Here is a 57,671-nt window from a genome sequence, read left to right as displayed (position 1 = left end):
CGGGATTGATATTCTTGTAGTTATAGATCTCGTCTGCCCTGTGCCAAATAGAATCGGTAAAGAATTCAGTGGCGGGAAAGCTGTTATCGGTAATGATAAAATCCGCTTCGGGCGTCCCTGCTGGATGGCTCTCGAACTGCGCCCCGACCAGTTTGTTGTACCAGCCCCAATCGTATTCGGTATCGGCCGCCGCATGGATGCCGACAAAACCGCCCCCTGACTGAATATAGCGCTCAAAAGCGGCCTCTTGTTCCGCATTGAGTACATTCATGGTGGTACTCAAAAAAATGACGGCAGAATATTGGCCGAGGGTATCCTCGTTGAACAATTCCGCATTTTTCGTGGTATCGACCTCGAATCCGTTTTCACTGCCCAGCTTCTGAATAGCGGCGATTCCGGCAGGGATCGAAGCGTGTTTAAAGCCCATGGTTTTCGAGAAGACCAGCACTTCGGGCTTTCCGTCGCGCTGATTTCCGCAACTGCCCAGGATCAGGCCTAGGATTAAAGTGGTAAGAACTGCAATTTGTTTCATTTGATGGTATCGTTTGTCGGTTTACAGCCTATAAAAGTAGTGATAAGGATTGAAAACATCACTATGTGTCCACATCGGTATCTTTCTTTAGGTTCTACCACGAATGTTGTGGGGATTAAATCATGGATTATTCTGACTTGGGACTTTTAGACGTAGGACATAAGAAAGAAAACAATGTCAGGATTCACATTTCTTATCCACAGAAATAATGATATAACCTTCTTTTGAATCGGTCAATTTCAAACTGTTTGCAAAAACAACTACTTTTGTTGGAAGCCGATTCTCTGAAAATCATATATTTAGCACCATGAAAAAACTGATCTTATTGTTTATCACGATTTCCCTGACGGCTTGTCATCACGCTCAGGAGCAGGAAAGCGCCACCGCCACCTTGATTACCGATGTCAATATCGTAGATGTCAGTACAGGGGAAATTTTGGAGAACAGGCAGGTGATCATCGATTCGGGTAAAATCAGGTCCATCTCCAAAACCGTCGAAAATCGAAAAGCCTATCCGAATAAAATCGATGCGAAGGGGAAATATCTGATGCCCGGTCTGGCCGAAATGCACGCCCATATCCCCCAGTCCCCTATCTCACAAGAACGGATAGAAGATGTCCTTTACCTCTATCTTTCCAACGGCATCACGGTCATCCGGGGGATGCTCGGTCATCCCGCGCATTTGGAACTCCGCGCAAAAGCAAGGCAGGGCGAAATCTTAAGTCCCAGGATCTTCACCTCGAGTCCCTCTTTGAACGGCGGCACCATTCCCACAGCGGAAGAGGCCGAGAAAAAAGTCACGGCATACAGCGAGGATGGTTATGACTTCCTAAAAATACATCCGGGAGTGCCTCTCGAAGCTTTCGACGAATTGGTTCGCACCGCTAACGAAGTCGATATCGAGTTCGCCGGCCATGTTCCCGTCGAAGTAGGTATCCGGCACGCCCTCGAAAGCAAATATGCCTCCATTGACCATGTTGATGGGTTTTTAGAGGGGCTGGTACCCGAGTCCGCCAATGTTAAACCTGACGAAAACGGTTTTTTCGGCTTCAATTTTACCGCCTTGGCGGATACCACAAAAATCGAGGAACTGGTTGCCATGGCCAAAGAAAACGAGGTCTGGATCGTACCTACCCAAAGCCTGTTCACCAAGTGGTTCGCGCCTACGGATGCAGATACGATGCTGGCACTTCCTGAAATGAAGTACATGCCCGAAGAGACCTTGGCGGATTGGCGCCGACGCAAAGAAGCGTCCACTGGGGCGGGATCCGACTTCGATGCGGCGCAATGGGAACAGTTCGATGCCATTCGCAAACAGCTCATTAAGGGACTTGCGGATGATGGACACGGCATGCTGCTCGGCTCCGATGCCCCGCAACTTTTCAACGTACCCGGCTTTTCCATCCATAAAGAGATGCAGGACATGAAGGAGGCGGGAATGACAAACCTACAGATCATCCGATCCGGCACCATCAATCCGGCCCTTTACTTCGGGATGGAGGATATTTTCGGACAGGTCAAGGAAGGCCTTGACGCCGACCTACTACTGCTCGAGGCCAATCCGTTACAGGACCTGACAGCGCTAAAAGATCTTTCTGGGGTCATCCGCCAGGGGAAATGGATTCCCAAGTCGGAAATCGATGAAAAATTATCGCAAATAGCCCGAAACGCATCTAAAAACTAAACGGACTGGTTCTACCTTGAATTATGTGGGTAATTCAGGCCTCGAACCTTGAAATGCCCAGACGATGGAAAGAGGACGGAAAGGGTAGGGAAGAAAGAAGAACACACTTTCCGGAATATCCTACGCCGAAAACAATTCCCGTTCCTTTAGCTGTCCCTATTCCTTCCTCCTTCCGGCTTTCGGTCAAATTTTCGATATTGTTAAAATCAAATTGGTTTGAGCAAGTTTAGGTGCATATAATCCTTACCTTTAACCACTAATTTAAATTCTGGAAAAATGAAAACTATACAATTAACACTTTTAGGGCTTTTATTAATAGGCTCTTATAGTTGTAAGGAAACAAAGAAAGATGCCGATGCGGCAGGTGACACCATGGAAGAGAACATGGACGCCATGGCCGATGAGTCCGACGACATGATGGGAGAAAAGACACTCACCGTAGAGATGTCGCCCAAAAGCGGGAGCGACGTACAGGGTACGGTCGCATTTACCCAAAACAATGGTGAGGTTACTATGAGCGCCTCCTTTACAGGACTCGCTGAGGGGGAACATGCCATCCATATCCATGAGAATGCGGACTGCTCCGCTGACGATGGAACCTCTGCCGGAGGACATTGGAACCCAACCGATGAGCAACACGGGAAATGGGGCGATGCAGAAGGTTATCACACCGGTGACATAGGCAATATGACCGCCGATGCCGATGGCAATGCCACCATAGAGTTCACCACCGACGAATGGTGTATCGGCTGTGACGATGATAAAAAGAATATTATCGGGCATAGTGTAATTGTGCACGATGGCGCGGACGATTTTACCTCACAACCCAGTGGCGCTGCAGGATCGCGTGTAAGTTGTGGTGAGATCACCGAGTAATAGTTATTGAAAAATTAACTGAAAACCGCCACTAGGGCGGTTTTTTTTATATATTTAACTGCTACCCCGTAGCATCCTAACCGAGGTTTACTAACGCATACCATAAATGGATGAAGAAGAACTAGTACTACGTTTCCAAAAAAAAGATATCATTGCTTTTGAAAAGCTGTATGAGATGTATTGGGACAATATTTGCGGGGTCATCAACACCGTTGTAAGGGACAAGTTCTTGGCCGAGGAAATCACTCAGGACGTCTTTACAAAAATCTGGAACAAATCTGACAGCTATAGTCCCAAGAAAGGACGTTTCTTCACCTGGATCTTGAATATTGCCAGAAACGCCGCTATCGATAAAGTGCGTTCAAAAGACTACAAAGAACAGCAAAAGAATCTGTCCGCCGATTACTTCGTAGGTATTTTGAACAGGGCGGATATCGGCCAGCAAACGAACGAACCAGAAATCGACACCTCATCCTTGCAAAAATTGGTGCTCAATTTAAAGAAGAAATGTCTTCAGATCATTGAGTTGCTCTATTTCAGGGGATTTACCCAAAAGGAGGCATCGAAAGAACTGGATATTCCCCTAGGCACCGTCAAGACCAGAAACAGGAGCTGCATTTCTAAACTAAGGAAAAACATGACGTTGGAATGGAAATAAAGGAATACATAGCATCAGGGGTGTTGGAACTTTACGTAGCAGGATTGTTATCGGAAGAGGAAAATGTAGAGGTATACCAGCTTGCCTTGGAACACCCTGAAATCAAGCGGGAAATTCTTGCCATTGAAGCGGCAATTCTCGAACTGACCAAAACCGTGGCCCCCAACTACAGCGAGCGCAAAGGTTTCGAAGACGTACAGGCACGCATCGGGGATACAGGAAAAACAGAGACCCAGGTCGTACAGTTGCCAAAGGAACGCAAATCGAACCTGTCGGCCTATATTGGGTGGGCTGCCGCACTACTTTTCGGCGCTGGACTGGTCTGGTTCTACGTTCAGAACGACCAGCTCAAATCGGAAATCCAAACCGTCAAGGGACAGTATGAAGTGTTGGAACAGCAAATTTTCGAGGCCCGGAATTCCCTTGCCAATACCGAAACGCTGTTGGAGGAACTGAGGGATAAAAACGTCAGCGTCATCCCGCTAGGAGGCCAAGAGGTTTCGCCGGATGCCTACGCGAAGGCGTATTGGAACAAAGAGCAGAACAAAGTGCTCATCGACGCCCAAGGCCTGCCCGAACCGCCCGAAGATATGGTCTATCAGGTATGGTCCCTAAAAATGGACCCCCTCACCCCCACAAGCGTCGGGCTTCTTGAGGATTTTGCTGCGGACGAAAACAAGGTGTTCACCCTGAACAATCCCAACGAGTCCGAGGCGTTCGGAATCACGCTTGAACCTGCCGGCGGCAGTGAAGCCCCCACCATGGAGCAGCTCTACACCCTTGGTGCCGTTTCCTCTTCGTGAAAGTTACAAGGTTCCAACGAGCATGTCGAAAGCCCGAACCAAAACATCTCGATTAAGCCTGTCTCGAGCGGAATCGAGAGGCTCTACGTGAAAGCGTTCATTCAAATCGGTCAGGTGTTCTTGTGAACAAATATTAGAAGTTGAACCCAAGACTGGCCTGAAAACGATTGCCCTCGTTTCCGTGGTAGAAACCGAGGTTACCGGTCAAGGCGCTAAAGCCCGTGACCCAGATCGATCCGCCGAAATCGTTGTGCCATTTTTCCGATTGGTCATTATCGGACCATACCCTACCGTAGTCGAAACCGGCACTCACCCCGATCTGTATGGGAATAAAATTGGTCCTGAACCTAGAGATGCCCACCCGCAAATCCGTACTTTGATAAAAGGCGGTCTGGCCATTGAACCTCTCGTTCCGATAAGCGCGTAAGCTATGGTTGCCCCCTAAAAGGGCCGCGTGGTAGAACTCATAGGTATTCCCTATGATCGCATGTCCCGCAATTTTGGTAGCCAATACGGCAATTTTACTGGGATGTAGGGGATACATCAGCGTCAAGGACGGCTTCACATATCCGAAGCGGTTGGTGTTCCCCTCAAGATTGGCGGTGTAACCTAGCTCCATATCGAATTTCATGCCCCGGGCGGGGAAAGCGGGATTATCGATATTCTCGTAAGCGTACCCCGCCGCGGCCGTTAGGTAGCGCTGTTGATCATAGACATCGTTGACGGAAGAAAAGACCTGCCCAATATAGCGCTCGTTATCATCGGAAACTTTTTTCGCCTCCAACTTGGTTCTCAAAGTGAAGCTGCTTCCGTTTCGGGTATGTACCAGATAGGGTGATGCCGACCACTGCCGGATACGTACCCGATTGTAATCCCGGTCGCGGTTCTCACTATCATAACTACTACCGTTACCCCTGCCAAAGTAATTCATGGTAAAATTGGGGCTCGCATAACCCAAGTCGAACCCGAGGTTCCAGTTTTTGAAGACATGGGCGAATTCGGGGGTGTACGCTAGGGCGAAGCCCGTCGTAGCAAAATAATATTCCGCCCCTACGGTATGTTGGGTGCTGAAGGGGTTGTTCGCAAGTCCATAGGTTCTGAACCGGTCTTGAAGTCCGATTCGAAACCCGGTATCTCCGTCGTATCCCACCCTGGGAAGCAGCACATTTTCGGTGTACTTTCTTTTCCGGTAATCGTAGGTATTGACGTCGTAAGAATCAGTGAGCCATTTTTTCGATTTCGGGTTGGTAATCGTTATGTCCTTACTTTTATAGTCATATAGTTTTACTTTTCGGGGATTTTCAAAATCATAGGTATCGCTTTTCGCGCCCCCCATCACATTGAGCTTTATCTTTTTTTTACCCTTGCCTACGATTTTAAACGTATCGTTGCCATCAAGCCCGTACACCCATATTTCATCGGTTTTTTCAGCGTCGTATGTGTTCTTGAAGACGGTGTCGCCCTCCTTCATGATCGAAATCGCCGTTCTACCGTTCGGCTTTCGTTCTATCAAAAAGGCATCATCGTCTTCGGTGCCCTTGACTACCTGAAAATCGGTCAGGTAATCGTAGTACCTACGGGCGATGTTTTCTAAATTATCCCGTCTGGCCCGTAGATTTTCCTTGATCCGTACGATGCTGCTGTCCTGTGCTTTTTCGGGCAAGGCAGCGAAGGCGGAATCGATGGCCCTATCGGTAAGGTTTTCTTGGATGTAGTCTATCTGGGACTTCCAGACGGGCCATTCGGCCGTAGTAATGAACATCTTATCCAAGGGATAGCCCGAAAGGTTGAACCATTTGACGTTCTTGATGTCCGCATCAAAGCTTTGCATCTTCCGGAGGACGGGAAAGGAAAATTTAAGAAGGGAAATAATCGGTCCGTCATACTTCGGGAAGGTCTGGTCCCAATCTCGGGGAATCACCTCGTATCTTTTCTTGCCCTCTTCCGTTTCGAACTCCGCCCATCGCCATTGATCTTGATGGCGGTCCCAATTACCGGTCAATTGGTCCAAAAGACGGGCGCGAATGTAGGCCGCTTGATCGACAAAAGCATCCTTGGTCTCCCTCAGGGCCAATCGCAGGTCCGCCGTGCTCAGGATATCATCGGGTCGACCAAAGGTTTCGAACGCCTTGTTTTCGTCCCCCGCATGCTCCTCCAGCATAAAGAGCGCATCCCCGTACGCATCACTATAGATGCCGAGCCCCTCTTGTCTTGGCACATAATACACGCTGGGGTTGGCGTGCAAGATATTCAGGGATTTTGATAGTTTCGGCATGGCAAACTGCGCGTACGGATGCGAGGTGGTATAAAAATCAAGCAGAATGCGCTCGGCCAACGTATTTTCAAGGTAATCCTCGACATAATGGTCTCGTATGGCAGTGGCCTGAATAAAGCGCACCGCACTCTTGCGCAGGGCGCGTAGCGTGTATTCGTGTTCGTTATCGTCGATAAGCCTGAGCGATCTCGACTGGGTGCCGCCGCCTTCCGAGATGGGTCTTACCCCGTTCGGCAGTTCGTCGAGATGCAAAATGGGCGCCTCGACCTTTTTACTATATAAACTTCGGTAGTGGTCGCCCCACATCCATTTAAACAGTCCGCTTTTATCGGTTTCCTCCGGGGTATAAATAGAGGCCATTTGAGTGGTGGCATCCGTTTTTTCGGGAAAGGACATATCGGCCAAAACTGGACGTTCCCGTTTTATTTGCTTCGTGAACAGCCTTTTGGAAGCGCCATTTTCAATGGAAACGAATTCCACCTCCGAGCTTCCGTCCTTAAAAATCGTAAGTTGGGCGTAGCCGTTTTTCTCAGACGCGAAATGCCCGTCGTCCACGGCTCCCGTTTTTTCCGTGTTTCCCAAGGCACCGCTGATGATCTGCGGAATGCCGTCATCTTCAAGATACTGTAGGTTGCGGTCTTTTCCAGAAACGAATATGACATCTTGAAATTGGCTGGCAATGGTTTCCAATCGGCCTCGAAGCCATGAATTTTGGCTGTTTTCGAAGGTATTGGGACTAAAGCCCCCCAGTTTATCGATTAGGGAAGATTTAGTATTGGTCATTACCGGTTGATATACGGCGACGACCACGGTCTTGCCCTGGCTATCCTTAATATCATCCTTAAATTCCGCCAAGAATTCTTCCCGGGTCTTATGCTCGCATTTGCGGTTCATATAGGCGTGGTCGTCCCAATCTTCCAGAAACCATTGGGAATCCACCATTTCGAGTACGACCTCGTCGTTAATGGTTTCGCGTTCGAGCGAACAGCCGTCATTGGGCCAGAATTTTGCCTTGCTATTGTCCTGAAGAAAAGATTCCAGCTCGTCGATGCTCTTGGGCGCGTCCCTGACCCATTCGTTTTTGCCCGGGGTCAAGATGACCCCGCCGTTGAACCCGTCCCAAGCGGCCATCAATTTTTCAAGCCGGACCTTGGCCTTTTCCTGTTCGGAATTTTTGGAAGGGAATCCCTCCTCAGTAAGAACATTGCCGATAACCAACAAGGTAGCTTCCGTATCTTGACCTGACCGTTGGTTGATTTCCCCGATCATCGCCTCCGCTTCGGATATCGGAACGTTGCCAATATTGGAAATCAGGTAAAAACGATGTGAAATCTCACGGAATCTTTCCGAATTTGGGACCTTGGTACGCTCGAGACTTGAAATTTCGGTTTGTTGGGCGGTAAGGCCGTGGACGAACCATATTAAACACAGAAAACCAATAACTCCATTAGGTTTAGGTCGCATAAATCATTTTTTGTTGGTAGGTTGGTCGTTCGAGGCCGATGTGCTCAACTTCCACCGACGATGGCTCCACAGCCAAAGTTCGGGTTGTCTAATAATTGCTTTTTCCAAAAGTTCCGCGTAGCCGTTGATAAAACTAAAATTACCGTGTTCCCCGTATTTTTTTTCAACAACTTCGAGCTGTAGCTCGTAACGGCCCCGCTTTACTTGGATAAAGCTAGGAAAAATCACCGTAGAATCCGTTTTTTCAGCAATCCGTTCCGCCCCTACAAAAAAAGCGGTCTCCCTGTGCATGAAATGCGTCCACTGCTTGGCGTCGCTTGATTTGGGACTCTGATCACCGATCACGCAGTTCATTACCGGACTATTTTTTCTATCCTGTTTCAGGATTGTCCGATACCCCTTATTCGATTCCACACAGATGACCCCGAAACGTTCGCGCATGAGCAGGAACAGTTCGTTGAAGTAGGTGTTCTGCAATGGCCGATAGAACGTATAGGAAGTATAATCAAAATACAGGGGCAAATATACCAACCATTCCCAATTCCCCTGATGGGCCGTGTACATTAAAATACTTTGACCTTTCTCCAGTAGGTCCCGTAGCAATTCGGGATTGCGGATCACCAAACGTTTCTTCACCTGTTTTTCACTGATGGTCAGGGTTTTTATCGCCTCGACCGCCACTTCACAGAAGTGCCGATAGAATTTTTTTTCGATATCCAAGAGGTCTTGCCTAGAGGTATCCGGAAAGGCATTTTTAAGGTTTTCGCGCACTACGTTCCGTCGATAGCCGATACCTCGATATACCACAAGGTAAATGAGGTCCGACAACCAGTACAGAATCCGCATCGGCAGCAGGGACAACAGGTAGAAAGGGAAGAATTTGAACTTCATTCCATCGATTTAACCGATAAGTTATTTATTTTCCTTTCAGCAAACTAAGCTCGTTACTTTTTATGACATAACCGATCCGTACCATGCTCGTAAAAGGTTTGTAGTCCATAAGGCTCTCGGCCTGCCCCACGTACCACTCCATCATGAGATATTGATTGGCAATATTTCTTCTAAATGGATTAAAGTAGATCCGGGGCCTGAAGGCACCTTTTGTATCCCAGGTCAACCCTTTTCTCAAAAGCACCTCGATATAGAGCTTGTCCGGTTTGACCTCGTACGATAGCTGAAGCTCTCCCAGACCCCTGTAGTCCAAGATATCCGAATTGCCTTCCTTGTAGGAAAACGGCAACCAAACTTTTCCACGGGCGCGCAATCTGTCGCCGAACTCGGTAGTATATTCAAGGCTCAATCGGTTCCAGCTTCTTGAGAATATACTGTCCCTTCCATTGGATTCGTGTTCAAAATAGACCGACCCGACCCCTTTTAGCCTGTCATTTTTGTCAAAAATGGCCTTTCCTACCCCTATGGTAGGATTGAAGTTGATCTCCCGAAAAGGATAGGATTCCTTGTACACATCCCAAAATGCCTTTTGGCTGTATGTTACAAAGAGATAGGTATCGAAAGGCAGCGCACTTCTGGTAATCATCTGCTTAAAGCTGATCTGGTACTTGGCATTGGCGGTGTTGCTATTGATGGAAGTATTGGTAGGCGTCCCGCTGATAAAATAATTATCTTTATGGATGGAAAAGTAGGGCAGGTTTTGAACGGAGTCTTTGAATGCTTGCCGGGTGATGCCCTGCGCATGAACAATTGGCACGAAAAGTAGGACAATCAGGGGAATGGAAATTGATCTTAGCACACGCCGTAGCAACATAGCCAATTTTTGCGGCAAATATACGACCGTAGCCAAGTATCGTTACTCGTATTGAGGTAAATTTTGGTCGGTTTACGATTTTATCCCGCGTAGGCGGGGCCACTATTAACGGTCCGGCACCCTCAAGCACGGGCCCCCATAAACATACAACTGGCACATGGACGTATCGCAATTTAGACACCTCGTTATTTTTTTATCGGTTTTATTGGGATGTAGCCCGGTACGCGCCCAGAATCCGAATACGGAGATTTCTGATTTTAATGCGCTTTCGGAACAGTTTCTTACAAACATCAAAAAAGGACGCAGCACATTGGACATCCGGACGCAACTGTACCAGACCACCTTGGAAGATTTGGAAGAGGGACTGGGAACGGATCGTGAAAAGCTGGCTTTCTGGATCAATATCTACAATGCCTACATCCAGGTACTACTCTCCGAAAATCCCGACCTGTATCGAGATAGGGATGCATTTTTTGAAAATGAACGGATTCCTCTTGCGGGCCGGATGGTATCCTTCGATAAGATCGAACACGGCATTATCAGAAAATCGCAGTGGAAATTGGGCGGGGGCATCGTACGGAAGTGGTTTCCCGACGAGTTCGAACGCAGACTTCGGGTAGAAGAACCCGACTACCGGATCCATTTTGCCCTGAACTGCGGGGCTATAGACTGTCCGCCTGTCGCTATTTACAGACCCGAAATTTTAGAGCGGCAATTCGAGAACGGGGCGAAGTCCTTTCTACAACGAATATCCGAATATAGTTCCACGAAGGGCGAAGTACGGACCACTCCCTTGTTCAGCTGGTTCCGGGGCGATTTCGGATTTGAAAGCGGGGTGAAAGATATTCTCTTGCACTACGGGATTATCCCCAGAACGGAACAAATAGACGTTACCTACAAGGAATACGACTGGACCTTAGATCTCGATAACTTTACTTTCGAGTTTTAAGCAACTTTCGCAGGGCTCTACGGGCCACAAATACCCGATAAAATAGATAACACATCAAGATAAGCCAAGAACAAAACAGCAAATAAATCATTTAACCAGTAGTTTAGGGGGATTATTCTACTCCCAGATGAATGTTTATCGAACTTAGACTCCCTAATTAGGGATTTTCTAAACACTAATTCACATATGTATGCGTAAAATTAGCTAATGAGATTGTAATTTCCTACAAAATAGTTAAGCATTTCATAAAAAATGAATAATTTTTCAACAATACAGTGGTATTGTATGGCAAATTTTGTCAGAATGCCGGTATCAAGCCCGTGCCGGGGAGAGAGTTGGTTTACTTCTAAAAACTGAACCCGTTTGGTGATTTTGTAGTAATTTGCCACCTTTAATACATCTCTTATGAACCCCTCCGGATCCGGCTGGATCAATAAATTTGGCTTCCTTGTATCAGGGGATGCGGTTTCCTTTCAAGATTTTACGGCGCTCTACGATACGTTGAAAAAAACAGGGTTCGTATATGGAATCAATATCGCGATTCCCGACTTTATAACGCCTGAGCACTCTTTATCCGAAGATGAAATGGCGAAAGTCAACTTATTGAATGCCTTGTACGGTACGTTTAGGCTACAGACCCGGGAGTCCGATTTCGAGCGCTTTCTATCCCTTGTATTTCAATTCTACAAAGACCTGAAGGTCAGTCATAGTTCGTTGCTCAATAAAATACTTACTGGCAGTAAGACCTCCGCACAGCTCGAAAAACTAATAGATTCCAGGGTCTATTTGGCGGACAATCTAATCAGCAAGACCTTTAACCGTATCATCACGAATTCTCTTTTATGTCTTGACATATTCCTTTTCAAACGTTACCTCGGGGGATCGAGGGAAATAAGAAAGGAAGCGGAATCGCTGGAATATCTCACCATCAATATCAGCTATCATGCATTGAGCTCGAAAGAAAAGAGCAAAAGCGATGAGCGCTTGGCCGAACTGTTCGCAGCCTCACTTAGCTTTATCGCCAGCGATGCCAAGCGCTTTGATGGAACGTACCGCGAAAAATTACAGATCGATGGCGATAGGTACGAGCATCGTTATTTACTCGACATTGCCTGTATGACCGTCTGGGAAGACAAGTCGTTGGGATACAGCGAGTCGGAGTTTATCTTCGATCTCGGCAAGAATCTTGGTTTCAGTGATGGACAGGTAGCCCGATCGATGGACGAGACGAAATCCTTTTTCGCGAAGAATGCCGACAGCATCCCTTTTTTGAAGGATACCAACGCCGCCGTACAACTTTATGACAGTATGGTCAAGGTGGTCAACAAGCTCATCCTCAGAAATAGCAAACGCTTGCAAAAAGAGCTTTCCGAAAGCAAGGAACTGGTCTTTTTATTATCTAAATCCACCGTCAAGGACCTTTCCCCGGAAGAGAAAAAACGTGTCCAGAACCAATTGATCGACATATTTAAAAGCATCCCCTCGTTGGCCATATTTATACTCCCCGGGGGAGCGGTGCTTCTGCCCATATTTATCAAGATGATACCTAAGCTATTGCCCTCGTCCTTCGATGAAAATCGCGTCGAAAAGTAATCGGTGCCAGACACCATAATTCATGGAATAGGACGTTATACCTATGACCAATTGATCGGAACAACACAATGCTACAGTTCTTCAGTAAAAAGAAATTTTTGATCGACTACCTCGATGGTTTTGTCGATATCCATAACCATATTTTGCCCGGAATCGATGACGGCGCCAAAACAGTGGACGATTCCATGGCGCTGATCAAAGGATTTGAGGAATTCGGGGTAACCCATTTTATCGCCACCCCGCACATCATGCATAATTACTATCCCAACGACAGCTCCACGATTTCGAGGGCCCTCGCCCAGGTACGCCATACCCTGCTGGAACATAAGCTTACCGATATATCGATCGAAGCGGCGGCCGAACACATGATCGATGACAATTTTGAGCACCTGCTTGAAACGGGAACCGCAATGCCGATAAGAAAAGAATATCTTTTGGTCGAAATGTCGTACCTGCAGCCCCCGATCAACTTTGAGGAAGCCATCGTCAAAACGGCTTCCAGCGGTTATTTTCCTATACTCGCCCATCCCGAACGCTACGGCTTTCTGCACCACCGTATGCGGAAGTATAGGGAATACAAGGCGCAGGGCATCCTATTTCAAATGAACCTTTTGTCGTTGGGGGACTATTACGGAAAAGACGTACCAAAAACGGCCCACCAACTGCTTCAGGAAGGCTTAGTGGATTTCTTGGCTTCCGACGTACACAACCTTGAACAGCTCGATTCCCTCAAAAAGCTGACCTTGTCAAAAAAAATGATGGAACAGCTGTTACCGTTGATCAACAAGACCATCTCGACCTTTTATTGAGCCTCAATTTTGAATCAGCACTTTTAAGGTAATCGAATCGCCTTGATTGCTCTCTATCTCAAAAAAGTAGAGTCCAGCTTTCAATCCGTAAACAGGCACACTATACGTCTCGTTGCCCACTAGGATCTCCTCGGGGGGATAGCTGTTCAATAAGCGTCCCTGTATATCATGGACGTTGACACCCATCATCTCAAAACCTTCGGGCCGGTTCATCAACCGTATGGAGGCAATGCCGTCTCTCACAGGATTCTCTTCCAACATGTAGCCGACCACACCGCCGTCGTCCGTACTTCCGACTGCAATGGTGACTGCCGCCGTATGGGTCATGCCCCCGGCGTTGCCAACCGTCAGTTCTACCTCATAAGTACCATCGGCCAAAAATTCATGGGTCACGTCGGCCGTCGTCGCGGTGTTTCCTTCCTTGAAATCCCACAAGTAGGTATCGATGTCACCTACGGAATTGCTGCCCGTGAAAGTAACCTCTAGGGGAGCGCTGCCCGAAGTCGGGGTCGCATTGACCACTGCCAATAATCCTCCTTCGGCAACGACGGAGACCCCCACCTCGTCAAAGACGGTTTCATCTTCATCGTCGGTAACGGTCAAACGGAAAACATATTCACCCACGACCAAATCGCCTACCGATAATTCGGCCGTATCGGCCCCGTTCAGGGTCGCATCAGCGGGCCCGCTCTGCTGTGTCCACGCATAGGTTACCTGTCCGCCGTCCGGATCGGTTCCAGAGCCGGGAAGCACAGCGGTATTCTCGGGCAGTGTTACCACCTGGTCCGCACCGGCATCTGCAATGGGAGGGGCATCGCCAACTTTGGGAGCCAGGATTTCGATACCCGAAATTTTCGGATTTTCGGTGATTTTGCTCAAGGTAACCGTCAAAAACCCATCGGTCACGTTGATACCTGTAAAGGATTCGACCACTGCGGTGGCACCAGCGTTATCGGCGGCCACAAAAATATCGTAATTTTCCAATTGCGCCTGCCCTTCCACATCGACGTTGAAGACTCGAGATCCCGCACCTCCGCTTGATCCACCACCCGGCAAGCCATAGTAAATTTCCGCAAAGTGCAAATTTACATCGTGGTCACCCTGGGCTATGGGAATTTCGTACACCAAGGTATTGCCCGTCGTGTATCGTTCCGTCTGGTACAGTTGATCGTTCGTCGTATTGGCAATTTCGATCGAACTGTTAAAATCCGTACCCCCGCTGAAGTACTGATCTTCGAACCAACTATCTCCTTCGAATTCAAAGGTAGGTCCGCCTGCATTGATCCTAACGGCGCCGGATTGGCTCGATACGGTTATCGTTATCTCATCGAAGCGGATATCGCCCTCGTCGTCGGTAACCGTCAGCCGGAACACATAGTCCCCTTCGACCAAATCGCTCGCGGTCAGATTCGCTGTGGCATCGCCGCTCAATACAGCTGTATTCGGACCGCTCTGTTGGGTCCATTCGTAGGTCAGGGCGCCCCCATCGGGGTCGTTTGCCGTACCGTTCAATGTGACGCTGGGTGGAAACACGGTGCGATCCTCGCCCGCATTGACTACCGGGGCCTCATTACCGGCCTGAATGGTGGTGTTCTCATAAATACGCGGAACCATATTAATTCGAAAGCCGTTGGAAACCACATCGAGATCCCCGTCATTATCGATATCGACCACCATAGCGCCGTCGTGATGTTCCAAATCCAATGCCCCGTCATCGATAACGCGCAGTTGAAATTCGCCGCTGTTGCACAGGTCGTTTTCAAATACGATCAGGCGGTTGCTGCCCAGCCACTCCCCTACTACGATATCCATATCGCCATCGAAATCGATATCCACTGTGTTTACGCTCAGGCTACCGGCGACATCAGCGGCCAAATCATGCCGAATCCAAGGTTGTGTGGGATCTTGGGGTGCCTCGAACCAGGCGAATTCAAAGCGGGCATCGTTGGTTCCGAGTCCCAATTGCCCCACTACGGCATCCAGATCGCCATCACGATCGAAATCGGCCAGGGCCACCCGGTCGGGAGTGGTCACATAAGCTTCCCCGATTCCCGTAGCGAAAGTTTCAAAATTTCCGTTTCCATTGTTCCGCAGCCAATTAATACCTTGAAAAAGATCAAGATCGCCATCACGGTCGATATCGCCCGCTTTAATATCCTCGCCTGAGGAAACCGTGCCCGTGATATCTTCCAAGGTCCAAGTTCCTTGGGTCGGATCATCGGACGGCGTTAGTATTTGTACCGCCACACCCGTGGACTCGGCCCCGTTCCAGTTGATGGCCATTTGATAGGGCCCGCCAAGGTCGAATACCCCCCCGGCAATCCCGGCCAGAAAAGGTTCCGAAAATCCCGTATTTCCGTTGGGCACATTATCATAGACCGTAAAATTACCCGAACCGTTGTTTTTGGCCCACACCAGCACCTCGTTCTGATAGGTTCCGGTAGTTCCCAAGAGATCCATATGGCCGTCCCCGTCAAAATCATATACGTGGGCCACGTTGCCGAAGTTACCGCCGATTTCGCTTTTGACCCAGTCGCCCGAGGCAGACCCCGGGTTTTTGTACCACCAGCCCCCGGTAACGATATCTTTAAGACCATCGCCGTCAAGGTCGTAATCAGGGATGGTGTAGATAACTTCATAAGGATTCGCTTCCAACTCGTGCACTTGCCATGAATCGGGAAACGGGGTCTCGTTGCAAGTAATTAGCCCGGTAACGTTGACCGTAACCTCGTCGTAAATGCCCGTGCCGGTGTGGTCGGCATTGAAAAGTTCGACCTTGATGGTATGCTCGCCTTGACCGAGCTCATCGATGGGAATGGGGTCATAGTTGTAGTAGCGATCCTGCATTACATCGTCAATATAATAATGGAGATGGGTACCGGGATCACTGATCGTCCAATTCTCGACCCGGAAGGCCACTTCAAAGGGTTGGTTGACATCCCAGCCATTAGATGGCGAGGTAATGGTGATATTAGGATTGTTGCTCCCCCCAAAGGTATCGGGAGGTAGGATCTCGATGCCCGAAATTTTTGGATTCTGGGTCACCGAAGTAAATGAAATACTGGCGAAACCATCGGTAATCGTGATGTTGTCGAACTCTTTCTGTAAGGCCGTGGCGGCATCGACCTCGTTCATAATATCAAAGTTGGTCAAGACAGGAGTTTCTTCAATGCTGACGTTAAAAACGCGCGAGCCAGGGCCACCGGGCTGGCTACCGACCCCGAAATAGGTCTCGGCAAAATGCAAACGGATATCGTACTCGCCCGATGCAGGTACGGGAACGTCATAGGAGAATTCCCCGAAACGTTCGGACTGGTAGAGCGCATCGTCGTTGGTACCGGAAATGGGGACGGAAACCTCGTCAGTCGAGCCCCCGTTCGAATAATCGTCGCCAGAGAATGTTTGCCCCCCTGCAATGGTCTGGAGCCCACCGGTATTGATCCTAACCGAATTCAATGTCGAAATCTCACGAGTTTCGCTTACGATAGCGAGTCCCGAGGTATTCTCAACATTGTTTATCGTCAGGTTGTACGTCGTTCCAGGCGTTAAGGGAGTAATGGTCAAGATTACGCTTCGATTATCGGCTTGTAATACCGCTTCCGAGATGGTAATGCCTTTATCGATACTATAGTTGGCTACCTGTTCGGCCGTGGTTTGGTTCACATACTCCGAAAACTCAACCGTAACTTGGCCCGGTTCGGTCACCTCTGTGGCATCGACCAAGGGCGGGGTTTTATCGATGGAGACTCCCCCGCCGATGAACTCGACGTAATTGACGAGAAAACTGTTCTGCGGGGTACCCGCATTCTTAAATACAAAATAGAGGTCGTTTTTGCCTCCCGGATCGATGAAAGTCGATTCCACATTCTCCCAGGCATCGATCGCTCCGGTATTCGGCACTGTGGTGGTCACCAACAGCGGGCCGGTAGGACTTCCGGTCCGGAATTCAATACTTCCCCCGGCAACCGCAGAGGCCACCCGGTATTTGACCGCATTAATATTCTGCAGATTTCTTCCTTCGAAGACGATATTGCTATTATTGTTGACTTGAACGGATGCACTGCCCCCTTCCAGCGGGTCGGAATTGGGTATGACGGTCACATCGGTCTGGGCGTCAAAGAACTCCGCTTCCTTTCTCTTGGGATGCAATTGAATCTGTCCGAAGGAAGTCAATCCCCCTTCATCCTGATAACTAGTTCCTAACCTAAAAAAAAGGTCCATTTCGCCATGAATGTCGTGCCCATCGTATTCCAAAGTCAGGTTTTTCGGGCAACCGTCAACGGTAGCACCATCATGAAAATGCCCCAAATGACCCAGGGCGGGTCTAATATCGACATCGCCACAATCTATGCTCCCGTCGGTAGTACTTCCATCTTCGGCATCCGTAACCAGTAGGTCAATCGCAATTTCATCGCCCCAACCTACCAGTCCCCCATCCGGCGGGGAATTAAAGTCAAATTCCGCCTTCGAGTTTCCGGCATAAATGATGATATTCTTTTTGGCATCGGCCCCATTACCATCTTCAACCGTTAACTGGGCGGTAAAAGTGCCTTCGGTTTCATAGATGTGCTGAGGATTCTCTTCTGTGGAATCAATGATTCCGTCAATTTCAAAATCCCAAGCATAGGAAAGCGGGGTGTCGCCATCGGGATCCATGGTGCCTTCACTTGAAAAATTCACGGTTAATGGAAGCGGTCCGTCGGTAACGTCCGCGTTAAGGGTAATCACCGGGGGCGAATTGGAAACGATACCGGTATAATCGACCCGTACCAGTTTGCCGCTGCCATCTCCATTGTTACAGCAGCCCACCCCGTACTGAAGGATATACAAATGCCCATCGGGCCCTATTTCCATATCGATATAGCCATCCGAATTGGAATCGGGAAAGACCGAAGGGGCCAATGGCTCGGTACTGACAACGTCACCCTGCGCATCAAGCTCTGCGGCCCATATCCGACTGGTATTAAAGTCGTAGTAAAAAAATACGCCGTCAAATTCGGCGGGCAATCGCTGGGGGAAATCCGTCAACGTTCCATCGTAGTAATAGCGCGGCCCGGCGAAATAACTCTTGTGGAAAAACTCCAACAATGCCGGCTCTGCCGGAGGGAGGTCCGTAAGCCCAGTATTCCAGGTCGAAATGTTCTCAGGGGCCGCCGGATCGTTATAGTATTTGGGCGAGGCATAGGTAATCTGATAGGGATCGTTATCCGCCCCGGAAAAATAGGGCCACCCGTAATTGCCCGCCTGTTTGGTCAGGTTGATTTCATCGAGCCCTTCGGGGCCAAGAACATTATTGGGCCCATCGGGATTTTGCGGGTCGTTATAGTTGGCATCGGGACCGACGTCTGCCCAGAACACCCAATCATTGTTTTGGGTATCGATAAACATCCGGTAGGGATTACGCGCGCCCATCACATAAATTTCAGGTTTGGTGTCCGGCGTACCCGGGGGAAACAGGTTTCCCGGAGGAATGGAGTACGTCCCGTTGGGCTGGGGGGTAATCCTTAAAATTTTTCCCCGAAAGTCATTCGTATTGGAGGAGGTATTTTCCGAACTGTTATCCGGATTGTTCTCATCCAAAGTAGCATAGTTGCTATGGTTGGTATTATCCCCTAAGGCAATATAGAGGTTGCCATTTGAATCAAAACCCATGTCGCCTCCGGCATGATAACTATTGTTCCGCTGCACTTCCCATTCCATTAAATTGACTTCGGATGAAAGATCAATGGTGTCTCCGTTCATCGTAAATCGCGAAATCCGGTTTACGGAAGGCGAAGGGGCGGAATAATACACATAGATAAAGCTATTTTCCGTAAAGTTGGGATCAAAGGCCATGGCCAGTAATCCGTCTTCGAACTGATGGAATACGGGAATCACGCCCGCCGAAACGGTTGCCCCCAAATCCTCTTTATAAATTAGCATTTCTCCGAAGCGGTCCAAGATAAAGATTCGACCATCGGGGGCAAAGCTCATGGAGGTGGCGTTGGTAAAGCCAGATTCCAACTCGTTCATCTGAAAAGAAGTGGGAAGCTGAGCCCGAAGCTGGGTTAGGGAACCCATCCCAATAAAAACAAACATGAGAACAAGCACTACTGGGTGACCCGGGTAAAGTTTTTTCATCGTCATAAGTGTTTTCTCTGTTAGCGCTCTAGACTAACAGTCACAAATATAGGTTAATAACAGTTCAGGCTTATTATACCCTACCGAAATTCGTTGAAAACCGACCGAACCTCGATAAAGTACAGGGGTCGTATAAACCAATAAAAAAAGCCGCCTCAACATAGGTTGGGACGGCTTTTATAGGAATTATGCGAAGAGGCTAAAACTTCCACCATTTTTTCTGGGTCTTACCATACCCATAGCCGTATTTCCCGCCGTAGCCCAAGTTAGAGATCTCCACGTCGTTGACAACAAACGACAGGCCTTTTATCTTATTCTCCTCCTGCAATTTTATGGGATAGTTCACCGCCTTGTTTTCGGTGACTCCGGCCCTTGTCACGTAGATCAACGAATCGGCGTAATCGCTGATTAGCAGGGTATCGGTAACCACCATTAACGGCGCGGTATCGACGATTACGTAATCATAGATTTCCGAGACCTGCTCGAACAGCTCTTTGATACGTCCGCTCATCAACAGTTCGGCGGGGTTGGGCGGGATTCTACCAGAGTAGATGACATCGACCGTATTGTGATGGATCAACATAGGGTTTATGACATCCCTCACTTCTAAGGTACTGTCGTAAAGAAATTCAGTAAGGCCGGCATCTTTGTTCCGACTCGGTTTGGCCATTTTATCGACATTGCTTCCCGTGAAGAAAGTATAGAGCTTCGGATTCCGGATGTCGGCTCCGACCAACAGCACCTTTTTGTTGGTACTCGCCAAGATCATCGATAGATTGGTGGACAAAAAGGTCTTCCCTTCGCCGGGGACGCTCGAAGTAACGTACACAATATTGCTTTTGCCCGGTTTATCTTGTTTTGCCTTGATCAGGTAATCCAGGTTGGTTCGGATGATACGCAGGGATTCCGCCAATACCGAACGATCTTCCTTGATAATGAACTTGTTGTCTTTCTTCCCTAATTTAGGAAGCTCCCCGAGTACCGGTACGTTCTGCACCAGTTTTTCGAGGGAGTGCATGTTGTGAATCTTATTGTCGAGCAGGTCGTAGGCATACATAATCGAGAAGGGAACTAACAGTCCTAAGATAAAAGATGCCAGATAAACCAAGTTTGTTTTCGGGGATACGGGATTTTTGCTCACCATAAAGGCCGGATCGATGACCTTGGATTTTGCGGAACTGGAAGCGGCCGTAATTTGGGCTTCCTCCCGTTTTTGCAGCAAATAAAGATATAACGATTCAGTGGTCTGTTGCTGTCGGGTGATATCCCTTAGTGCGCGCTCTTTGGCCGGGGAGGAATAGATTTTTGATTGGAACCGGGCCTGTTGGTTGCTCAAGGAATTCACCGTCATTCCCAAGGTATTGACACTATTGCTCAAACTCTGTTGCATGCTCCGCTTTAGGCTTGCGATCTGTTCATCGAGGTTTACGATAACCGGGTTCTTTTCATTTGAGCTCTTCAAGAGCTTCTGTCGCTCCTGTACCAATTGGTTATACCTGTCCGTCGTACTGGCGATGGTGGGGTCGGATAAGCCAATGTTCGTCGGCAAAACCTCGTAACTATCTTGGTTTTCGACAAGGTCTTGCATCGATGAGGCCATGTTGAGCTGATTTCTGGCGTTGGCCAGTTCTTGCTGATTGGCCACGCCTACGTTCAAATTGACGTTCGCCTCTGCTTGAATATCGGTAACCCCTTCTTCCATTTTAAAGTCCTGGGCGGATTGGTCAACGCTCGAAAGATCCGTTGAAATATCGGCAATCCGTTCATTGATAAAGTTGGAGGTACGGTCAGCGATCTCCTGTTTATCTTCAACGGCATTTTTGTTGTAAGTACTTATCAGGGTGTTAAGAATATTTCTTGCTTTCTCAGGTATCGCATCTTCGAGGGTGAGGTTGACGATGTTCGAAAACTCCCCGGGGTTGGAAACCTTTACCCTAGTACGATAGGCCTGTGCCACATCTTCGATAGGGTTGACCGAGACCCTTAATTTCTTACCCTTATAACTCTCGAAAACTCCAACATTGGGGGTAATAACAATATCGCCGACAGGGGTGGGAATGGTATTCCCAAATGCGTAGGCCTTTACCGGTTTATCTTCCTCTTCGGTATAACCAAAGGTCGTAGAGGAGGAAATGGTTATGAAAAACTCGAATTTTGCCTTGTTCACGATCGAATCCGCCGAAATAAAATTCAGGTTTATCGGTGGATTTGTATAGAGTTCCGTTTCAATGATATTCCCTTGCACCATTACCTTCGTGTTCAAGTTCAGCTTCTTGACCACTTCGATAAAATTGGAACGGGAGTTGACTATTTGCAATTCATCTTCGACCTTGTTCTTTCCCCCTCCCAAAAATTTAAGATCTTGGAACACATCGAGTTCGGAACCCGAAGATTTATCTTCTAAAATTTGGATCTGGGTCTGCACCGCATATTTTGGGATGGAGTATCGAATATAAATATAGGCCAGACCTATGGCAAAAATCACACAGAGTACAAACCACTTCCAGTGCGTTGTATATCTGGTGATAATTTCCTTAAGATTATCTGAATTGCTTACGGTATTCGTTTGAGAGGTAGTACTCATTCTTTGGTGTTGATTTGCTATCTGAAATTAATTTTACTTCGTTCTGGTAATCAACAGCACGGACGAAGTGATTAGCAAAGAGGCAACAGAAATTGCGATGGTCGCCCGATTATCCAGCGCCGATGCCGTTATGGCGGATTTGTTCGGCTCCACATAGACAATATCGTTTTGGGTCAGGTAATAGACCGGGGAACTCATAGCTTCCTTACGCTTTAGGTTGATACGGTGATAGACCTTGGTACCATCAAAATCACGTATGACCATCACATTTTCCCGCTTACCTTTAATGGTCAGGTCGCTGGCCATACCCAAGGCTTCCATGATCGTGATACGTTCGCCGTCCACAGGGTAAGTTCCCGGACGGTTTACTTCACCCAATACGGTGACCGTAAAGTTTCGGAGACGGATATTGATAATGGGATCTTTAAGGTATTCCGAGAGTCGGTCCCGAAGCAAGACCCTTAGTTCTTCCGAAGAAAGTCCGGCTACCTTTATTTTGCCGATTACGGGAAAATCGATTTCCCCGTCTTTATCGATCAGATAATCGACCTGTTCGGGCCGAAAGCCGCCCTCAGATGTACCTCTAAGCAGATTAAAAGGCGCACTGGCCACGTTATCCAAGGTAGAGACATAGATGCTCAGCACATCATCGACCTTAAATTTAGGGGTAATGCTATTTTTATCGACCAGGGTCTCAAAGTCACCGGTATTCTGAAAATAGACCACATCTTCTTTTGTGGCGCAAGAGGTCATCAATAGCGCGCAAAGTGTCAATACGGGAACCGCACTTCTTTTCAGACCAACCGATACACGTGCTTTGAGAATGTTTTTCATTTTTTAAAAATTTAGTGCAATATTACTAAAAAATAGATTACCGAAAGATTATTCCATGAATTGGCCTCTTCCCTTGGTTGAAGGCGTTCGCCATGCTCAGGTACTAAGACCTTATAGCATTATAATACTTTCTTAAGGGAACGTTCGCTCTTGACCTTCGGTTTCTTTTTATCAAACGAACAAAGCTCGGAATTATTGGAGATGTATTCGGGAACAATTTCCTTCATTAGACTAATTGTACTGCCGTTGAAGAACATGTTGGAAACGCAGAGTTCATCAATTTTCGACCGGATCAGGGTATAGTCAAACGTCCGGCTCTTACTGATCATAATTTTCTTGTGATACGTGGGCAAGGTATTTTCCCCATTGGCCAGCAGCTCTTCGTACAATTTTTCCCCGGGACGTAATCCGGTTATTTTAATATTGATGTCTTCGGGATAGCGAAGTCCCGACAACTTGATCATATTTTTGGCCAGGTCGAATATCTTCACCGATTCGCCCATATCAAAAATAAAGATTTCGCCCCCATCGCCCATGGCCCCGGCTTCCAATACCAGTTGCGAAGCTTCGGGAATGGTCATAAAATAGCGGGTCACCTCTTCGTGGGTCACTGTCAACGGCCCCCCTTTATCGATCTGTTTTTTGAACAAGGGAATCACAGAGCCGTTGGAGCCCAGGACATTGCCGAAACGGGTGGTGATAAATTTCGTCTTCCCCTGCTGCTGCATACAGGCGATGTACATCTCGGCGATGCGCTTTGTGGCTCCCATCACGTTGGTGGGGTTGACCGCCTTATCGGTAGAGATAAATATAAACTTGTCGGTATTATGGCTAAGGGCCAGATCGGCCACCACCTTGGTACCTGCAATATTGATTTTTATGGCCTCGTATGAGTTATATTCCATCAAGGGCACATGCTTATAGGCGGCGGCGTGGAACACGATGTCGGGCCGATGTTCTTGAAAAATGTTATTGAGCCGATTTTTGTCCCTAACATCCCCTACGATAGGTAAATAATTATGGTATCCATTCTGCTTCAGTTCTTGTTGCAAGTTATACAACTCGGATTCGGACTGATCGATGATGATCAGGGCCTTATAGTCGTAGGTACAGACCTGCCTTACTATTTCACTGCCTATAGATCCTGCGCCCCCGGTCACCAGAACCACCTTATCCTTGACCTCTTTCGATATTTTGGAGTTCCGTATGCTGATCGGCGCCCTGTTCAACAGGTCCTCGATCTGAATCTGTTTTATTTGAGACACCTGTAATTTACCATTGATCCATTGTTCGACCGGGGGCACGATCTTCACCTGCACGGGAAAATCGACCAAGCTCTCCACAAGATCTTTCAATCGCTTTGGGTCGATGTTCTGCATGGAAAAAATAACCTCGGATATTCGATTTTTAACCAAAAAGTTACGGTTCAGCACTGCCCTTGAAAATACCTTTAACCCGTTGATGGACTTCCCGACTTTTTTTTCATCCTCATCCACATATCCCACTACCCTGACCTTGCTCTTGGTGTGGTTGGCCAAGGCGTTTTGGGTCAAAATTCCCGATTCGCCCGCCCCGTAAATCAGAACGTTCCGGTTGGATTTAAAGCCTTGCGCCATCAGATTGTCGTACAGTGATTTAAAAACGTACCGGGATGCCGTCAGCGCGATAAAGGACAGGAGACTATGGATGATGATGATGCCCAGGGGTACGGTAAAATCGTTGAGGATACCCATCTCGCGATTCAACAGCACTATGGTAATCAATAGGATGCTCGATAGGCAGATGGCATTAAAAATGTTGTACACGTCCCGAACCCCTGTATGGCGTACGACGCCTTTGTGGGAACCCGTAAATACAAAGGCCACCGCAGAGATCAGGGCTATAATGGGCAACTGAATGAACAGCTTGTCAATATCGAAATCCAGGGTCAGATTGAAGCGGATGAGATATGATAGCACAAAAGAAACGGAAATCATACACACGTCGATCACCAGTACGAGCCACTTAGACGCGTACCTATGGGCATTGCTAACCAAATACTCTTTGATCATTTTATTGGTTTTTTAGGATAATTTCGACGATTCTTTCCAAATCGTTTTGCGACAGGTTCGAACCGCTCGGAAGACAAAGTCCCCGATCGAATAATTTTTCAGAGGTTCCGTCACTGTACGAGGGATACTTTTTGAAGATTGGCTGTAAATGCATCGGCTTCCAAAGCGGTCGCGATTCTATATTTTGATCCAAAAGAGCCAGGCGTAATTTTTCCCGGTATTCAAATGAGGGCGTAAGCACGCAGGTCAACCAACGATTGGAGTAAAATCCGTCGGGCTCTTTCAAAAATTCGATTTCGGGTAACTGGCCCAAATGTGATTGGTAAAAGTTATGGTTTTTTCTACGGGCGGTCACCCGGTCGTCAAGCACCTCCATTTGACCGCGACCGATACCGGCCAGCACGTTGCTCATCCTATAGTTATAACCGATGGAAGAGTGTTGATAGTGTGGGGCATCGTCCCTGGCCTGGGTCGCCAAAAAGACCGCTTTCTTTTTTACATTTTCACTTTTTGATAAAAGCGCACCGCCACCCGAGGTCGTTATAATTTTGTTCCCATTGAAGGAGAAGATCCCGATATCGCCAAAACTACCGCACTTTTGTCCGCTTACGGCGCTCCCTAAAGCCTCGGCGCTATCTTCGACTATGGGAATTCCGTAATTCTCGGCGATTCTAGAGATTTCATCAGTTTTATAAGGCATTCCATATAAATGTACCGCGACAATCGCCTTCGGCTTTTTCCCATTGGCCATCCGGTCCAAAATCGCTTTTTCCAAGATTTCGGGGGAAAGGTTCCAAGTGTCCTGTTCACTATCCACGAAAACAGGGGTAGCCCCGAGATATAAAATGGGGTTGGCCGATGCGGAGAAGGTAAAACTTTGGCAAAGCACTTCGTCGCCCCGAGACACGCCCAGCAACTGAAGCGCCAGATGAATGGCGGCCGTACCCGAACTGAGGGCGGCCACATGCACACCTTCGTTGACGTAATCGGCGATAGCCTGCTCAAACTGGTTTACATTCGGGCCCAAGGGAGCGACCCAGTTGGTATCGAAAGCCTCTTGGACGTAGGCCTCTTCAGACCCGCCCATATGCGGCGATGATAGCCATATCTTATCGTGTACGATCGTTTTCAATAGCTTAAGGTTTTGAACTAGCGTTCATTTTGTTCATAGCGGACCTCAATTGGCGGCCCTTTGTTTGGGGCGGTAAAAGTACCCCGTAAAAGATATAGAGACGATTTAAATAGTCGAACTCCTGAAAAAAATCGGTCAACAGGGTTTAGACCTTTGCATTATTACGCTAGATACGATTAATACTAAATAAAAGATGTTCTATTCCGGACGAACCATGACGGAAAGGTATGAAATTCATCTTAAAGAACTCATAAAAAATCAGGGTTTGTTACTCATCGTCAACGTGTTGCATCGTGCCTCCTATTTTCTATTGTACTTTTTAAAATCTTTGTGTTCCTTTTTATACAATTCTTCTTGCGGAAGGGATTTAAAGTACTCGTAGGTCTTTTTCATTCCCTCCTCGCGGGATACCTTGGGCTCCCATCCCAAAAGCTCCTTGGCCTTTGAGATATCGGGCTGTCGCTGCATGGGGTCATCTTTCGGCAACGGCTTGTAGACCACTTTTTGATCGGTGCCCGTTAGTCTAACAATTTCCTCGGCAAAATCCCTAATGGTAATCTCATGCGGATTTCCGATATTTACGGGATGGGCGTGATCACTTAAGAGCAAGCGGTAAATACCTTCGATTTCATCATCCACGTAACAAAAAGAGCGGGTTTGGCTGCCATCCCCGAAAACGGTGAGGTCTTCGCCCCTCAAGGCCTGTCCAATAAATGCCGGGATGACCCGCCCGTCGTTCAGGCGCATTCGGGGTCCGTACGTATTAAATATCCGTACAATCCGGGTTTCCACCCCGTGAAAACGATGGTAGGCCATGGTAATGGATTCCATAAAGCGTTTGGCCTCGTCGTAAACCCCGCGCGGCCCGATGGTGTTCACATTTCCGTAATAGTCTTCCGTCTGCGGATGCACCAGGGGATCCCCATAAATTTCGGAGGTAGAAGCGATGAGGATGCGGGCCTTTTTATCTTTGGCCAACCCCAAAAGATTATGGGTCCCCAAGGCCCCGACTTTCAAGGTCTGGATGGGAATCTTTAGATAGTCGATGGGACTCGCGGGAGAGGCAAAATGCAAGATATAATCCAACTCCCCCGCCACATGTACAAACGTGGTCACATCGTGATGATAGAACTCGAAGTTCGATAGCTTAAAAAGATGTTCCAAGTTGCGCAGGTCACCGGTAATCAGATTATCCATAGCGATGACATGATAGTCTTCTTTAATAAACCGGTCGCAGAGGTGGGAGCCCAAAAATCCGGCCGCTCCTGTAATCAGTATTCGTTTCAAGGTCAAGGGGTTTATAGGGTTGCTGTGACGAAGATAAAGACAAACATCGGAACTCTACCTCCCCTACCCCCAAAATACTATATGTGGTGTAAGAACTCCGATGAAAGGTCTGTAAGGGAATATTTCGTACTTGTCGAACGCGTATCAACCATAAATCTCCCTTTTTACCGACAAATACCTAACTATATTAAGTTATTTAGTAATCTTTGCATCTCTTATATTGGGTAACCTAAATCTATATTGTGAAAAAAGTCAGTAAAATTTGTTGTATCGGCGCCGGCTATGTCGGTGGACCTACCATGTCAGTGATTGCCAACCAATGTCCCGAAATACAGGTCACCGTGGTGGACATCAACCAAGAGCGCATCGACGATTGGAACGATGAGGATCTGGACAAGCTGCCTATTTACGAGCCGGGACTCAAGGAAATCGTAGGGGCCAACCGTGGCAAAAACCTGTTTTTTTCTACGGAGGTCGATAAAGCCATCGATGAGGCGGAAATCGTTTTTATATCGGTCAACACGCCGACCAAAACCTACGGAAAAGGCAAAGGCCAGGCGGCCGATCTAAAATTTGTGGAGCTTTGCGCACGGAATATCGCCAAGGTCGCCAAGACGGATAAAATCGTAGTCGAGAAATCTACGCTGCCGGTACGAACCGCAAGCGCCATCAAGAGCATCCTTGAAAATACGGGCAACGGTGTGAATTTTGAAATACTGTCCAATCCAGAATTTTTAGCCGAGGGTACCGCTGTGGACGATCTATTGAACGCCGACCGGGTACTTATTGGTGGGGATGATACCCCATCGGGACAGGAAGCCAAGAATATTCTAAGCTCCATTTACGAACATTGGCTTCCGAAAGAACGTATATTACAGACAAACGTATGGTCTTCGGAACTTTCCAAACTGGTTGCCAATGCCTTTTTGGCCCAACGGGTTTCCTCCATCAACGCGATTTCCGCGCTCTGTGAACGAACCGATGCCAATGTTGCGGAAGTTTCCCGCGCCATAGGTACCGATAGCCGGATAGGACCGAAATTCCTGAACGCTTCCGTTGGGTTCGGCGGATCATGCTTTCAGAAAGACATCCTTAACCTGGTCTATATCGCCCGGAGTTTCGGCCTGCAGGAAGTGGCGGACTATTGGGAGCAGGTCATCATTATGAACGACTACCAGAAAAAACGCTTTGCCGACCATATCATCTCTACCCTTTATAATACGGTGTCCGGCAAAAAAATCGCTTTCTTTGGATGGGCCTTTAAAAAAGACACCAACGATACCCGGGAATCGGCAGCTATATATGTAGCGGATGCCCTATTGGAGGAACGCGCCGAAATCACGGTCTATGATCCAAAAGTTTCGGAAGACCGTATCTATGCCGACCTTGATGAGTTGGGCACCCGATCACCAGAGGAGAATCGACGCCTTTTGAAGGTTGTAAAGGACCCCATGGAAGCTGCCGAGGAAGCCCATGCCATCGCCCTGCTGACGGAATGGGACGAGTTTAAGGAATACGATTGGAATACCATTTACGAAAAAATGTTAAAACCCGCCTTTGTTTTCGATGGCCGGCGTATGTTGTCGAAAGCAGAAATGGAAGAAAAAGGCTTCCAATACTATAAGATCGGACAATCATGAACATACTAGTAACAGGCGCTGCAGGCTTTATCGGATACCATTTATGCGAAGCGCTTTTAAAGCGGGATTTTACGGTAATCGGTTTGGACAACATAAACGATTATTACAGCGTTGACCTAAAATACGATCGGCTAAAACAGTTGGGCATTTCCCGAAAGGATGCGGAGGTCTTCAACGAAATCTGTTCGGGAACTTTGCATGGGGATAAATTCACTTTTGTCCGGATGAACTTGGAAGATCGGGAGGCCCTCCCCCGATTGTTCGAACAGGAAAACATCGATGTGGTCTGCAACCTCGCAGCACAGGCCGGGGTACGATATAGCTTGGAAAATCCGGAGACGTATATTGACAGTAATATCGTCGGGTTTTTAAATCTGTTGGAATGCTGTCGAAACTATAAAATAAAACATCTGGTCTATGCCAGTAGCTCGAGCGTTTACGGCTTGAACAAAAAGATTCCCTTTTCCACCGAAGACAATGTGGACCACCCCATCAGCCTATATGCCGCCAGCAAGAAAAGCAACGAGCTTATGGCCCATACCTACAGCCATCTTTTCGATATTCCCACAACGGGACTCCGATTTTTCACGGTGTACGGTCCCTGGGGCCGTCCCGATATGGCCATCTTTCTATTTACCGATGCCATTATGAACGACCGCCCCATCAAGGTATTCAACCACGGCAAGATGCAGCGGGACTTCACCTATATCGATGATATCGTCGAGGGCGTCGCCCGTATTATCGAAAAGCCCGTCCCCGACCGGAAGTTGTACGAAATTTATAACATAGGCAACAACAACACCGTACAGCTGTCCGACTTTATCGAAGCCATCGAAAAACACGTGGGCAAAAAAGCGGAAAAGGAGATGTTACCCATGCAGCCCGGCGATGTCGAGCGGACCTGGGCGGATGTCGATGACCTTATTGATGATTATGATTATCGGCCCGATACACCGGTATATGAGGGGGTCGGCAAGTTTGTGAAATGGTATAAGGCCTATTTTAAAAACATTCGGTCCGCTTAGCGTATATCAAAGCATTTGCACGAAATACGATGTTACGGACAGATTTTTTTTACATCTTTGCAGGATTTAAATAACCACCATCCGGTTTGGTCACGATTGAGTGTGAACCACCGAAAAAATAATTCAAATGTCTCTCCACTCTGTAAATTTTTCCTCTGACTTAAACATACTTGTAACCGGCGGAGCCGGTTTCATCGGTTCGAACCTCTGTGAATGGCTGTTGCAAAATGGCAATAAGGTCAGATGTCTCGACAACTTGGCAACCGGAAAGAGAGAAAATATAAAAGCTTTTCTCGATAGCGAAAATTTTGAATTCGTTGAAGGCGATATTCGAGATCTCGAAACCTGTAAAAAGGCCACAGAAAATGTAGACCACATACTGCATCAGGCGGCTTTGGGCTCGGTACCTCGTTCTATCAACGATCCGATAACCAGTAACGAGGTCAATGTATCGGGGTTTTTGAACATGTTGGTCGCCGCCCGTGACGCTCAGGTGAAACGTTTCGTTTACGCGGCGAGCTCCTCCACCTATGGAGATTCGAAAGAAATGCCCAAGGTCGAAGAAGTTATTGGAAAGCCACTTTCCCCGTATGCGATTACCAAATATGTCAACGAATTGTATGCAAACGTCTTTGCCAAGACCTATGGTTTGGAAACCATCGGCCTCCGCTATTTTAACGTATTCGGAAGACAGCAAGACCCCAATGGGGCGTACGCTGCTGTTATTCCCAAGTTCGTTATCCAATTGGTCAACCATGAAGCACCTACTATCAACGGTGATGGGTCTTTTTCCCGGGATTTTACGTATATCGATAATGTAATCGAAGCCAATATACGGTCTCTTATGGCATCATCGCCCGAAGCTGTCAACACGGTGTATAATGTGGCCTATGGCGAACGTACGACCCTGACTGAACTGATTGGATTACTGAAGGATTATCTTTCGGAATTCGACCCCAAGATCAAGGATATACATCCGAAACATGGACCCGAGCGTGCCGGAGACGTACCACATTCGCTAGCCTCCATAGAAAAAGCCAAGAACCTTTTGGGTTATGATCCCGAATACGATATAGAAAAAGGTCTCAAGGAGGCTGTATCTTGGTACTGGGAGAATTTGGACAGGGGATAGACAACACCACTTCATCGACAGTCCAAATTTTGAAACATACAACCTGTAACGAAATACAACTTTATGAAAGATATTAAAATCGCGGTAATCGGCCTCGGATATGTAGGTCTTCCTTTGGCACGTTTGTTTGCCACCAAATATCCTGTGGTGGGATTTGATATTAATGAAGAACGTATCAAAGAACTACGTTCTGGCACTGACAGCACCCTAGAAGTAGCTGATGATGTGCTTAAGAAAGTACTTTCGGAGAGCCCCAAAATGGAAACCGGCCTTTTTTGCTCGAATCAGTTGGAAGATATTTCAGATTGCAATTATTACGTCGTCACCGTTCCGACACCCGTCGACAGTACCAACCGACCCATTTTGACGCCGCTTTACAAGTCAAGCGAAACCGTGGGCAAAGTCTTAAAAAAAGGAGACGTTGTTATTTATGAATCTACGGTGTACCCTGGGGTTACGGAAGAAGAATGCGTACCGGTTCTGGAGAAAATCAGTGGACTCAAGTTCAACGAGGATTTTTTTGTCGGTTATTCCCCTGAGCGTATCAATCCCGGCGACAAGGAGCATACTGTGGATAAGATTCTAAAGGTAACCTCCGGTTCCACTCCTGAAATCGGCAAGAAGGTCGACCAGTTGTATGCCTCGGTCATTACCGCCGGAACCCACTTGGCTCCCACCATCAAAGTCGCGGAAGCAGCCAAAGTTATAGAAAACTCCCAACGGGATATCAATATTGCCTTTGTCAACGAATTGGCCAAGATTTTCAACCTGATGTCCATCGACACCAGTGCGGTGCTGGAAGCTGCAGGTACCAAGTGGAATTTTTTACCGTTCCGTCCAGGACTTGTGGGAGGGCACTGTATCGGCGTAGATCCTTATTATTTAGCGCAAAAGGCCCAAGCCTTTGGGTATCATCCTGAAATCATTTTAGCTGGCCGCCGTATGAACGATGGCATGGGTAAGTACGTAGCTTCGGAAATCGTAAAATTGATGGTCCAGCGGGACATGAAAATAAAAGGCGCCGATATTCTAATATTAGGCATTACCTTTAAAGAGAACTGTCCCGATGTACGAAATACCAAAGCTATCGATGTCATCAACAGCCTTAAGGCCTACGGCTCGCAGGTAACGGTATTCGATCCGTGGGCTTCCAAAGAGGAAGTAAAAAAGGAACTCGGTCTGGATATTGTAAATGCCTTGCCCAATAAAAAATACGCCGCTATCGTGCTCGCAGTTTCACATAGGCAATTTTTGGACATAGATTTGCGCAATTTGTTAGATCAAGGCGGGATTCTCTACGATGTAAAAAATGTCTTGACGTGTGAAGTGGACGGTAAACTTTAACTGGGCATTTATCAATCGTAGTCACCTTAAAATCTACATTAAAACTAAATTTCCGCTGTAGTAATCCCGTACTTGATCCTCCAAAAGCATCTGAATTAGAATCAGTTTTATATTCGGCCTTTGAAATATCTTTTTTGGGCAGGGCAAGCATTTTAAGCAACTATTACTAAAATCGCACCTTAGCCGCACAATTTAAACGAAACTTAGTATTTGAAAAATCCAAAGAGATGAAATATAAAATGAGATATTAGCCTCGCTATTATCAATTTTTGAATGGAAAAAAATTATTACAGGACTAGCGCTATCACTGGATTCGAAGAAATCAGGAGACGTTATAAAATTAAATATATATAATTATCGCTGGCTTATGAAATTCTTGAATCAGTATTTACCACAGATCAAGTTTAAAGAACTTCTCGGTAACCAACTTATTCAAAGTTTCTTAACCGTTGGGATTATAACATTATTGGTTAAAGGCCTTGGTTTTTACAAAGAGTCCGTCGTTGCCGCAAACTTCGGATTATCAAAAGTATTAGACACTTTTTATATAGCTTACTTAATTCCGACTTTTATTTTGAACGTCTTTATTAGCGCTTTCAAAAACGTTTTTATACCAAACTATGTTGCGGAATTAAAGACAGGAAAAGATATTTCGGGTATTCAAAGTGCAGGATTCTTGATTACGGGATTTGTGTCAGTGCTTTTCACCTTAATAGCGTTTTTATTTACTGATGTATATCTAGAGAACATATTCCCCGGACATACCCCCTCGTATTATGCCCTTGTTAAATCACACTTTTATTTTGTAATGCCATGTATTATATTCTGGGGTTTTTCTTCGCTGTTATCGGGACTTCTCAACATCCAAAAGGAATTTCTCCACTCCACTTTGGCTGGTATTTTTATGCCTGTCGCCATTATAGCAACATTATTTCTTTTTAGAGCTTCCCTGGGTGATATGGTCTTGGCAGTAGGTACACTGATTGGGACCATTTTAAGCTTTATTTATTTGCTGGTAACATGTTTGAACAGAGAGATTATTAATCTATCTAAACCTGATTTTAATAACCAGAACGTACGACAAATGTTTGTTCAGGTTCCGGCTAAAGCGTCTTCCGGTTTTTTTACCGGCCTTATCGGCGTTACCGACCAGTACTTCGCGGCTCAACTAGTAATCGGCTCTATTGCCGCTTTGAACTACGGCCTTAAAATCCCTGCTTTCCTAATAGGTTTGCTGACGATAGCCATTAGTAATGTACTGTTACCTTATTTTTCGGGAAGTGTTATTGAAAATAGAGAAAGAGCCTTCCACAACTTAGTGAGAATGCTCAAATTAATATTTATTGTATCCGCAATTGCGGCCATTATCGGAATTCTTTTATCCGATTTCTTAGTAGAATTATTTTTCGAACGCAAAGAATTTACGGCAGAGGATACGGAAAGGGTCGCTGCTATTCAGAAATTGTTCCTAATCTATGCACCCTTTACTATTTGTGGCATGGTTGTCGTTAACTTCCTGACAAGCATAAATAAAAATGCTTTCATGGCGAAAGTTTCATTTGGAAGTATGTGCGCCAATTTTGTTTTAGATTATATCCTAATGAAATATTATGGTGTGTTTGGTATTGCACTTTGCTCCACCGTTGTTCACATAGCTAAGAGTTTAGTTTTATTCTTTTACGCCATGAAACAAAAGAAACTGGGTGATGCAGGAGATTCGTAAGGTCATGGATACTAACGTACACCGAGAGGAAGATTATTATTAAATACATTAATTCTTAAACCCAGCGCTATATGTGTGGAATTTACGGTACAACAAAAACTTATACCGAAGAACAAGTCAAAAAAAAATTAGAGCGCACCTCCTTTCGAGGGCCTGATCGAATGGGCTGGAAGAAATATTCCTCCGATAAAACAACGGTTATATTTGGTCATAATCGATTATCAATTTTAGATTTAGACTCCAGGTCCGACCAACCTTTTACTTATCAGGAAAAAATACATTTGGTTTTTAACGGCGAAATCTATAATTATCGTTCCCTAAGAAAAATTCTAAAACAAAAAGGCTACAGTTTTAGAACCACAAGCGACACCGAAGTAATTTGCGCCGCTTATCTCGAATACGGCGAGAATTGCGTAAATCAATTTAACGGTATGTTCGCCTTCGTGATTTATGACGAAGAGAAACAAATATTTTACGGGGCAAGGGACCGTTTGGGCCAAAAACCGTTTTATTATCAACTGAATGGTGATAAATTTGAATTTGCCAGTCAACTTTCAAGCATTCAACTCTTTAATAAAGACCTTACAATCTCCAGTCGAGGAATTCAGGAGTATCTCTCTTGGAACTATTTACCTAGTCCAAATTCCATCTTTAACGAAGTCAAAACATTAAAGGAAGGGTACTGCTTTGTCTATAATCTTCGAACTCATTCTTTTAAAACACGTCAATATTGGGATATCGATTACCAAGGACAACAACCTTTCAATGGTTCGATTGCAGATGCTCAAATAGAATTGGAACAGGTTTTAGGGGACGCAGTAAAAATGCGGCTGCACGCAGACGTGCCGGTAGGGGTCTTTCTTTCAGGTGGGATTGACTCTTCATTGATCGCGGCACTCGCCGCCGAACACAAAAACAATATTGCAACATTTTCTGTCAAGTTCCATGAAAAAGCCTATGACGAAAGTAAATACGCCAATATGGTGGCGAAGCACTTAAATACGAACCATCATGAAATATTATGCGATTATCGCGAAGGGATTGATTTGGTAGAAAATTTCTCTTATTATTATGATGAACCCTTTGCGGATCCATCGGCAATCCCAACAATGTTGCTGGCGAAGTATACTAAAAATCACGTAACGGTTGCACTATCCGGAGATGGCGGAGATGAAAATTTCCTTGGATATCACAGGTATGAGTGGATTGCTAGAAATAGGAAATACATGGCCATCCCCAAGTCAATCAGGGTTTTAGTTTCTAATTTATTAAAGAAAATACCAAACAACAACAGAGCTAGAGTCTTAGCCAACCTTATCGAAAAAAACGATATCGACGAAGCCTATCTTAGAACCGTAGCAAATTGGGACGCACCTTGGCTGATTGAACCAATGAAGCCTGACAATTTTGAGGATTTAAAATATTTAATGCATTCCAAAAAAAATATTTATGAGCGCGCTACCGATTTTGACATTAAAACATATTTAAGTGGAGTTATCAACACCAAAGTTGATAGGGCAACTATGGCCTACTCGTTAGAAGCAAGGGCCCCCCTACTTGATTATAGGGTTGTAGAACTAGCGCGCGCTCTTCCTACGGAATATAAATACACCAAAAACAACCAAAAAAGAATTTTGAAAGAAGTTCTATATAAGCATGTGCCAAAACAGATATTTGATCGACCGAAATCAGGTTTTGGCATACCCTTCAGGATTTGGTTCAGAGAAGAGTTGAAAGAATATGTACTTGACCAGCTAAGCGAGGAAAAATTAAATAATATTCCCGGAATACAACCCAATATCATATCAAAATGTATACAAGAGCATATGGATGGAAAATGGGATCACTACATGCTAATCTGGCGACTTTTGGTTTTGAGCCAATGGCTCTCAACTAATGGGCGAGGTATTGCAATTAAATGATAGGAAAATGTAAAATCTGTAGTCTTTGTTCATATTTACTAATGTTCCACTGACAGAATCAAACTCCCTTCTGTTGTCGGACGGTTCAAAAGTTAAGGAACCGATCGATGACCAGTGAAACAATCCACAGCATAGAGGAAACAAACCCTGAAAATGAGTCCTCAGCTCAAAAATCGGGGTTTATATCTAAGATGTAATGTCCAATGACTAAAAACCTGAGTTTTCCAGCACATTTTCTCGTTTTCCACCCAAATGGCAAATCTCGCTTTTATTTCTTAAGCCAATCCTTAATATTTCGTACCTGGCAAGGACCTAGGTCTAGATAGTCGAGACCCAGGTTATCTACGCCCCCTAAAAAAATTGGAAATTCGCTACCATACACGGGCATTCGTACCGCTTTCAGGTTGTAGGGAAGGGCGGGATAGCGCAAAGAACAAAGAAAGAAAGTGGTCGTGGCGATTACCAAGGAGAGTCCGAGCCCTTTAGAGAACAGCGGTGGCAACGATAACGAACAATAAGGGCCCAAGAAAACCAAGACACGCACCAAGACGAGCTAGACCTCTGGATATTCTTCGGGATCCACAACCCCAGCACCGTGATTACAGGCAGGCGCAGCCACAGTATGATTCCAGGACGCTGCCAGAAATCGCCATCCTACAGGGGCTATTGATGGACACCTGCCCGCCCCGTTGATCGCCCCGTCGATGGCGCCGGAACGCACTGAAATCCGTCCAGCAAGACCATAAAAACCGAAGAAGCACCGTCAAAAAAATACCCTCACAACCAAGGGTCGGACAGCACTGTGTTAATACCTTTAAAAAAAACCTTACTTATGAATATCCAAAAAATTCTTGTCGGATGAAACTTCCGGGTATGCAACACTCATTATATCGAGATTGCTCACTTAACCGCGAATTGAGCTGCTTTCTTCTTTTCTTCCCAACAAATCGTGCATTACATCGATGTTTTCGTTAAAAAAAAGTTAAACTATAGCGGGCCGAAATCCTTTAACTAATGTCTTATCGTACCACTTAAGGTAATTCATCGATTTTTTTTGCATTTCGTCGTTATACCAATTTACAAAAAAAACCGTTAAATCGTTTTGTAGATCTAATCATCTATTTATTTTTGCAGTCCAAAAAGTGCATTTCGTCGATTAAAATTGTATTTGACCGATTGTAAAATTCCCTGGAACTATTGGATATTTTTTTATTGAATAATCTTTTTACCCACTTATGAGACCCCACCCGACCCCAAGTACCCCGAAGTTTTTATGCTATAATATTATTGCCTCACCAATCACCCTATCCTGCACTAAGCACGGCGGCAATTTCGATACCCTTATACCTATATCCCGAATTACTCACGATGGCGATTTAACCGCAGCTGAGAAAGAACTCTTAGGGGGCTATGGGATTTGGACATCACCCACGCACCTAGCAGGCAACAGCGACGCCATTAACTTGAGCGGAGTCCACCGACAATCCACAATACCATTATGATAAATAAAGCCCATTCGGGAATCATAATATAATCACCCATTACTTACAATCTTAATTAACGCCCCAAAACAAGCAAACCCCAATTTTTAACCCCAATTAATTTTTTTTTAACCCCAATTAATTTTTCAACTTATGAACCTTTTACCTACAAAAACAGTATTACGATTTTTTTGTTTAATTATATTCGGCCTCGCCTTTACAATTAGCTGCAGTAAAGATGATGAGGATGATGAGGTCTTCGAGGCCATCGATAAGACCGAAGTGGCAAAAAAAGTCAATGCGACAGCGGCAAGCAGACCCATAACAGCTGTTATTTCAGGAACACTTCGAGGAGGAGCGCTTCCATCAACCGGAAAAGCCCCCTTTAAAGTAGCCTTTAAATCCTGGAACTCAAAAAACCAAGACGATATTGAGAGTTATTTTTGGGATTTTAACGACGGTTCTACCACAAGAACCAAAAATCCATCCCATACCTTTACCAAGCCAGGTGACTATAGAGTAAAACTTACCGTAAAAACCAAAGGAGGTTTTACCCACTCGACGACAGAAAATATAACCATTACCGGGTCGGGAACCACAAGCAAGTCGGAAAGCTCAAACATAAATATTGCAGCGAAAATTTCGGGGTCCATTCCTTCTAGCGGTCGGGCCCCCTTAACCGTAAATTTCAAGGCTTGGAATTCAACGAATCAAAATTACATTAAGGGCTATTTTTGGGACTTTAAAGACGGTTCTACCACAACAACGAAAAATCCCACTCATACCTTTAGGAAATCAGGTACATTTGAGGTGGAGCTTTCGGTAAAAAATGCACAGGGTCAAACGCACTCCGTGACACGCACCATCACGATAACCGGATCATCCTCCACGAGTGGTAATAGCGGTGGTGGAAGCAGTAGCGATGGTGGAAGTAGCAGTAGCGATGGTGGAAGTAGCAGTAGCGGCAGCAGCAGTAACGGCAGCAGCAGCAGCAGCGGCAACTATCCTTCCCATGCAGTAAAGGCCTCCTCGTTCGGTTTCCGGTCAGGTGATGCCACGGCCGCTTTCGAGGCCGCCATCAAGTCTGGCAGTTCTTATGTGGTGATTGACAAACAGAGCAGTGACTGGGTAATTCGGCCAACCAGGTTCTACAACTTGAGAAACATGACCATAGTCTTCGAGCCCGGAGTGACCCTGCGGGCCAAGTCGGGGGCGTTCCGAGATGGTAATAGATTGTTCGAATTGGTCAATTCAAATAACATCACTGTCGAGGGCACTGGGGCTACCTTTAGAATGAACAAGAGCGAGTACACCAGTGGCGAACAGCGCCATACCTTCGGTATCAGCAGAAGCACCAACATTACCGTCCGTGGGCTTACCCTAAGGGACAGTGGCGGCTCTGGTATATATATTGTTGGGGACGGCGGCTCTGGCTACTCCCAGAATATAACCTTGGAAAACATCAGGTCCCTAAACCATCGTAGGGACGGTATTACCATCACCAGCGCACAGGATGTATGGGTCCGCAACTCGGTATTTTCAGGATCAAGCGGTACAAAGCCTGAAGCGGGGGTGGTCTTGGAGTCGGATAGGTCCAGCCAAAGATTGGTTAACATCAATTTCGAAAACTGCAAGTTCTCCGGGAACAACAACGCCGGAGTCCATTTTTCGACCACTAGGATGAATGGAAGCTCGCGAGCCGTGTCCGTTAAGGTCGTTGACAGTGAGTTCAGCAACAATGGAGTATCGCCGTCCAGTTCAGTAATGGCGACCGAAATCTATGTTGGTGGTGGCAAAGGCAACTATGTGGTAGGTGGCGAAATCCGTTTTGAGCGCAACTCATTCAATGGCAGCCGCGGACGAATCGTGTTTACCCGAAAATCTGGAGACGGTTTCAAAGCAGTTTTCAAGGATTGTGAAGCAACGAACGTTGTTGGTTCCACTTCGGGTTCACCAATCAGAATTGAAGGCAGTAGTGATCGCAACACCGCGGGCGGAATGGTGTTTGATAATTTTCATATCCAGTACAACAGAAACGTGCCTTTCATGCATATCAATGCCCCTAGTAGGAATGGTAGTTTCGATATAAAGAATGTAAGTGGCAGCTTTACAATTAAAGAACCGAACAATAATCCTTTAAAATACTCGGGTGGATACAAACCCAGTAAAAATGTTAATGTCTCGGTTAATTATCGACATATCTAAATCTACAATTCATGTTAAAATAAACACACAAGGTTAAATATCTAAAATCGGGCCAGCCCTTGTTAAGGGTCTGGCCCTTTTTATATATTTACTTCCTGAAAACATGCCCGCGTTTAATAATGTCCGGAGACTATACCAAATTATAACTAACCAAAGATTATTTATGATGTCGATTGAATCATAAATTTGATAAACAACAATATACCGTGTCAAAAATAATTTATATAAATTTCAGCAACGAGGTTGATCAAAGATCTTACAGCAAACTTGCCCAAATTAGTAAGACCCTAGAGCCGGATAATATTGATCCCAATCCTCCTAAAATATATCAAGGACATCGCACTTTGTATTCCATCGTGAATCCCGTTGGCACTATTACTACAAAAGACGAAAGTATCCTGTTGGGTCACTGTGTATGTCAAAACAACTGGTATTCTCCGCTAAACCCTGTTGAGGATGGCAGTTATGCCCTAATCAGAAGTGACCAGGAAATGACAGAAGTTGTGGCAGACAGTGTGGGTTCCAGGGCACTCTGGTACTTTAAAAATAAAGAAATTTTTATTGTTGCAACTTCACAACGTGCTATCATCTTGTTTTTGGAAAGCTTTGAGTTTAACGAAAAAATTATTCCATGGATGCTTTCAACAGGCACTTTGGGGCCGGACTTTTCATGGGACAAACGTATAACAAAATTAAAGCCAGACTCAAGGATTATCGTGTATAAAGAGGATTGGAAATTAGAAGAAAAGAATAATGAAATTGTTATTTCCGAAAGTAAAAGAAGCTATAAAGAACATAAAAAAAAATTATATAATGCTATACAAACTTCGTTCAAAAACTTTGCCTTTGATTTAGAAAAATGGGTTTTACCTCTTTCGGGGGGGCACGATAGCAGGGCCATATTATATTTAATCAACAATGCGCTCCAAAATCCCGGAAAAATTCGTTCTATTACATGGGGGCTAGCCCAATCTATCCATCAAAAAGGCAATGATGCTTTTGTGGCAAAAAAAGTCGCCGAAGCGACTGGCGTTCAGCATAAATATTACCATACAGATATGTCGAATAATTCTGCCCAAACCATTTTAAAGCGATTCATTGAAAATGGTGAAGGTAGAATAGATCATATTTCTGGGTATGCGGATGGTTTTGCCATCTGGAAGACGTTGTTTGAAGATGGAGTCGATGGCATCATCCGAGGGGATGAAGGCTTCGGTTGGGTCACGGCCGCGTCACCCTTGCGGATAAGGTATCATTTGGGTTGCGCTTTATGCACTGACTATTCTAATCTTTCAGATTACAGAAAATATGGCATTCCCGAACAGGTAAATCCCGAATATATGAAACAGAAAGAATCGGAAAGCCTGTATGCTTGGAGAGACCGAGTATATCATCGGTATCGCATCCCAACTGTGCTAAGCGCGTTATCCGACTTGAAGCTCGGATACATAGAGCAATCGACTCCATTACTGGCCGACCAAATAATACGTACGGTTCGCACCTTGCCGGACCGACTTCGTACGGAAAAATCCCTATTTAAAGAAATAATGCATGATTTTAAACCTAAACTTGAATATGCAACCAAAAGTGCAACTTCTGCACCCATGAACATTTTAAAGTCAGGGGAAATGGTTTCTTATCTAAGAAAGGAATTAAAATCAGAGGAGGCTATGAGAATCTTTTCTCCTGAGTTCCTGCATATGATTTTAGAAAATTCCGTGGTTTCAAAGGGAGAATCAACTAAAACATCCTTTAGACTAAAATTGAAATTACTTTTCATCAAATATGCACCCCAATATATCAAAAATCGAATTTCGTCCAATAGAAAATTAGCGGTCGATTCAAATATTTTATTATTTAGAGTGTATATTATAATTCATATGCATAGACTGCTATCAAAATAGAAAGGACTCTTCTAAAGTTATGAAAAAAGGTTTAAATCATTATTGCAACTAAAATTAGATTACTCGTTTCTTGATGCCACATTAGGTATACACTTCTGATTGACTACATCGAATCTATGACTCGAAGGACTCGGTCGGATTGGATTTAATTATTACGATACAATCATCCCGGCAGCAACTGTTTCATTCGTAGTGTTATCAATAAGAATGATACTACCTGTATTACGATTTTCTCGGTACGAATCAATCATCAATGGTTTTGTTGTCCTAATCCTCACTTTACAGATATCGTTCATCCGCAACTCGTTGTCATCGTTGATGCGGCCAAGAGTATTAATATCAATTTTATAAATAACTTCCTTAATCATTGCAGTCTGCTCATTTGAGGTATGCATTATCGTGTATTTTGTCCTCGGTCCGGCAGCGGCATCATCCAACCAACATAGCATGACCTCTATGTCCTGGGAGGCCTCGGGCTTATTGTTGGATCTTGCAATCATGTCTCCACGGCCTACATCAATATCGTCACTCAGTTCAATAGCGACAGACATAGGGGCTACGGCCTCTTCAAGCTTACCCGAAGGTCCTTGAATGGACTTTATGCTAGAGGTAAACCCAGATGGTAGAACGGTCACCTCATCGCCAGTACGTAAAATACCACTGGGCAACCTACCTGCGTAGGCGCGATAATCAAGGAAGCCATCGCGTTGTGGTCGGATTACCGTTTGTACAGGGAACCGCGCATCTACCTTGTTAATATCGCTGCTAATGTGCAAGGTCTCTAAAGTGTGCAAAAGCGTTGCGCCTAGGTACCAAGACATATTTTCCGATCGGTTGACCACATTATCCCCATGCAAGGCACTTATTGGGATAACGCGAAAATCCTTGATGACCATCTTTGAGGAAAACTCTTCGAACGCTTTTGTTATTTGGTTGTAGGTCTCCTCGGCATAATCCACTAGATCCATCTTATTGACACAAACAATGACATGTGGAATATGTAGCAAGGAAGCGATGAAGGCGTGTCGTTTTGTCTGTTCTATTACCCCGTGTCTGGCATCTATAAGAATAATGGCCGCATTGGCCGTCGAGGCCCCCGTTACCATGTTTCGAGTATATTGGATATGACCGGGCGTATCGGCGATTATAAACTTCCGCTTTGGGGTGGTAAAATATCGATACGCCACGTCAATGGTAATTCCCTGTTCGCGCTCATCCCGAAGTCCGTCGGTGAACAACGCTAGGTCAATACCTTCGTAGCCTTTTTTGCTACTGGTGTTTTCGACGGCTTTAATTTGATCTTCAAAGATTGATTTGGAATCAAATAAAAGTCTTCCTATCAAGGTGCTTTTACCATCATCGACACTTCCTGCCGTTGTAAAACGCAATAGCTGATTGTTATCTATTTTCATTGCTTTATGCCTATTGTGAATTAAAAATAACCTTGTTTTTTTCGATCTTCCATAGCGGTTTCCGAACGCTTGTCATCCGTACGGTTTCCGCGTTCAGTCTGCTTCATGGCAGAAACTTCCATAACCACCTTTTCCAAGGTATCGGCGTCCGATTCTATACCGCCAGTAATGGTGATGTCACCCAAGGTTCTAAATCTTACCTTTTTTGTTTCAATTTTTTCGTTTTCATCAAGTATTAAATACTCGGAATTGGGAATCCAGGAATCGTTTCTCCATACTACCTCCCGATTATGTGCGAGGTAAAGGGACGGAACTTCAATTTGTTCCCTTTTTATATAATTCCAAACGTCCATTTCCGTCCAATTGCTAATGGGAAAGACCCTAAAGTGTTCACCCTCGAAATATTTACCGTTAAAAAGATTCCAAAGTTCTGGCCGTTGATTTCTGGGATCCCATTGTCCGAAATCATCACGATGGGAAAAAAAGCGTTCTTTTGCCCTTGCTTTCTCCTCATCCCTTCTTCCCCCACCTATTGCGCAATCAATTTTATTATCGGTAATGGCATCGAGCAAAGTAGTTATCTGTAGCGCATTTCTCGTGGCATTCTTACCTTTTTCTTCCGCGACACGACCATCATCGATTGCCTTCTGAACCGAGCCAACTATGAGTCTCGCGTCCAGGGATTCAATGAGGTCATCCCTGAACTTGATTGTTTCCGGAAAATTGTGGCCCGTATCGACATGCATAAAGGCAAAAGGGATTTTACCGGGATAAAATGCCTTTTTTGCCAAATGTGAAACTACGATGGAGTCTTTACCTCCGGAAAAAAGTATAACCGGATTTTGAAATTGGGCTTGCACCTCACGAAGAACGTAAATCGCCTCCGACTCTAACTCATCCAAATAATTCAAAAAATACTGACTCATTCTATTTTAGGCTTAGTTTGTTTTTAATTTCTGCAAATATAAGGTTCACGGCCTCTTGGACCGACTGATCTTGATCAATCTTAACGGTTGGTGCTTTTGGTTTTTCGTATGGGGCGGAAATACCTGTCATATTCTTAATTTCCCCTTTTCTTGCTTTTTTGTATAGCCCTTTGACATCCCGCCGTTCGCACTCCTCCAAACTCGTGCCGACGTAAACTTCCACATAGTTTTTCTTGCCGATAATCCTCTCAATAAACTTTCTGTCCTTTTCATAGGGGGCTATAAAGGCCGCTAAAACCACAAGGCCCGCATCAACGAACAATTTTGAGATTTCCCCAATTCTTCGGATGTTTTCTGACCGATCTTCTTCGCTAAAGCTTAGATTTTTGTTGATGCCCTTTCTCACATTGTCACCGTCGAGTACGTATGTCTTTATGTTCTCATCGTATAGTTTCTGTTCGAGGGCGTTTGCAATGGTCGATTTTCCAGATCCCGATAGCCCTGTGAAAAACACAAGAAATGAACTATGGCCATTAGCTTTCTGTCGAAGGTCTTTTCCTATCTTAAATTCTTGGGCCGTAATATTCTTATTCATTTTTCAGCTCTTTTATTTAATCCAAAATCAATACGATACCAAGCTCGTTCATGAAAATAATACAATATCATTTTCGTCAAAACTTCTATCAATCCAATTTGCAACCCGGTTTGTGCACTTCCCGTGATGAACCAGGAAAGAATGATGGTATCAAAAGTACCGATTATTCGCCAAGTCACAGTTTTAATAAGGTGTCTTCTACGACTGTCTATTATACCGAGTCGAATCCAAACTCTTTCATGGACATAGTATAACAACATTTTAGTTATCAGTTCAGAACCTCCTATTTTAAGTCCTGTAAGGGGATTTCCAGTTATCACCCAAGATAACACAATGGTGTCCAACGTTCCAACAATACGCCATGTAACGGTTTTGGCAAAATGCCTTTTGAAGGAAACTTTTTCCATCAATGGCTTACCATAAAAAAAGGATTAAGCAAGTCTTCCTTGTTATAATGCAATGCATTTTTTCCATCCTGTTCGATGACCTTAACGCCGACTGCATTGCAAATGGCCTGGCCAGCCGCCGTGTCCCATTCCATTGTGGGCGCAAATCTCGGGTAAATATCGGCTTTGCCTTCCGCAACCAAGCAGAATTTTAACGAACTGCCCTTCGAAACTATTTCTACGTTTTCGTATTTGTCTTCCAATTCCGAGATAAAGTCCAAAGTCTTCTGATTCATATGAGATCTACTTCCCACCACCCGTACGATACTTCTATTGGTATTTGCAGGATAGATAGAATCAGAAACATCAAATAGATCGTTAACCATCTCATGTTCTTCGTTCAAAATAGCTTTAAACGCATCTTTTTTGCGGACATTTGCGTAATACAGCTCCCGTGATACGGGCACGTAAATGACACCTAAGATGGGAACGCCATTTTTGGCTAAGGCAATATTTACCGTGAATTCCCCATTGCGCTTTATAAATTCCTTGGTGCCATCAAGAGGATCTACGATCCAGCAGTAATCCCAATTCTTACGAATTTTATAATCTTCATTTTTGTTCTCCTCGCTAATAATCGGATAAGCTGTATTGGCTAAATAAGTATTGATGACCTCGTTAGCGGCCTTATCAGCTTCTGTAAGGGGAGAGTTATCCTGTTTGAATTCGGATTTAAAATCGGGCTTTTCATAGACTTCAAGAATAGCCTTGCCTGCGTTGATAGCGGCATTAATTGCAATCTTCAGGGTTTCAGTTGGTGTGACCATAGAATTTGAAATGAACGCAAAACTCGTGAATTAGGAGCAGTTATTCAATTTAATCTGTTCAATTTCGGCAAAGAACCGAATAAAAAGATGTAAGTAGGTAAAAATCTATACCGAATTTTTGGTAGGTATCTCAAAGAAATCTACTTCGAGTGATGAGCCTTACCAAAAAAATTATCATTATATTTCAAGAACTTAATTTATGCTGTCCTTCCCAAATATTCCCACAAATAGTGGCCACCATCGTCACTTACCGCCTAGAGTGTAGGTCTTACAAATGCACATCCTTGAAAGTTATCATAGAAGACTTTGAATTTTTTAGATATCCTTCGACCAAAGTATTTCAATTATATTGCAGATTCTGGAAAGGATAAGTCCAACCGTCATTTTCTGGTTCTGTTACAGTAATTAGTTTTCTTATTGCAGGTACAACTGGAAAGGTTTAATTTTGAACCTAAATGAATTAGGGCATACCTTAATCTTTTATCCAATAAAGACTTTCTTAGAAAAGGCACCTAAGCGTTTAGTTATGAAACAAAAAATAAAACTGATTCTTTTAATCGGCAGCGGTCGAAGTGGTTCAACCCTTATGGACATGTTGGTAAATGAGAATCCAAATATTATGGGTGTTGGCGAAATAAGCAATTGGAACAATAAGGTTTTCAACGAATACTGTGCCTGTGGTGACATCGTTAAATCTTGTCCGTTTTGGTCAGAAGTAATAAGAAAAGTTGGGTGGAGTGAAAAGGATTTTCAAAAATATAAAGAATACCAATACGAATTCAATGCGCCAAAGAGGGATTCTGTTTTCAAGATAAAAGATTATACAGAGAAATCTGGATTCAATGACTTTATCTCAAAAAGTAATGAAATTTTTAATGCTATTTCGGAGGTAAGCAATAAGCAAATATTATTCGATTCTTCAAAATCACCACAAAGAGCCTTCAATTTAAGCAAAAGCGATTTATTTGACGTTAAGTTCATCTATTTAATGAGGGATCCCAGGGGCGTAGTATGGTCATTTAAAAAAAGTTTCAAAAAAAATCAGAAAGCCGGATTACAGAAGGACATGAAAGGTACCTCACTACAGAAAGCCTTATACTCGTGGCTGGCCGTAAACTCGCGAGCATTTTCTGCCCTAAAATCTACTAGCTTTCCATCTCTTTTTGTTAAGTACGAGAATTTTTGCGCAAATCCCAATCAGGAAATCAATAGAATTCTTGAATTTGTTCTAGGAGAAAAGCCCAAAACCGAGATTAATCTGAGTGAATCAATGCAAACTGAAAGTCATGTAATAGCAGGAAACCGATTACGGATGAACAAGGACATCATTATAAAACCGGATTTTGCTTGGAAAAAGAATTTAAATTTCTTTCAAAAAGCATTCATTTATTCTTTAACATTTCCACTGCTTAATAAATTTAAGTCTTCTCCCTCAGCTCGTTAATTGCGTATGTACGTTTGTTTTACTTAGAATTATTAAAAAAACTCATGTAATTTTTAAATAGAATTAGGAGTATGGTTTGTTTTTAAAAGATTACGGCTGTTTAATCTGTTTCAACAACCAATTACTGTCTATCTCATGTTCCGTCTTTTTAAAAATTTTGACCCTTAGATTAGGTAGCCCTAAACTATCTATTGATTGTTTAAAATAGTTGGCTTCCGGAGACGAAAAACAACATTCGTCCTCACTTGAATATAAATGGTATGACAATCTAGCTGGGTCATTTTGTGAATTGAATATGGAAAGTAAGTACAAGGTATAGTAATCGAATTGATCATAAAATTTTGAAAATTGTTGTTCATAATCACCCTTACTATCAGTACCAATCCTATAAACCAATGGTAGGGTTCCATTAAAGGAATATAGCTCATCAATCTCAGGAATTAAACCAGCTAACACAGTGGAGTACCATCCTCCTCCAGAAACTCCACTTATGATTACTTCTTTATAATTCTTGCTCTTAATAACATTGTTTATAATGTGATAGGGTGATGAAATAAATAAGGCTAATGGTTTAAGCTCAGGGTTATTTTTATCATGAAAAAATTGAATGATATCATGGTTTCTACTGAACTTTGAAAAATCAGTATTAATAAATTCATATTGGCGTTCGTGATTAGGCAATTTTATTGGAAACCCTATCTTTTTCATTTTGTTTAAACCAATACCAAACATTGAAAATGACAGGATGTCCATATCGGGAAGATTGTTGTTTAGGCTTTTAAAGTAGTTGAAATCACAAGGATCACCTCCGTGTCCCTGAAAATAAATGAAAAGTTTATCTTTGTTTCTGTTGTTATATATTCCTTTGTTGGTTATGTCATAGAATTTTGTCTCTATAATTTCAACGCTTCCTAAACAATCAAGGTCCTCCTCTGATTTCTTTACAATCTCAACGTCATGAATAATAAATTCATCAATAATTTTATTTCTGACCTTTACCGAATTAAATCCATCAAGTCTTTTAGTTAGATGAAGGACTTCATCTTCGAAGATAGATTCATAGAAAGGTACGTTGTTAATTTTTTCCTTGAAGGTTTGATTTTTAAATTTCCTTAAAGTTTTTAGTGGTTCCAGATTATCCCGATAGGTAATAAGGCCTAGAAAATAAGTTAGAACTAATAAAAATCCCCAAATAAAATATTTTTTCATCTACGTAATCTAAATAAGAAAACCTCTTCATTATGTGCTTTGCAATGGATATTCCTATTATGTTGCCACAGCTCGAATTGAATGTGATGGTAACAATATTATAACACTAACCACTTCTTTCTGCATTATATTCGACGTAAGGCATATAATGTTCGATTTCAGGCAACTACCATTACGGAATTTTGATTTATGAATTCCTTCCCAATAGATTTTACAAATATTTAAACTTGTTTTACAAAACACAAGAATTGCAAAATCATCCGAAAGTGGATTTCCACTCTTGCATCCCGCCCAGATCCCTTGGCCTTCCTTAAAAGGTATCATGTTCAGAAGGTGCGGAATGAAACTATCGGCAGCCCGCTCAACTTGAAGGAGTCCAGAAAACCATTTCGTATATCTTTAAGGTCTCAGTATAGAAATATGATACATAGCAAAGGATTGTCATGATGTCAGGGCAATACGCTTAGAATGCAAGTTTAGATATACTTTCGTAAGAACTGTTGTGGGGGGATAAGCTTATTTGAGCACAGATGAAGATAAGGCTCTGGAAGGGTTCAGCCTAATTAAAAATACGGTAATTTTGTACCTTTGTTTTGGCACATCAATTTCAGCTCAACAAACAATTTAGATTATCTCGAAAAGCAATTATGGCTTCATTATCATTATCTGCTTTTAATTTGTAAAATACCCCGTATGCGCATACTTCAAATTATAAGTGCCCTCACCAATGGAGGAGCAGAAAAATTAGTAGTAGAAACCACCAAGAAGTTCATCGAAAAAAATCATAAAGTTGATATACTATTATTTAAATCTATTGATTCGGTGTTAGAACGGGAGATTCTTAAGATGGATACAGTAAACGTCCATTTCTTAAGCGAGAATACGAACATTTACCATCCGGCCCATATATTTAAAATTAAAAGGCACCTCTCAAAATATTGGTATGACGTAATTCATGTCCATTTGTTCCCTGCTTTTTATTGGTCTGCCTTGGCTGTGGACAAGAACTTTCGGGGCAAATTGGTCCACACCGAGCACAGTACAAACAATCGAAGAATGGGCAATTGGATTTATAAATTAATAGATAACTCCATTTATAAAAAGTACGACTGCCATATCGCCATTTCCGATGCTGTGCGAAAAAGCTTAAATGACCATTTAGGTTCCAAGAAAATTAAAGTAGTCAACATCTACAATGGAGTAAATCTTGAAGCTATCGATTCGGCGAAACCACTGGACAAAAAACAGTTTGGTCTTAAAGAGAGTGACAAAATACTTATCCAGGTATCCTCCTTCAAAAAACCGAAAGATCAGCCAACTTTAATAAAAGCTCTTAATCTCTTAAACACCAATGTTCACCTTTTACTTGCAGGAACAGGAACTTTAAAATCATATTGTGTCAGTCTGGCCAAGGAACTCGGTGTTGAGCACCGGGTTCATTTTCTGGGATTGCGAACAGATGTACCGCGACTTTTGAAAACCGCCGACATTGTTGTGTTATCCTCGCATTACGAAGGACTTTCACTGGCCAGCGTTGAAGGATTGGCTTCGGGGAGACCGTTTATTGCCTCTGATGTGCCCGGTTTAACCGAAGTGGTCGAAGGAGCGGGTTTACTCTTCCCTAAAAATGATTCGGTAAAATTAGCAGAGATTATTGCCAACCTGTTAGCCGACAAAAACTACTATGATAAGACTGTACGGGATTGTATCAACCGCTCCAAAAAATATAGCATAGATTTGATGGTTAACAAATATATTGAATTATACGAAGCTTGAAAAGTTCTTGCTATTTCATTCTTGCAGGTCTGCATTTCAACGATTAAATCGCCCGTTCAACAATATTTGATACCCCACTAAGTTTTAAATAAAAGATAATCAAACTACGTGCTACCTCTTAATCTAGATTTTTGAGTTTAGGTGTCATGTCCATGTTAAAATTAAATCGAAGTGATTTATGAAGTAACTATTTTGAAGTAAGAGAGAGGTATCCATCCCAAATCGGTGCCTCGACCTCATAACCTTAAAGCTCAACCTACTTATGAAAATTTCTAATTCAAAAATCGTTCAGTCGATGGTATCTCTCTATGTCTTAGTTTTACTATTATCTTGTAGTAAGGATTCCGACCTATTGGCTGATTATATGTTATCGAATGTTGAGGAAGCTCGGCTTAGAGCAGACTTGGCTATTGACGACAATTTTCTCATCGGAAATCAAAAAAGTATTGTACTTAACGTTTTGGCCAATGATAAATTTAACGATCCCGATAAAGTCAAAATCACCAAAATTTCCCAACCCAGTAATGGGAATGTTGTAATTCATAATGATAAAACTCTGATTTATTATCCTAATCCAGAAGATTCAGAAGATCGGGATAACGCAACCGGTGGGGAAAACCAACAATCAACTGCGGAAGAAAAGAAAAATGAGGAAGCTACAGATCCTAATTTCCAGTCAGATAGTCAGGAAACGGTACCCGAGCACTCAACCGAAACTCCAGAAGCAGAAGAAACGGAACCGGCAAACCTGAAAGAGGAAGAAACAAAACCGGAGTCACCAACCAATAGCGCTGAAGAAGCTTCTCCAGAAGCAGCTTCGGAAGTCTCCGAAATGGAAGTAACCCAACAAACTTCTCTAGAAAAGGAGGAATTTAAGGAACCAACCCCGACCGCCGCAGTAGAGGAAACTTCTCAGGACACATTCCAAGAAACAAAAGAGGAAAACGAACTCAAATCGAAAAAAGACGACCAGAAGAAACCAGTAAGTGAAGATTTTACCTATACTGTCGAAATAACTGACGATGAAAACAAAAAGACAGAGCAAAAAGCCACGGTGACAATCACCCAGGAAAGCACGAACGAAGGTGGGAAGGATAAAGTCCAAAACGTACCTGCTTACGACTATCCTCCCGATGCCGTATATGCTTCCTCCTTCGGGTTCCAGGCCGGCGATGCAACCGAAGCGTTTAAGGCGGCCATTAACTCGGGCAGTCGCTATGTAGTGATTGATAAACAGAGCAGTGATTGGGTAATCAGGACCACGCGGTTTTTTGACCTGGAAAATATGACCATCGTCTTCGAGCCGGGCGTAACCCTGCGAGCCAAGTCCGGCGCGTTTTTAGAGGGTAACAGACTCTTTAAATTAACCCGTGCTAAAAACGTTACCATCGAGGGTACCGGAGCTACCTTCAAAATGAACAAAGAGGAATACACAAGTGGGGAGCAGCGGCATGCACTCGAAATCGACAAATGCAGTGATATAACTGTACGCGGGCTAACTATAAGAGGCAGTGGAGGGGCAGGCATTGTAATTACAGGGGACCGTAATACCGCTTACTCGCAAAATATCACAGTTGAAAATGTCAAATCTTTCAACAATCGTCGGGATGGAATCACGATTGTAAGTGCACAGAATGTATGGGTCCGAAATTCCGAATTTTCGGGGTCTAGCGGTACAAAACCTGAAGCTGGAGTCGTTTTGGAAGCTGACAGCCCGGGAGAAAGATTAGTCAACATCAATTTCACCAACTGCAAATTTTCTGGTAATAACAGTGCCGGCATTCATTTTTCAACTGCCAGAATGGATAGTGGAACACGGCCCGTGTCAATAAACATAGTGGACTGTGAGTTCAGCAACAATGCCGTATCGCCGTTCCGCGCTGTCCCAGCTACCGAAATTTATATTGGGGGCGGTAAAGGTCCCAATGCGGTAGGTGGTGAAATTCGATTTGAACGCAACCATTTTAACGGTAGTCCAGGGAGAATCTTATTTACCCGCAAAGCGGCAAACGGTTTCAAGGTGATATTTAAGGATTGTCTGGCAAGGAATGTAGTTTCGTCCACAACAGCAGCTCCAATTAGCTTAGAAGCCAATGGTGATCGAAACACTGTAGGAGGGATTAGTTTCAGTAACTTTTACATTGAGTATAATCAAAATGTGCCCTTCATGCACATCAATGCCCCTAGTAGGGGCGGAACCTTCAATGTAAAAGATGTAAGCGGCAGCTTCACCATAAAGGAGCCGAACAACGGGCCTCTAAAATACTCTGGAGGTTATCAACCTGATAAAAATATCAACGTCTCAATCAATTATAAACATATCTAAGGATACGCGATAATTTCATCTAAAAGAAAAAAAAGAATTAAAAACCATAGTGGGTCGGGCCCTTCGTGAGGTCTGACCCACTTTATTTGACCTTTTTTGATATTCTCTGAAAGGTCGAGTTACGATATCAGCGAAATCTGACTTCTTATTCATAATTGGAAAATACACGGAACATTCTTTTCCGTAATTTCGCTGTGCCGTTCGTTTGAACCGGATTTCTGTTACCGACGCTTTTAACGTTTAGGATTGCAAGTCCCAGAATAGTTTATATCAAATAAGTATCTTAAATCAATAAACCAGAGCTAAAGATAAAGTTAATTTTTATCGCATGAAGAAATACGCAAAACTAGAACGACCAATCATCTTCATCGGAACGGGAAGATCCGGCACAACTATAATCTCAGAAATTTTCGATAGACATCCGGATTTGGCTTTTCCAAGCAATTATCAGGACAGATACCCTAAGCATTCAAAAGTGAACTTGATACGATCTTTATTTGATAATCCGTTGTGGAGAACATTTGGTCAGAAACCGCAATTAAACAAGCTATCCTCCGGCAATAGATACATTTTAAAACCGGTAGAAGCATACAATATGTGGAACTATTTGACTGGAGATGATTTGGACTTTTCTCGGGATTTTCTTTTTGAAAAATATCCAAGTGAGGATAGAATCGATTTTATCCGGTCATATTTCAACAAAATGGTGCTCTACCAAAATAAAAAGAGGCTGACCTTTAAAATTACCGGACCGTCAAGAATATCCTACCTGACAAAAATTTTTCCAGATGCGATTTTTATTAACCTAAAAAGAAATTTGATACCCACTATCAATTCATTTCTTAAAGTGGACTTTTGGCAAACACGAGGAGCCAATCAATTATGGTGGACTGGTGCCTACAGTGAAGATGAGAAAAAGTGGGCTATAAAAAACTCAGATAATCCAACGCTATTAACGGCTTTTCAAATAAAGAAAATTATCCAAATAACCGAAGTGGAGGTGAATAGGTATCAACCAAAATATCTAGAAGTTTATTATGAGGATTTTGTTGCGGACCCCGAAAAAGAATTGAACCGCATTATAAACTTTACCGACCTACCACCTTTTGAAATAGCCAATCAACTTAGATCGGTCAAAATACATAACCGAAATAAAAAGGATACCGATTATTTCGAACAGGATGAGTTAAACAAAATTTACCAAATTATCAAATAATATGATAGATATGTCATTAGCAGCATCATCTACACGATTCCACCTGTCTTTAATCAATCTTTGTTACAGTGTTGGTTATCTGTGCATCCAATTTTTTAATGTGAAATCAAAATATGCCAGTTTTGGCTATCAAGAAGTTTATAATGAGGTTTTTAAAGACGCACTATGACCCTTACTTTCCACCGAAATCGGTACAGCTGGGACCAAACGATATGGCACCTTTCATCTAGAAAATAGTTTCTGTCCAATGAATAAAAAAAAGATAGCGTTCATAACTCACGGGATGCAGTCCGGCGGCTCTGAACGCGTTATAAGTATTCTAAGCAATTCTCTTAGCAAATACTTTGAGGTATTTATCATTATAATGATAGATTCTCCCAGCTTCTATGAATTAAGGCCTGAAGTTACTCTCTTACACTGTAAAGAAGGACCAAAACCGTCGAAAGGAATTTTCGAGGCCTTGAAGTCCAATTTCAACACCTATAAAGCGATACTAAAGTATTTAAGGGATGAAAAAATCGATTTAGCTATAGGCTTTTTAACCACCAATAACATTTTGACCACTCTGGCGGCGAAACGGTTGGAAAAACCGGTCATCATAAGCGAGCGTAATAATCCATTAGCTCAAACTGCTACTATTGGTTTTTTTTGGAAGACCCTAAGACGGTTGCTCTATCCTAGGGCCGATGTATTAACCGTACAAACCTCTCGTGTAAAGGCATTTTATACCTCGTTTGTTAAAGAACAAAAATTAGTGACCATTCCAAATCCTATCAATCCCGAATTCGACAGAACGATAAGCGTTAAAAAAAAGAACGTTATACTAAATGTTGGCAGTCTCGAAAATCAAAAAGGCCAAGATATTTTGATTCGCGCATTTTACGAAGCTCAACTACAAAACTGGCAATTGCATATTGTGGGTGAAGGTAGCCAAAGAGATAAACTTACCGAACTGATTAAGAAACTGAATCTACAGGAAAGCGTCTTTCTATTGGGCAAAAAATCCAACATCGCCGAATATTATTCCTCCAGTAAAATATTTGCGTTTTCCTCACGCTACGAAGGTTTCCCTAATGCTTTGCTCGAAGCCATGTATTTCGGTCTAGGCTGTGTTTCTACTAACTGTCCTACCGGACCTGCCGAGATGATTGAAAATAATGTTAATGGCTATTTAGTAGATGTAGATGACATCCCTGCATTGGCAATTCAACTGCAAAACTTAGCCAAGAATGACGATTTGCGCCGCAACTTGGGCCTTGTGGCCCGCAAATCGGTAGAGAAATATGAAACCGAAGAGATTGTAGCAAAGTGGAAAAATCTAATTGAGCGCTTGTTAAATCAAACAAATTAAGATAGGCAGCTACCATTTCTATACCGTCTAAAATGAAACTCCTTATATCGACTAAGGAATGATAATATCCATGAAAAAAGTGTCGCTTGATTATTCGAAAACTTAGGGTTTATAAGATATTTTTCCTGCTGAGTTAGCTTCCAAAATTATCGAGATTTTTTTTAATTAAAATTATCAATTCAACATAGCTATTATCGCAATAATATACTTCCCCCCGCTTTTAGGACAGTAAGTTAAGTTTAATTTTTAACCTTAAATTTACTGTACCATGAGTAGAAGGAAACACACATCGAAGTTCAAGTTCAAGGTCGTTCTGGAGGCACTATCGGAACGTCAAACGATCCAGGAACTGGGCAGGAAGCACAAGCTCCACCCCGCCCAGATCACCAACTGGAAGACGCAGTTCCTCAAGAACGGCGAGGAGGTCTTCTCCAAGAAGGCCAAGAGCGCCAAGACCGAGGCCGAGGAGAAGGAGGAACGGTTGCTCAAGACCATCGGGCAGCTCAAGGTCGAGAACGATTTTTTAAAGACGGCCTCGTCATGAGTAAGTCCAAAAAAGAACGGAAGGCATTGGTCAAAAGGGATTCCAGGCTGAGCGTGGTGCGCCAGTGCGAACTATTGGATATCCACCGCAGCGGGGTCTATTACGAGCCGAAGGGCGAGACCGCCCTGAACCTTGAACTGATGCGGATCATCGACGAAAAGAACCTATTGCACCCTTGGCTGGGCGTACCCAGGATAACCACATGGCTGCGAAAGGACATGGGATACAAGGTCAACAAAAAGCGCATCGAGAGGCTGTTCCGCCTGATGGGCCTATCGGCCACGGGGCCGAACCCGAACACCTCGAAGCGCGGCAAGGGGGAGCTGCACAGGATATACAAATATCTTTTGAAGAACCTCGATATCGAGCGTTGCGGGCAGGTGTGGGCGACGGACATCACCTATATCCCCGTACGGGGCGGCTACCTTTACCTGTGCGCGATAATCGACCTGTACAGCCGCTACGTGGTCGGCTGGTCGCTCTCGAACACGATGACATCGGAATGGTGCCGCAAGACACTGGACACGGCCATCGGGGAACACGGCGCGCCGGAGATACTCAACACCGACCAGGGGAGCCAGTTCACCTCGATCGGGTTCACGGACTACGTGACAAAGGAAAAAGAGATCCGCCTGAGTATGGACGGGAAGGGCAGGTGCCTGGACAACATATTCGTCGAACGGCTCTGGCGCAGCGTCAAATACGAGCACGTCTACCTGTTCCCGGCCGACGACGGGCTGGAATGTTACAGGGGGCTCGAGGAATATTTCGAATATTACAACAACGAGCGGAGGCACCAAAGCCTGGGGGACGAGGCCCCGTCAACAGTTTATGAACAAAGAAAGAGCAAAGCGGCATGATGGCACGAAAGGGCAAAACAGGGTTATCAACAAAAAGGGCGAGTTATGAGTCTCCCCCCGGACCCCCCTCTTTCAACACCATCATCAAACTTATTTTTAAAGAATTATTGTCCTAAGGATGGGGGTAAGTATATAATGAGCCATAATCTATAAATTATAAATAGGTGTAATTTGACATTTTTAGTGTAAAATTAGTAGTCTTATTCGAATTTTGGATAGACCCGTCAACCGAGGAAACAAATAGTAAATCAAACTGGTTTGTAAAAGTTTTGAAGGTAGTCCCTTTTTAAGCCTACTCATCTATTTATATTTCCTGATACTTATTAATATTATATTTTTGCCGTCAACTAAGAGGTTTTAAAAAATCCTAGGCTTAGTGCTCATGAACTTTTCGTCCCTAATACTTGATTTTACGTATAAATCACAAATACCCTTTCGTAGGTTTTGAATTAACACGGAGAACAATCTGTTAATTATTGTATTTACCATTAATTAGATAATTAGGTCGATATCCCAGAATAATTGCTTCCATTTAGTAACCGCATTACAGATTTGATATGAAAGTTATTAACATATTAAAATATATTTTACTATTGCTAGTATTCTGTAATATCACAGCATTCGTATTGGTATATTTAGGACCAATACTTGGTTCAATCGTCAGCTATTCAACTTCTCTGTTACTGCTTGTTTATTTTTTCTTTGCAAAACCCTGGCACAAGCCGGCGATACCTTTTGTACTCTTCGGCATACTATTTTTCACGATTTCCAGTTTTAATTATACCGAAAACGATACTACAAACTTCTTCGTGAAAGAATCCCTGCGCTTCATGATTGCGATTGTTTGCGGTACGGAACTCATGGCTCGATCTAAGCCGAAAGATTTTTTTTACATATTTCTAATCGGAGCGTTCAGCGTGATAGTAAATGCTGTTATCTTTCCAGAGGCGAATGCATTATACGGCTTAATCCGAGGTCGGTTCAGTGGTTTCTTCCTGAATCCGAAT

At 44.2% G+C, this 57,671-nt stretch carries 40 protein-coding genes (2 of these 40 only partly in view); 23 read left to right on the top strand and 17 right to left on the bottom strand.

The features are described from left to right. Nucleotides 1-532: the 5' portion of a ThuA domain-containing protein gene (locus tag RQM65_RS16335; RefSeq protein WP_314016487.1), read on the bottom strand. It extends 2,876 nt beyond the left edge of the window; only the first 532 of its 3,408 coding nucleotides appear in the window; the start codon lies at nucleotides 530-532; its stop codon lies beyond the left edge, outside the window. A gap of 307 nt (nucleotides 533-839) precedes the next feature. On the opposite strand from RQM65_RS16335, the gene RQM65_RS16330 reads away from it, so the two are divergent. From RQM65_RS16330 to RQM65_RS16315, 4 genes are all read left to right on the top strand, one after another. After that, nucleotides 840-2,216 (top strand): amidohydrolase family protein, encoded by a 1,377-nt coding sequence (locus RQM65_RS16330; RefSeq protein ID WP_314016486.1) that lies wholly within the window; start codon nucleotides 840-842, stop codon nucleotides 2,214-2,216. A gap of 276 nt (nucleotides 2,217-2,492) precedes the next feature. Beyond that, nucleotides 2,493-3,092 (top strand): superoxide dismutase family protein, encoded by a 600-nt coding sequence (locus RQM65_RS16325; RefSeq protein WP_314016485.1) that lies wholly within the window; start codon nucleotides 2,493-2,495, stop codon nucleotides 3,090-3,092. Nucleotides 3,093-3,198: 106 nt separating this feature from the next. Continuing rightward, nucleotides 3,199-3,750: an RNA polymerase sigma factor gene (locus RQM65_RS16320; protein ID WP_314016484.1), complete on the top strand. Its 552-nt coding sequence runs from the start codon at nucleotides 3,199-3,201 to the stop codon at nucleotides 3,748-3,750. After that, nucleotides 3,741-4,553, top strand: a complete 813-nt coding sequence (locus RQM65_RS16315; protein WP_314016483.1) for an anti-sigma factor — start codon at nucleotides 3,741-3,743, stop codon at nucleotides 4,551-4,553. The genes RQM65_RS16320 and RQM65_RS16315 overlap by 10 nt, the downstream gene beginning before the upstream one ends. Before the next feature lie 133 nt (nucleotides 4,554-4,686). Here RQM65_RS16315 and RQM65_RS16310 read toward each other — a convergent pair whose 3' ends face one another. Genes RQM65_RS16310 through RQM65_RS16300 form a run of 3 tightly spaced genes read right to left on the bottom strand, consistent with a single transcriptional unit; the run spans nucleotide 4,687 to nucleotide 10,057 of the window. Continuing rightward, nucleotides 4,687-8,292: a BamA/TamA family outer membrane protein gene (locus tag RQM65_RS16310; RefSeq protein ID WP_314016482.1), complete on the bottom strand. Its 3,606-nt coding sequence runs from the start codon at nucleotides 8,290-8,292 to the stop codon at nucleotides 4,687-4,689. Nucleotides 8,293-8,295: 3 nt separating this feature from the next. Further along, the gene (locus tag RQM65_RS16305; RefSeq protein ID WP_314016481.1) at nucleotides 8,296-9,183 is read right to left on the bottom strand and encodes a lysophospholipid acyltransferase family protein; all 888 of its coding nucleotides are present in this window, start codon (nucleotides 9,181-9,183) and stop codon (nucleotides 8,296-8,298) included. A 25-nt stretch (nucleotides 9,184-9,208) separates the two neighbouring features. After that, a complete protein-coding gene (locus RQM65_RS16300; protein ID WP_314016480.1) occupies nucleotides 9,209-10,057 on the bottom strand; it encodes a phospholipase A in 849 nt (282 codons plus the stop codon). Between the two features lie 157 nt (nucleotides 10,058-10,214). Here RQM65_RS16300 and RQM65_RS16295 point away from each other — a divergent pair, with 157 nt between their 5' ends. The 3 genes from RQM65_RS16295 to RQM65_RS16285 all read left to right on the top strand — a co-directional run bounded on the left by RQM65_RS16295 (nucleotide 10,215) and on the right by RQM65_RS16285 (nucleotide 13,408). Beyond that, nucleotides 10,215-11,006 (top strand): DUF547 domain-containing protein, encoded by a 792-nt coding sequence (locus RQM65_RS16295; protein WP_314016479.1) that lies wholly within the window; start codon nucleotides 10,215-10,217, stop codon nucleotides 11,004-11,006. Between the two features lie 405 nt (nucleotides 11,007-11,411). Continuing rightward, a complete protein-coding gene (locus RQM65_RS16290; protein ID WP_314016478.1) occupies nucleotides 11,412-12,599 on the top strand; it encodes an LETM1-related biofilm-associated protein in 1,188 nt (395 codons plus the stop codon). 98 nt (nucleotides 12,600-12,697) lie between these two features. Beyond that, nucleotides 12,698-13,408, top strand: a complete 711-nt coding sequence (locus RQM65_RS16285; RefSeq protein ID WP_314016477.1) for a tyrosine-protein phosphatase — start codon at nucleotides 12,698-12,700, stop codon at nucleotides 13,406-13,408. Between the two features lie 3 nt (nucleotides 13,409-13,411). Here RQM65_RS16285 and RQM65_RS16280 read toward each other — a convergent pair whose 3' ends face one another. The 6 genes from RQM65_RS16280 to RQM65_RS16255 form a co-directional block, all read right to left on the bottom strand. Then, on the bottom strand, nucleotides 13,412-19,528 hold the full coding sequence (locus tag RQM65_RS16280; protein ID WP_314016476.1) for a malectin domain-containing carbohydrate-binding protein: 6,117 nt from the start codon (nucleotides 19,526-19,528) through the stop codon (nucleotides 13,412-13,414). A gap of 199 nt (nucleotides 19,529-19,727) precedes the next feature. Further along, a complete protein-coding gene (locus tag RQM65_RS16275) occupies nucleotides 19,728-22,112 on the bottom strand; it encodes a GumC family protein (RefSeq protein ID WP_314016475.1) in 2,385 nt (794 codons plus the stop codon). Nucleotides 22,113-22,145: 33 nt separating this feature from the next. Continuing rightward, on the bottom strand, nucleotides 22,146-22,946 hold the full coding sequence (locus RQM65_RS16270; protein ID WP_314016474.1) for a polysaccharide biosynthesis/export family protein: 801 nt from the start codon (nucleotides 22,944-22,946) through the stop codon (nucleotides 22,146-22,148). A 119-nt stretch (nucleotides 22,947-23,065) separates the two neighbouring features. Beyond that, complete coding sequence (locus tag RQM65_RS16265) at nucleotides 23,066-24,997, bottom strand: polysaccharide biosynthesis protein (protein WP_314016473.1); 1,932 nt, start codon at nucleotides 24,995-24,997, stop codon at nucleotides 23,066-23,068. Between the two features lies 1 nt (nucleotide 24,998). After that, nucleotides 24,999-26,084, bottom strand: a complete 1,086-nt coding sequence (locus tag RQM65_RS16260; protein WP_314016850.1) for a DegT/DnrJ/EryC1/StrS family aminotransferase — start codon at nucleotides 26,082-26,084, stop codon at nucleotides 24,999-25,001. 345 nt (nucleotides 26,085-26,429) lie between these two features. Then, nucleotides 26,430-27,416 (bottom strand): UDP-glucuronic acid decarboxylase family protein, encoded by a 987-nt coding sequence (locus RQM65_RS16255; protein WP_314016472.1) that lies wholly within the window; start codon nucleotides 27,414-27,416, stop codon nucleotides 26,430-26,432. Nucleotides 27,417-27,658: 242 nt separating this feature from the next. Between RQM65_RS16255 and RQM65_RS16250 the strand changes: the two genes are divergently transcribed. The 6 genes from RQM65_RS16250 (at nucleotide 27,659) to asnB (ending at nucleotide 36,202) form a co-directional block, all read left to right on the top strand. After that, a complete protein-coding gene (locus RQM65_RS16250; RefSeq protein WP_314016471.1) occupies nucleotides 27,659-29,056 on the top strand; it encodes a nucleotide sugar dehydrogenase in 1,398 nt (465 codons plus the stop codon). Further along, on the top strand, nucleotides 29,053-30,081 hold the full coding sequence (locus RQM65_RS16245; RefSeq protein ID WP_314016470.1) for an NAD-dependent epimerase: 1,029 nt from the start codon (nucleotides 29,053-29,055) through the stop codon (nucleotides 30,079-30,081). Before RQM65_RS16250 ends, RQM65_RS16245 begins: the two co-directional genes overlap by 4 nt. A 127-nt stretch (nucleotides 30,082-30,208) precedes the next feature. Then, a complete protein-coding gene (locus RQM65_RS16240) occupies nucleotides 30,209-31,213 on the top strand; it encodes an SDR family oxidoreductase (protein WP_314016469.1) in 1,005 nt (334 codons plus the stop codon). A 63-nt stretch (nucleotides 31,214-31,276) separates the two neighbouring features. Next, nucleotides 31,277-32,557, top strand: a complete 1,281-nt coding sequence (locus RQM65_RS16235) for a nucleotide sugar dehydrogenase (protein ID WP_314016468.1) — start codon at nucleotides 31,277-31,279, stop codon at nucleotides 32,555-32,557. A gap of 367 nt (nucleotides 32,558-32,924) precedes the next feature. Then, nucleotides 32,925-34,280: a murein biosynthesis integral membrane protein MurJ gene (murJ, locus tag RQM65_RS16230; protein ID WP_314016467.1), complete on the top strand. Its 1,356-nt coding sequence runs from the start codon at nucleotides 32,925-32,927 to the stop codon at nucleotides 34,278-34,280. A 71-nt stretch (nucleotides 34,281-34,351) separates the two neighbouring features. Continuing rightward, nucleotides 34,352-36,202, top strand: a complete 1,851-nt coding sequence (asnB, locus tag RQM65_RS16225; RefSeq protein WP_314016466.1) for an asparagine synthase (glutamine-hydrolyzing) — start codon at nucleotides 34,352-34,354, stop codon at nucleotides 36,200-36,202. A 268-nt stretch (nucleotides 36,203-36,470) separates the two neighbouring features. Here asnB and RQM65_RS16220 read toward each other — a convergent pair whose 3' ends face one another. After that, nucleotides 36,471-36,704 (bottom strand): hypothetical protein, encoded by a 234-nt coding sequence (locus RQM65_RS16220; RefSeq protein ID WP_314016465.1) that lies wholly within the window; start codon nucleotides 36,702-36,704, stop codon nucleotides 36,471-36,473. Nucleotides 36,705-37,836: 1,132 nt separating this feature from the next. Between RQM65_RS16220 and RQM65_RS16215 the strand changes: the two genes are divergently transcribed. Together RQM65_RS16215 and RQM65_RS16210 are read left to right on the top strand one after the other, a co-directional pair. Then, nucleotides 37,837-39,888 (top strand): PKD domain-containing protein, encoded by a 2,052-nt coding sequence (locus RQM65_RS16215; protein WP_314016464.1) that lies wholly within the window; start codon nucleotides 37,837-37,839, stop codon nucleotides 39,886-39,888. 206 nt (nucleotides 39,889-40,094) lie between these two features. Further along, nucleotides 40,095-41,792: an asparagine synthase-related protein gene (locus RQM65_RS16210; RefSeq protein WP_314016463.1), complete on the top strand. Its 1,698-nt coding sequence runs from the start codon at nucleotides 40,095-40,097 to the stop codon at nucleotides 41,790-41,792. A 152-nt stretch (nucleotides 41,793-41,944) separates the two neighbouring features. Here RQM65_RS16210 and RQM65_RS16205 read toward each other — a convergent pair whose 3' ends face one another. Genes RQM65_RS16205 through cysQ form a run of 5 tightly spaced genes read right to left on the bottom strand, consistent with a single transcriptional unit; the run spans nucleotide 41,945 to nucleotide 45,938 of the window. Then, nucleotides 41,945-43,204, bottom strand: coding sequence for a sulfate adenylyltransferase subunit 1 (locus RQM65_RS16205; protein WP_314016462.1), 1,260 nt, complete (start codon nucleotides 43,202-43,204; stop codon nucleotides 41,945-41,947). A 20-nt stretch (nucleotides 43,205-43,224) separates the two neighbouring features. Further along, nucleotides 43,225-44,130 carry a sulfate adenylyltransferase subunit CysD gene (gene cysD / locus RQM65_RS16200; protein WP_314016461.1) on the bottom strand — a complete coding sequence of 302 codons (906 nt, stop codon included), beginning with the start codon at nucleotides 44,128-44,130 and terminating at the stop codon, nucleotides 43,225-43,227. A 1-nt stretch (nucleotide 44,131) separates the two neighbouring features. Further along, nucleotides 44,132-44,725, bottom strand: coding sequence for an adenylyl-sulfate kinase (cysC, locus tag RQM65_RS16195; protein ID WP_314016460.1), 594 nt, complete (start codon nucleotides 44,723-44,725; stop codon nucleotides 44,132-44,134). Next, nucleotides 44,722-45,132, bottom strand: a complete 411-nt coding sequence (locus tag RQM65_RS16190) for a DUF2061 domain-containing protein (protein ID WP_314016459.1) — start codon at nucleotides 45,130-45,132, stop codon at nucleotides 44,722-44,724. The genes cysC and RQM65_RS16190 overlap by 4 nt, the downstream gene beginning before the upstream one ends. Next, on the bottom strand, nucleotides 45,132-45,938 hold the full coding sequence (gene cysQ, locus RQM65_RS16185; protein WP_314016458.1) for a 3'(2'),5'-bisphosphate nucleotidase CysQ: 807 nt from the start codon (nucleotides 45,936-45,938) through the stop codon (nucleotides 45,132-45,134). Before cysQ ends, RQM65_RS16190 begins: the two co-directional genes overlap by 1 nt. A gap of 526 nt (nucleotides 45,939-46,464) precedes the next feature. Here cysQ and RQM65_RS16180 point away from each other — a divergent pair. Next, nucleotides 46,465-47,382 carry a sulfotransferase gene (locus RQM65_RS16180; RefSeq protein WP_314016457.1) on the top strand — a complete coding sequence of 306 codons (918 nt, stop codon included), beginning with the start codon at nucleotides 46,465-46,467 and terminating at the stop codon, nucleotides 47,380-47,382. A gap of 90 nt (nucleotides 47,383-47,472) precedes the next feature. Here RQM65_RS16180 and RQM65_RS16175 read toward each other — a convergent pair whose 3' ends face one another. Beyond that, nucleotides 47,473-48,591 carry a hypothetical protein gene (locus tag RQM65_RS16175; protein WP_314016456.1) on the bottom strand — a complete coding sequence of 373 codons (1,119 nt, stop codon included), beginning with the start codon at nucleotides 48,589-48,591 and terminating at the stop codon, nucleotides 47,473-47,475. Between the two features lie 693 nt (nucleotides 48,592-49,284). Between RQM65_RS16175 and RQM65_RS16170 the strand changes: the two genes are divergently transcribed. The 7 genes from RQM65_RS16170 to RQM65_RS16140 form a co-directional block, all read left to right on the top strand. Further along, nucleotides 49,285-50,367, top strand: coding sequence for a glycosyltransferase (locus tag RQM65_RS16170; protein WP_314016455.1), 1,083 nt, complete (start codon nucleotides 49,285-49,287; stop codon nucleotides 50,365-50,367). 262 nt (nucleotides 50,368-50,629) lie between these two features. Next, nucleotides 50,630-52,693, top strand: coding sequence for a right-handed parallel beta-helix repeat-containing protein (locus RQM65_RS16165; protein ID WP_314016454.1), 2,064 nt, complete (start codon nucleotides 50,630-50,632; stop codon nucleotides 52,691-52,693). 328 nt (nucleotides 52,694-53,021) lie between these two features. Then, entirely contained in the window at nucleotides 53,022-53,909 is an 888-nt protein-coding gene (locus RQM65_RS16160; RefSeq protein ID WP_314016453.1) for a sulfotransferase family protein, read from the top strand. 247 nt (nucleotides 53,910-54,156) lie between these two features. After that, complete coding sequence (locus RQM65_RS16155) at nucleotides 54,157-55,260, top strand: glycosyltransferase family 4 protein (RefSeq protein ID WP_314016452.1); 1,104 nt, start codon at nucleotides 54,157-54,159, stop codon at nucleotides 55,258-55,260. A 268-nt stretch (nucleotides 55,261-55,528) separates the two neighbouring features. Further along, nucleotides 55,529-55,804 (top strand): transposase, encoded by a 276-nt coding sequence (locus RQM65_RS16150; RefSeq protein WP_314013202.1) that lies wholly within the window; start codon nucleotides 55,529-55,531, stop codon nucleotides 55,802-55,804. Further along, a complete protein-coding gene (locus RQM65_RS16145; protein WP_314013201.1) occupies nucleotides 55,801-56,664 on the top strand; it encodes an IS3 family transposase in 864 nt (287 codons plus the stop codon). The genes RQM65_RS16150 and RQM65_RS16145 overlap by 4 nt, the downstream gene beginning before the upstream one ends. Nucleotides 56,665-57,473: 809 nt before the next feature. Beyond that, a protein-coding gene (locus RQM65_RS16140) for an O-antigen ligase family protein (protein ID WP_314016451.1) crosses the window boundary here: on the top strand, nucleotides 57,474-57,671 show its 5' end (the start). It continues 705 nt past the right edge of the window; only the first 198 of its 903 coding nucleotides appear in the window; its start codon is at nucleotides 57,474-57,476; its stop codon lies beyond the right edge, outside the window.

It is taken from the genome of Pricia mediterranea (assembly GCF_032248455.1).
Taxonomy (GTDB): Bacteria; Bacteroidota; Bacteroidia; order Flavobacteriales; family Flavobacteriaceae; genus Pricia; species Pricia mediterranea.
Note: the sequence above shows the minus strand (reverse complement) of the source record. Positions and strands in the feature narration are given on the sequence as shown.

What these genes read in the sequence shown, in the direction of transcription:
- RQM65_RS16330 (WP_314016486.1), top strand. Translation starts at nt 840, where the DNA reads ATGAAAAAACTGATCTTATTGTTTATCACGATTTCCCTGACGGCTTGT.
- RQM65_RS16325 (WP_314016485.1), top strand. Translation starts at nt 2,493, where the DNA reads ATGAAAACTATACAATTAACACTTTTAGGGCTTTTATTAATAGGCTCT.
- RQM65_RS16320 (WP_314016484.1), top strand. Translation starts at nt 3,199, where the DNA reads ATGGATGAAGAAGAACTAGTACTACGTTTCCAAAAAAAAGATATCATT.
- RQM65_RS16315 (WP_314016483.1), top strand. Translation starts at nt 3,741, where the DNA reads ATGGAAATAAAGGAATACATAGCATCAGGGGTGTTGGAACTTTACGTA.
- RQM65_RS16310 (WP_314016482.1), bottom strand. Translation starts at nt 8,292, where the DNA reads ATGCGACCTAAACCTAATGGAGTTATTGGTTTTCTGTGTTTAATATGG.
- RQM65_RS16305 (WP_314016481.1), bottom strand. Translation starts at nt 9,183, where the DNA reads ATGAAGTTCAAATTCTTCCCTTTCTACCTGTTGTCCCTGCTGCCGATG.
- RQM65_RS16300 (WP_314016480.1), bottom strand. Translation starts at nt 10,057, where the DNA reads ATGTTGCTACGGCGTGTGCTAAGATCAATTTCCATTCCCCTGATTGTC.
- RQM65_RS16295 (WP_314016479.1), top strand. Translation starts at nt 10,215, where the DNA reads ATGGACGTATCGCAATTTAGACACCTCGTTATTTTTTTATCGGTTTTA.
- RQM65_RS16290 (WP_314016478.1), top strand. Translation starts at nt 11,412, where the DNA reads ATGAACCCCTCCGGATCCGGCTGGATCAATAAATTTGGCTTCCTTGTA.
- RQM65_RS16280 (WP_314016476.1), bottom strand. Translation starts at nt 19,528, where the DNA reads ATGAAAAAACTTTACCCGGGTCACCCAGTAGTGCTTGTTCTCATGTTT.
- RQM65_RS16275 (WP_314016475.1), bottom strand. Translation starts at nt 22,112, where the DNA reads ATGAGTACTACCTCTCAAACGAATACCGTAAGCAATTCAGATAATCTT.
- RQM65_RS16270 (WP_314016474.1), bottom strand. Translation starts at nt 22,946, where the DNA reads ATGAAAAACATTCTCAAAGCACGTGTATCGGTTGGTCTGAAAAGAAGT.
- RQM65_RS16265 (WP_314016473.1), bottom strand. Translation starts at nt 24,997, where the DNA reads ATGATCAAAGAGTATTTGGTTAGCAATGCCCATAGGTACGCGTCTAAG.
- RQM65_RS16260 (WP_314016850.1), bottom strand. Translation starts at nt 26,084, where the DNA reads ATGGGCGGGTCTGAAGAGGCCTACGTCCAAGAGGCTTTCGATACCAAC.
- RQM65_RS16245 (WP_314016470.1), top strand. Translation starts at nt 29,053, where the DNA reads ATGAACATACTAGTAACAGGCGCTGCAGGCTTTATCGGATACCATTTA.
- RQM65_RS16240 (WP_314016469.1), top strand. Translation starts at nt 30,209, where the DNA reads ATGTCTCTCCACTCTGTAAATTTTTCCTCTGACTTAAACATACTTGTA.
- RQM65_RS16235 (WP_314016468.1), top strand. Translation starts at nt 31,277, where the DNA reads ATGAAAGATATTAAAATCGCGGTAATCGGCCTCGGATATGTAGGTCTT.
- murJ (WP_314016467.1), top strand. Translation starts at nt 32,925, where the DNA reads ATGAAATTCTTGAATCAGTATTTACCACAGATCAAGTTTAAAGAACTT.
- asnB (WP_314016466.1), top strand. Translation starts at nt 34,352, where the DNA reads ATGTGTGGAATTTACGGTACAACAAAAACTTATACCGAAGAACAAGTC.
- RQM65_RS16215 (WP_314016464.1), top strand. Translation starts at nt 37,837, where the DNA reads ATGAACCTTTTACCTACAAAAACAGTATTACGATTTTTTTGTTTAATT.
- RQM65_RS16205 (WP_314016462.1), bottom strand. Translation starts at nt 43,204, where the DNA reads ATGAAAATAGATAACAATCAGCTATTGCGTTTTACAACGGCAGGAAGT.
- cysD (WP_314016461.1), bottom strand. Translation starts at nt 44,130, where the DNA reads ATGAGTCAGTATTTTTTGAATTATTTGGATGAGTTAGAGTCGGAGGCG.
- cysC (WP_314016460.1), bottom strand. Translation starts at nt 44,725, where the DNA reads ATGAATAAGAATATTACGGCCCAAGAATTTAAGATAGGAAAAGACCTT.
- RQM65_RS16190 (WP_314016459.1), bottom strand. Translation starts at nt 45,132, where the DNA reads ATGGAAAAAGTTTCCTTCAAAAGGCATTTTGCCAAAACCGTTACATGG.
- cysQ (WP_314016458.1), bottom strand. Translation starts at nt 45,938, where the DNA reads ATGGTCACACCAACTGAAACCCTGAAGATTGCAATTAATGCCGCTATC.
- RQM65_RS16180 (WP_314016457.1), top strand. Translation starts at nt 46,465, where the DNA reads ATGAAACAAAAAATAAAACTGATTCTTTTAATCGGCAGCGGTCGAAGT.
- RQM65_RS16175 (WP_314016456.1), bottom strand. Translation starts at nt 48,591, where the DNA reads ATGAAAAAATATTTTATTTGGGGATTTTTATTAGTTCTAACTTATTTT.
- RQM65_RS16170 (WP_314016455.1), top strand. Translation starts at nt 49,285, where the DNA reads ATGCGCATACTTCAAATTATAAGTGCCCTCACCAATGGAGGAGCAGAA.
- RQM65_RS16165 (WP_314016454.1), top strand. Translation starts at nt 50,630, where the DNA reads ATGAAAATTTCTAATTCAAAAATCGTTCAGTCGATGGTATCTCTCTAT.
- RQM65_RS16160 (WP_314016453.1), top strand. Translation starts at nt 53,022, where the DNA reads ATGAAGAAATACGCAAAACTAGAACGACCAATCATCTTCATCGGAACG.
- RQM65_RS16155 (WP_314016452.1), top strand. Translation starts at nt 54,157, where the DNA reads ATGAATAAAAAAAAGATAGCGTTCATAACTCACGGGATGCAGTCCGGC.
- RQM65_RS16150 (WP_314013202.1), top strand. Translation starts at nt 55,529, where the DNA reads ATGAGTAGAAGGAAACACACATCGAAGTTCAAGTTCAAGGTCGTTCTG.
- RQM65_RS16145 (WP_314013201.1), top strand. Translation starts at nt 55,801, where the DNA reads ATGAGTAAGTCCAAAAAAGAACGGAAGGCATTGGTCAAAAGGGATTCC.